42 protein-coding genes and 1 riboswitch (1 of these 43 running past the window's edge) are annotated in these 57,671 nt (G+C 75.4%); of the genes, 24 read left to right on the top strand and 18 right to left on the bottom strand.

The annotated features are described in order from the left end of the window. Positions 1-1,368, top strand: partial view of an alkaline phosphatase PhoX gene (locus ACYVO2_RS20140; protein ID WP_461009290.1) — the 3' portion only. Its footprint begins 39 nt before the window's first position; 1,368 of the gene's 1,407 nt are visible here — the last part of the coding sequence; the start codon falls outside the window, past its left edge; it ends in the stop codon at positions 1,366-1,368. Between the two features lie 298 nt (positions 1,369-1,666). Then, positions 1,667-2,461 (top strand): pectate lyase, encoded by a 795-nt coding sequence (locus tag ACYVO2_RS20135; RefSeq protein WP_461009289.1) that lies wholly within the window; start codon positions 1,667-1,669, stop codon positions 2,459-2,461. 213 nt (positions 2,462-2,674) lie between these two features. Here ACYVO2_RS20135 and ACYVO2_RS20130 read toward each other — a convergent pair whose 3' ends face one another. From ACYVO2_RS20130 to ACYVO2_RS20120, 3 genes are all read right to left on the bottom strand, one after another. Beyond that, positions 2,675-4,000 carry a TerD family protein gene (locus tag ACYVO2_RS20130; RefSeq protein WP_461009349.1) on the bottom strand — a complete coding sequence of 442 codons (1,326 nt, stop codon included), beginning with the start codon at positions 3,998-4,000 and terminating at the stop codon, positions 2,675-2,677. Positions 4,001-4,558: 558 nt separating this feature from the next. Next, positions 4,559-5,023 (bottom strand): excalibur calcium-binding domain-containing protein, encoded by a 465-nt coding sequence (locus tag ACYVO2_RS20125; RefSeq protein ID WP_461009288.1) that lies wholly within the window; start codon positions 5,021-5,023, stop codon positions 4,559-4,561. A 127-nt stretch (positions 5,024-5,150) separates the two neighbouring features. Beyond that, positions 5,151-5,948, bottom strand: coding sequence for an NAD-dependent epimerase/dehydratase family protein (locus ACYVO2_RS20120; protein ID WP_461009287.1), 798 nt, complete (start codon positions 5,946-5,948; stop codon positions 5,151-5,153). A 497-nt stretch (positions 5,949-6,445) separates the two neighbouring features. Here ACYVO2_RS20120 and ACYVO2_RS20115 point away from each other — a divergent pair, with 497 nt between their 5' ends. The 14 genes from ACYVO2_RS20115 (at position 6,446) to ACYVO2_RS20050 (ending at position 24,267) form a co-directional block, all read left to right on the top strand. Continuing rightward, on the top strand, positions 6,446-7,375 hold the full coding sequence (locus ACYVO2_RS20115) for a 5-dehydro-4-deoxyglucarate dehydratase (protein WP_461009286.1): 930 nt from the start codon (positions 6,446-6,448) through the stop codon (positions 7,373-7,375). Positions 7,376-7,462: 87 nt separating this feature from the next. Beyond that, positions 7,463-8,671, top strand: coding sequence for a hypothetical protein (locus ACYVO2_RS20110; protein WP_461009285.1), 1,209 nt, complete (start codon positions 7,463-7,465; stop codon positions 8,669-8,671). A 636-nt stretch (positions 8,672-9,307) separates the two neighbouring features. Beyond that, positions 9,308-10,003, top strand: a complete 696-nt coding sequence (locus tag ACYVO2_RS20105; RefSeq protein ID WP_461009284.1) for a GntR family transcriptional regulator — start codon at positions 9,308-9,310, stop codon at positions 10,001-10,003. A 98-nt stretch (positions 10,004-10,101) separates the two neighbouring features. After that, on the top strand, positions 10,102-11,016 hold the full coding sequence (locus ACYVO2_RS20100) for a dihydrodipicolinate synthase family protein (protein WP_461009283.1): 915 nt from the start codon (positions 10,102-10,104) through the stop codon (positions 11,014-11,016). Positions 11,017-11,071: 55 nt separating this feature from the next. After that, positions 11,072-12,814, top strand: a complete 1,743-nt coding sequence (gene araD, locus ACYVO2_RS20095; RefSeq protein ID WP_461009282.1) for an L-arabinonate dehydratase — start codon at positions 11,072-11,074, stop codon at positions 12,812-12,814. A 124-nt stretch (positions 12,815-12,938) separates the two neighbouring features. Next, positions 12,939-13,862: a carbohydrate ABC transporter permease gene (locus ACYVO2_RS20090; RefSeq protein WP_461009281.1), complete on the top strand. Its 924-nt coding sequence runs from the start codon at positions 12,939-12,941 to the stop codon at positions 13,860-13,862. Then, positions 13,859-14,770 carry a carbohydrate ABC transporter permease gene (locus ACYVO2_RS20085; RefSeq protein WP_461009280.1) on the top strand — a complete coding sequence of 304 codons (912 nt, stop codon included), beginning with the start codon at positions 13,859-13,861 and terminating at the stop codon, positions 14,768-14,770. Before ACYVO2_RS20090 ends, ACYVO2_RS20085 begins: the two co-directional genes overlap by 4 nt. A gap of 83 nt (positions 14,771-14,853) precedes the next feature. Beyond that, the gene (locus tag ACYVO2_RS20080) at positions 14,854-16,032 is read left to right on the top strand and encodes a Gfo/Idh/MocA family protein (protein ID WP_461009279.1); all 1,179 of its coding nucleotides are present in this window, start codon (positions 14,854-14,856) and stop codon (positions 16,030-16,032) included. Then, entirely contained in the window at positions 16,029-16,907 is an 879-nt protein-coding gene (locus ACYVO2_RS20075) for a DUF6807 domain-containing protein (protein WP_461009278.1), read from the top strand. Before ACYVO2_RS20080 ends, ACYVO2_RS20075 begins: the two co-directional genes overlap by 4 nt. After that, entirely contained in the window at positions 16,900-18,450 is a 1,551-nt protein-coding gene (locus tag ACYVO2_RS20070) for a glycoside hydrolase family 43 protein (RefSeq protein WP_461009277.1), read from the top strand. The genes ACYVO2_RS20075 and ACYVO2_RS20070 overlap by 8 nt, the downstream gene beginning before the upstream one ends. Positions 18,451-18,557: 107 nt before the next feature. Next, positions 18,558-20,573 carry a pectinesterase family protein gene (locus ACYVO2_RS20065; RefSeq protein WP_461009276.1) on the top strand — a complete coding sequence of 672 codons (2,016 nt, stop codon included), beginning with the start codon at positions 18,558-18,560 and terminating at the stop codon, positions 20,571-20,573. 70 nt (positions 20,574-20,643) lie between these two features. Then, positions 20,644-21,981 (top strand): ABC transporter substrate-binding protein, encoded by a 1,338-nt coding sequence (locus tag ACYVO2_RS20060; RefSeq protein ID WP_461009275.1) that lies wholly within the window; start codon positions 20,644-20,646, stop codon positions 21,979-21,981. A gap of 92 nt (positions 21,982-22,073) precedes the next feature. Further along, positions 22,074-22,907: a rhamnogalacturonan acetylesterase gene (locus ACYVO2_RS20055; protein ID WP_461009274.1), complete on the top strand. Its 834-nt coding sequence runs from the start codon at positions 22,074-22,076 to the stop codon at positions 22,905-22,907. Positions 22,908-22,941: 34 nt separating this feature from the next. Continuing rightward, on the top strand, positions 22,942-24,267 hold the full coding sequence (locus ACYVO2_RS20050; RefSeq protein WP_461009273.1) for a pectate lyase family protein: 1,326 nt from the start codon (positions 22,942-22,944) through the stop codon (positions 24,265-24,267). 192 nt (positions 24,268-24,459) lie between these two features. Here ACYVO2_RS20050 and ACYVO2_RS20045 read toward each other — a convergent pair whose 3' ends face one another. Continuing rightward, complete coding sequence (locus ACYVO2_RS20045; protein ID WP_461009272.1) at positions 24,460-25,230, bottom strand: IclR family transcriptional regulator; 771 nt, start codon at positions 25,228-25,230, stop codon at positions 24,460-24,462. 93 nt (positions 25,231-25,323) lie between these two features. On the opposite strand from ACYVO2_RS20045, the gene ACYVO2_RS20040 reads away from it, so the two are divergent. From ACYVO2_RS20040 to ACYVO2_RS20030, 3 genes are all read left to right on the top strand, one after another. Further along, on the top strand, positions 25,324-26,871 hold the full coding sequence (locus ACYVO2_RS20040; RefSeq protein ID WP_461009271.1) for an aldehyde dehydrogenase (NADP(+)): 1,548 nt from the start codon (positions 25,324-25,326) through the stop codon (positions 26,869-26,871). A 248-nt stretch (positions 26,872-27,119) separates the two neighbouring features. Next, positions 27,120-28,322 carry a bifunctional glutamate N-acetyltransferase/amino-acid acetyltransferase ArgJ gene (gene argJ, locus ACYVO2_RS20035; RefSeq protein WP_461009270.1) on the top strand — a complete coding sequence of 401 codons (1,203 nt, stop codon included), beginning with the start codon at positions 27,120-27,122 and terminating at the stop codon, positions 28,320-28,322. Further along, positions 28,319-29,146: an arginase family protein gene (locus tag ACYVO2_RS20030; RefSeq protein WP_461009269.1), complete on the top strand. Its 828-nt coding sequence runs from the start codon at positions 28,319-28,321 to the stop codon at positions 29,144-29,146. The genes argJ and ACYVO2_RS20030 overlap by 4 nt, the downstream gene beginning before the upstream one ends. Positions 29,147-29,148: 2 nt before the next feature. Here ACYVO2_RS20030 and ACYVO2_RS20025 read toward each other — a convergent pair whose 3' ends face one another. Continuing rightward, on the bottom strand, positions 29,149-30,408 hold the full coding sequence (locus ACYVO2_RS20025; protein ID WP_461009268.1) for an MFS transporter: 1,260 nt from the start codon (positions 30,406-30,408) through the stop codon (positions 29,149-29,151). Positions 30,409-30,695: 287 nt separating this feature from the next. On the opposite strand from ACYVO2_RS20025, the gene ACYVO2_RS20020 reads away from it, so the two are divergent. From ACYVO2_RS20020 to ACYVO2_RS20005, 4 genes are all read left to right on the top strand, one after another. Then, on the top strand, positions 30,696-31,610 hold the full coding sequence (locus ACYVO2_RS20020; protein WP_461009267.1) for a LysR family transcriptional regulator: 915 nt from the start codon (positions 30,696-30,698) through the stop codon (positions 31,608-31,610). Between the two features lie 85 nt (positions 31,611-31,695). After that, a complete protein-coding gene (locus tag ACYVO2_RS20015) occupies positions 31,696-32,793 on the top strand; it encodes an amidohydrolase family protein (RefSeq protein ID WP_461009266.1) in 1,098 nt (365 codons plus the stop codon). 561 nt (positions 32,794-33,354) lie between these two features. Continuing rightward, complete coding sequence (locus ACYVO2_RS20010; protein WP_461009265.1) at positions 33,355-34,479, top strand: SCO1860 family LAETG-anchored protein; 1,125 nt, start codon at positions 33,355-33,357, stop codon at positions 34,477-34,479. 374 nt (positions 34,480-34,853) lie between these two features. Beyond that, positions 34,854-38,096: an ABC transporter substrate-binding protein gene (locus tag ACYVO2_RS20005; protein ID WP_461009264.1), complete on the top strand. Its 3,243-nt coding sequence runs from the start codon at positions 34,854-34,856 to the stop codon at positions 38,094-38,096. A 199-nt stretch (positions 38,097-38,295) separates the two neighbouring features. Here the strand turns inward: ACYVO2_RS20005 and cobC are convergent, their stop codons facing one another. The 13 genes from cobC to ACYVO2_RS19940 form a co-directional block, all read right to left on the bottom strand. Continuing rightward, positions 38,296-39,402 (bottom strand): Rv2231c family pyridoxal phosphate-dependent protein CobC, encoded by a 1,107-nt coding sequence (cobC, locus tag ACYVO2_RS20000; protein ID WP_461009263.1) that lies wholly within the window; start codon positions 39,400-39,402, stop codon positions 38,296-38,298. Further along, entirely contained in the window at positions 39,386-40,318 is a 933-nt protein-coding gene (locus ACYVO2_RS19995) for a sirohydrochlorin chelatase (RefSeq protein WP_461009262.1), read from the bottom strand. Before ACYVO2_RS19995 ends, cobC begins: the two co-directional genes overlap by 17 nt. Next, a complete protein-coding gene (gene cobJ, locus ACYVO2_RS19990; RefSeq protein ID WP_461009261.1) occupies positions 40,315-42,324 on the bottom strand; it encodes a precorrin-3B C(17)-methyltransferase in 2,010 nt (669 codons plus the stop codon). Before cobJ ends, ACYVO2_RS19995 begins: the two co-directional genes overlap by 4 nt. 112 nt (positions 42,325-42,436) lie before the next feature. After that, positions 42,437-43,240 (bottom strand): precorrin-4 C(11)-methyltransferase, encoded by an 804-nt coding sequence (gene cobM / locus ACYVO2_RS19985; RefSeq protein ID WP_461009260.1) that lies wholly within the window; start codon positions 43,238-43,240, stop codon positions 42,437-42,439. Then, positions 43,237-43,980 (bottom strand): precorrin-2 C(20)-methyltransferase, encoded by a 744-nt coding sequence (gene cobI / locus ACYVO2_RS19980; RefSeq protein ID WP_461009259.1) that lies wholly within the window; start codon positions 43,978-43,980, stop codon positions 43,237-43,239. Before cobI ends, cobM begins: the two co-directional genes overlap by 4 nt. Continuing rightward, positions 43,977-45,521, bottom strand: a complete 1,545-nt coding sequence (locus ACYVO2_RS19975; RefSeq protein WP_461009258.1) for a cobyrinate a,c-diamide synthase — start codon at positions 45,519-45,521, stop codon at positions 43,977-43,979. The genes cobI and ACYVO2_RS19975 overlap by 4 nt, the downstream gene beginning before the upstream one ends. Beyond that, positions 45,515-46,111 (bottom strand): cob(I)yrinic acid a,c-diamide adenosyltransferase, encoded by a 597-nt coding sequence (cobO, locus tag ACYVO2_RS19970; RefSeq protein ID WP_461009257.1) that lies wholly within the window; start codon positions 46,109-46,111, stop codon positions 45,515-45,517. The genes ACYVO2_RS19975 and cobO overlap by 7 nt, the downstream gene beginning before the upstream one ends. After that, positions 46,111-48,165, bottom strand: coding sequence for a putative cobaltochelatase (locus ACYVO2_RS19965; protein WP_461009256.1), 2,055 nt, complete (start codon positions 48,163-48,165; stop codon positions 46,111-46,113). Before ACYVO2_RS19965 ends, cobO begins: the two co-directional genes overlap by 1 nt. A gap of 61 nt (positions 48,166-48,226) precedes the next feature. Beyond that, a complete protein-coding gene (gene cobN, locus ACYVO2_RS19960; RefSeq protein WP_461009255.1) occupies positions 48,227-51,880 on the bottom strand; it encodes a cobaltochelatase subunit CobN in 3,654 nt (1,217 codons plus the stop codon). A 142-nt stretch (positions 51,881-52,022) separates the two neighbouring features. Continuing rightward, a complete protein-coding gene (locus ACYVO2_RS19955; protein ID WP_461009254.1) occupies positions 52,023-53,522 on the bottom strand; it encodes a cobyric acid synthase in 1,500 nt (499 codons plus the stop codon). Next, positions 53,519-54,514 carry a cobalamin biosynthesis protein gene (locus ACYVO2_RS19950; protein WP_461009348.1) on the bottom strand — a complete coding sequence of 332 codons (996 nt, stop codon included), beginning with the start codon at positions 54,512-54,514 and terminating at the stop codon, positions 53,519-53,521. Before ACYVO2_RS19950 ends, ACYVO2_RS19955 begins: the two co-directional genes overlap by 4 nt. A gap of 167 nt (positions 54,515-54,681) precedes the next feature. Further along, a riboswitch (cobalamin riboswitch) is annotated at positions 54,682-54,806 on the bottom strand. A gap of 202 nt (positions 54,807-55,008) precedes the next feature. Then, positions 55,009-55,227: a hypothetical protein gene (locus tag ACYVO2_RS19945; RefSeq protein ID WP_461009253.1), complete on the bottom strand. Its 219-nt coding sequence runs from the start codon at positions 55,225-55,227 to the stop codon at positions 55,009-55,011. Positions 55,228-55,279: 52 nt separating this feature from the next. Then, on the bottom strand, positions 55,280-56,524 hold the full coding sequence (locus tag ACYVO2_RS19940; protein WP_461009252.1) for an inorganic phosphate transporter: 1,245 nt from the start codon (positions 56,522-56,524) through the stop codon (positions 55,280-55,282). 398 nt (positions 56,525-56,922) lie between these two features. On the opposite strand from ACYVO2_RS19940, the gene ACYVO2_RS19935 reads away from it, so the two are divergent. Then, the gene (locus tag ACYVO2_RS19935) at positions 56,923-57,570 is read left to right on the top strand and encodes a class II aldolase/adducin family protein (protein ID WP_461009251.1); all 648 of its coding nucleotides are present in this window, start codon (positions 56,923-56,925) and stop codon (positions 57,568-57,570) included. Positions 57,571-57,671: the final 101 nt, after the last annotated feature.

Genomic DNA, 57,671 nt, shown 5'->3' with positions numbered 1-57,671 from the left:
GTCACCGGCGCGGGGATCGCGCTGGCGGGAAGCGTGGAGGTGCTCGCCACGGCCCCCGGGGCGCTCGCCGAGGAGCCGGGGGAGCGGCACGGCGGGCGCCCGCTCGGGTACGGGCCGCTGGTGCCCGACCCCGAGGGCCTGCTGGCGCTGCCCGCGGGCTTCGCCTACCGGGTGGTCACCAGAGCCGGGGTCACCCCGCTCGAAGGGGGCGGCACCACGCCGGGCAAGCACGACGGCACCGCCGCCTTCGCCGGGCCGCGCGGATCCGTGCTGCTGGTGAACAACCACGAGATCGGCGGGCAGCCGGGCACCGCCGCCGACCCGGTGCCGCATGTGGAGGGGCTGGTCTACGACCCGGCGGCGGCCGGCGGCTGCACCGTGGTGGAGGTCTCCCGGGACGGGCGCCACGTCACCGAGTGGGTGGGCGTCGCCGGCACCGCCGTCAACTGCGCGGGCGGCGCGACGCCCTGGGGAACCTGGCTGACCTGCGAGGAGACCGAGGCCAAGGCGGGCACGGGCGGCTACACCAAGGACCACGGGTACGTCTTCGAGGTGGACCCCGCCGACCGCCGCGCCAACCGCTCGCCGAAGCCGGTCAAGGCGCTCGGCCGGTTCGCGCACGAGGCCGTGGTGGTGGACGGCAGGCGCGGCCACCTGTACCTGACCGAGGACGCCTCGGGCCCCAACGGGCTGCTCTACCGCTGGACCCCGCCGCGGGGCTTCGAGCACGGCCGGCGCCGCCTGCGCACCCTCGCCGACGACGCGGGCACCCTGGAGGCGTTCCGCTGCTTCGACTCCGGCGGCCGCTTCGTGGACGACCTGTCCCGGGCGACGCGGGTGGGCACCGTGTACGGCGTGGACTGGGTCCCTGTGCCCGACCGGGACGCGGTGGAGACCCCCGTCCGCAAGCAGTTCGGCGAGGGGCAGGTCACCCGCGCCCGCAAGCTCGAAGGCATGTGGTGGGGAGACGCCGGGGTGTACGTGGTGTCGTCGTACGCCCGCGCGGAGAGCCCGGGCGCGGCGCACGACGGGCAGGTGTGGTTCTACAACCCGCGCCGCCGCACGCTCACCCTGAAGGTGCTGCTCGGCGTCAACCCGGACCCGGAGCGGGGCGGCGCGCTGGACGGCCCCGACAACATCACCGTCTCCCCGCACGGCGGGCTGATCCTGGCCGAGGACGGCGAGGGCGTGCAGCACCTGTTCGGGGCGACCGACGACGGGCGCACCTACCCGCTGGCGCGCAACGAGCTGAACGACAGCGAGTTCGCCGGGGTGACCTTCTCGCCCGACGGCGAGACGCTGTTCGCCTCCGTCCAGAACCCCGGGATCATGTATGCGATCACCGGGCCCTGGCGGCGGCACCGGTAGCCGGACGCGGCACCCGGGCGGGCCGGACCCCTGTGTGACGGGGTCCGGCCCGCCCTCGTTCGTTCTCGGACGGCCCCCGGTCCCGCCCGGTCGGCGCGCCGCCGTCTGACATGCCGTTATCCGTGTATGTGAACGTCCGAGCGATTGTTTTCGGCCACTCACGGGCTGTTGCGGCAAGAGCGTTGACGCATCAGCAAGCGCTTTCTATCGTCGGTTTTCGCAAGGGGTGATGTTCAGGTCTCCGAACCCTGGACATCATCTCGAACGACGCTCATCCCCCCACCAAGGAGGTGGACACGTGACGCGTGTCCGCAGGACCACCCGGCTGCGCAGGCTGGCGCTGCTCGGCGCGGCCACGGCCGGCCTCGTCGTGCCGCAGGCGATCGGCGGCAGCTCGGCGAACGCCGCCGCGACCGCCTGGCCCACGCCCACCGAGTCCGTGCCCGTCACCCAGACGATCCCGGTCAGCGGCTCGTACGACGGCAAGATGAAACGTTTCTACGGCAAGAGCGGCGACCAGAGCGAGAGTCAGGCGCCGTTGTTCGAGGTCGCCAACGGCGGGACGCTGTCGAACGTCGTCATCGGCGCTCCCGGCCAGGACGGCATCCACTGCCTGGGCACCTGCACGCTGCGCAACGTCTGGTGGGAGGACGTGGGCGAGGACGCCGCCACGTTCAAGGGCACCTCCGCCTCGCAGACCATGACGATCGACGGCGGCGGGGCGAAGAAGGCCTCGGACAAGGTCTTCCAGCACAACGGCCCGGGCACGATGGTCATCAAGAACTTCGAGGTCAGCGACTTCGGGAAGCTGTACCGCGCGTGCGGCGACTGCTCCAAGCAGTACCAGCGGCACGTCCGGCTGGAGAACATCACCGTGACCGCCCCGGCGGACGCCGTAGTCGGCATCAACAGCAACTACGGTGACACGGCCCGCTTCACGCGGATCACCGTCCTCAACGACCCCAGCCGCAAGCTGCCGATCTGCGAGCGGTGGAAGGGCGTCATCAAGGGCCAGGGCTCGTCCACGAAGCTCGGCAGCGGTGCCGACGGCACCCACTGCATCTACTCCTCCTCCGACATCACCTACCGGTAGGAGGAGCCGCCGGGCGACCGGTGGAAGGACGCGGCGGCACAGCGCCGAACGGGCTGGTCACCAGCGCCACCGTTGCCCTTCGCTCCGCCCTGGGGGCCGGAGCGATCGGGGCGGGCAGCGGTCGGCTCCCCCCACCGGCCGCCGCTCGACGGAGGTCCGCCGCTCCCCCCTGCGCGGGGAGGAGCGGCGGACCTCCGTGCTCGGCGGCGGACCTCACAGGATGGCGGCGGCCGGCTTGACCATGCCGCGCACGGTCTTGGAGTCCACGTACTGGCCGATCGCGGTCATGTGCCACTCGCCGGAGAACTGCCGCACCAGCTTGCACATGATCACCCCGGTGCGGGACTCGGAGTTGGTCAGGTCGAAGCGGACCAGCTCGGAGTTGTCGTGGCCGTCGAGCAGGCGGCAGTACGCCTTGGCCACCTCGGTGAACTTCTGGCCCGAGAAGGAGTTGACGACGAAGACCAGGCCGGAGACCTCGGCGGGCACCCGGCTCAGGTCCACGGTGATCACCTCGTCGTCGCCGGCGCCCTGGCCGGTGAGGTTGTCGCCGGAGTGCTGGACGGCGCCGCCGAGGATGGACAGCTTCATGAACCAGGCGTTGTCCACCTTCTTGCGGCGGACGTCGTAGGCGATCACCGAGGCGTCCAGGTCGATGCTCCGGCCGCCGAACGCGGGCTCCCAGCCCAGGCCCATCCGCACCACGGAGAGCATGGGACGGCCGGTCTTGACCAGGGAGACCGTCTCGTTCTTGCGCAGGTTCACCCGGCCCTTGTCCAGGTTCACCACACCGGTCGAGGCGGCGGGGACGGCCGGGCCCTGCGGCGCGGCGGGCCGCGCCGGGGCCTGCGGCGCCGCGGGCGCCTGGGGCATGGTCGGGGCCTGCGGCATCGGGGCGGGCGGGCCGAAGCCGCCGCTCTGCGGGGCGAACCCGCCGCCGGGAGCGGGCACGGGCGCCTGCGGCATGGCGGACGGCGGCGCGGGCTGCGCCGGGGCGGGCGGGGCGGGGGCGGGCTGGGCCGGGGCCGGGGCGGGCCGCGCCGGGGCGTCGTCCACGGTGACCCCGAAGTCGGTGGCGATGCCCGCCAGGCCGTTGGCGTACCCCTGCCCGACCGCGCGCAGCTTCCAGGCGCCCTGGCGGCGGTAGACCTCCACCACGACGAGCGCGGTCTCCGTGGTCAGCCGCGGCGGGGTGAAGGTGGCGAGGACGGCGCCGCTGTCCGCGTCCCGCACCGTGGCCGTCGGCTCGGTGCCCGCGAAGGTCGCGCCCGCGGCGTCCGGGCTCGCGGTGACCACGACCTTGTCGATGTCGGCGGGGACGGCCCGGGTGTCCACCACGATCGCGTCCGGGGTGCCCGGCGAAGCGGGGCGGTGGGTGGCGCCGGGCCCGTGCGGCTGGTTGAAGAAGACGAAGTCGGCGTCCGAGCGCACCTTGCCGACCGCGGTGACCAGCAGCGCGGACACGTCCAGCGCCTGGGGCGCGGTCACCTCCACGACCACGCGCGGTGCGGAGAGCGGGATGTTGGAGCCGGGCGTCATCGTCGTCATGGCCCCACCGTACGTGAGGCCAAAGAGGAAAACCTGACCACCCCAAGACGAATTCTTTACGCGCCGCGAGCCGGGGAACGGCCGCCGGAACGGCGGGCCCGGGACGGCGGTGAGCGGCCCGCACCCGGCGGCGGGGAGGGGTCCGGAGGGGGTGCCCGGCGGACGGGGCGGGGAGCGCGGCGCGCCCGGATCAGAGGGCGGCGGTGGACGGGGTGCCACGTCCGCCGCGGGGCGGGTGTGCGGCGTGCCCGGGTTGGAGAACACGGAGGACTTGGCGGGACTGGGGTGCCCGGCGGACGGGGCAGGGCCTGCGTCCGCCGCGGCGCGGGAGGGGGCCCGCCGGGGTTCGAGAGGGCAGAAGGCGTGGCGGCACGGGGCCCGGGCGGGGCACCCGGCGGACGTGACGCGGCCCGAGCCCCCCGCGGCGCGGGGAGGCGCGGCGCCGCGGGGCCGCCCCAGCCGCTCCGCCGACCCGGCCCCCGCCGACGGGCCCCGCGCGGGCCCGGTGCCCGCCCAGCTCTCGCCGGGTGGGCGCCGGGCGTCGCGGCGTTACTCGCAGGCGTCGCCGTCGCCGTCGCGGTCCAGGTGGGATGCGTAGCCGGGGTCTCCGACGTACAGGGGGGTGTCGCCCGCGGCCCGGGCCTCGGTGCAGTTCGAGTAGTACACGGACCCGCCGCCGGTGCCGCCCGGGACGTCGTCCGGTTCCGCCGCGACCTCGGCGGGTTCCGCCGTCACCGTCTCCGTGGCGGTCGCGGTGGCGGTGGCCGTCACGGTGACGGTGGGCCGCGGCTCCGCCTTCGCCCGCGCGGCCGGGCTCGCGGACGCGGTGACGGTGGCGGTGGTGGTCACGGTCGGCCCGGGCTTGGGCTTCGCCTCGGCGCCGGAGTCCTCACCGCCCGCCGTGCCGATGCCCACGCCGATGAACAGCAGCAGGGCGGCGACGGGCACGGTGACGCGCTTGCGCGCCCACCGGGGTCTGCCGGCGGGCGGAGATGTGCGGTACGGGTCGGTCATGGTCCCCCCTGGTCGGTGCGTGCGGTGGGACGACCGTAGTGGCGCCGCCCGGGCGCCCACGGCGGCGTGACCGTGTTGTGACCGCCCGCGCACGGCGGCGCACCGCCGTGCGCTCAGGGTTCGGGGTTCAGGGCTCCATCACCGTGAACCGCCCGCCCAGCAGGCGCATGTCCACGCTGTCCGGGTCCGGCTCGCCCTGCTCGGCGATGAGCTTCTCCGCGTACACCTCCGAGTCGTCCTGCGGCTCGTACCCCAGCGCCCTGGCGGGGCCCAGGTCCCACCAGCCGCGGGTGTTGGCGGACAGCCCGTAGACGATGGTGTGGCCGACGTCCGGCGCGGTGATCGCGGCGTGCAGCAGGCGGGCGCAGTCGTCGGGGCTGAGCCAGGTGCTGAGCATCCGCACGTTCGCGGGCGTGGGGAAGCAGGACCCGATGCGGATGGAGACGGTCTCCACCCCGTACTTGTCGGCGTACAGGGAGGCCAGGCCCTCGCCGAACACCTTGGACACGCCGTAGTAGGTGTCGGGCCTGGACCGGACGTCCACCGGCAGCGGGGCGTCGCCGGCGGCGTCGCGCGGGACGAAGCCCACCACGTGGTTGCTGGAGGCGAACACCACCCGGCGCACGCCCTCCGCGCGCACGGCCTCGTACAGCCGGTGCGTGCCCCGGATGTTGGCCTCGACGATGTCGTCGAACGGTGCCTCGACGGAGATGCCCGCCAGGTGGACCACCGCGTCCACGCCGCGCACGGCCTCGCGCAGCGCGGCCTCGTCCAGCAGGTCGGCGGTGATCGCGTCGGGCGCGTCCTCGATCGGGGCGACGTCGAAGAGGCGCAGCTCGTAGCCGTGGCGGGGCAGGCGCGCGCGCATGAGCGTGCCCACGCCGCCGGCGGCGCCGGTGAGCAGGACGGTCTTGGGAACGGTCATCGCTGTTCTCCTCCGGTGGCCGGCACGGATCGGTCCGCCTGGCGACTGCTCACAGGGGCGATTGGGGCACGTTTGTGGATTGCGTTCACATTCGTGGAAACCCTAGGGAGCGGGCGACAGCGCGTCAACCCTCACCGCGCGCTGCCCCCGCGCGGCTCCGCGCCCCCCGTGCCGGTTCATCATCCCTCCCCTCCTCCGGGGGTGCCCGCCGGGGTCGTTTCCCGGCCGGGGCCGGACGGCGCCTTGACCGCCCCCGCCCGCTCCCCTAGCGTGGCAATTGTTCACGAGTATGTATGAAGGTCAGCTATCTAAACAGCAGCTATCCGCGCGGCCAGTCGTCCGGACAGGGGCAGCCGTCCCGCACAGGCAGCTCGGTGAACCCCGGCCGCCCGGACCGCGCCCGCCGCCCGGCCGCGCGGGCCGTCCGAGGGGGCCGCCCCCGGCCGGCCCTGCCCGCCCACCCGGCCGCCCCACCGACGTCAAGGGAGTGCACCCCGATGACCGAGTCCCTCGCCGAGCGCCTCGACGGCGTGCTGTTCTTCCCGGTGACCGCGTTCGGCCCCGACGGAGCCGTCGACCTCGACGTCTTCCGCGCCCATGTGCGCGCCAGCGTGGACGCGGGCGCGGGCGCGGTGTTCGCCTGCTGCGGCACCGGCGAGTACCACGCGCTCGACCTGGAGGAGTACCAGCGGCTCGTGGCCGCCGCCGTGGCGGAGACCGGCGGCGCCGTCCCGGTGCTCGCGGGCGTCGGCCACGGCACGGCCCTGGCCGTCAGGTACGCCCGGCTCGCCGAGGAGGCGGGCGCCGACGGCCTGCTGGTGCTGCCGCCGTACCTGGTGGTCCCCGGGCAGGAGGGCCTGGTGGCGCACTACCGGAGGGTGGCCGCCGCCACCGGCCTCGAAGTGATCGTCTACCAGCGGGACAACGCGGTGTTCACCCCCGCCTCCGTGGTCCGCCTCGCCCGCGAGGAGAACGTCATCGGGCTCAAGGACGGCGTGGGCGACCTCGACCTGATGCAGCGCATCGTCTCCGCCGTCCGCGAGGAGCTGCCCGGCGGCCCGTTCCGCTACTTCAACGGCCTGCCCACCGCCGAACTGACCATGCCCGCCTACCGGGGCGTCGGCATCACCCTGTACTCCTCCGCGGTGTTCTGCTTCCTGCCGGAGGTCGCCACCGCCTTCCACCGGGCGCTCTCCACCGGCGACGACGCGACCGTCGATCGCCTGGTCGACGGCTTCTACCGGCCGCTGGTGGAGCTGCGCAACCAGGGCAGCGGCTACGCGGTCTCGCTGGTCAAGGCGGGGGTGCGGCTGCGCGGCCTGGACGTCGGGCCCGTGCGCACCCCGCTCACCGAACCCGCTCCCGAGCACGTCAAGGCGCTGTCCGACCTCATCGACCGGGGCATGGCCCTGGCCGCAGGGACCTGACCGGACCGGCCGCGGACGCGCCCGTACTAGGGTCCCAGGCGTCCGCGGCAGGCCGTCGCCGCCGCCCCGACCTCGCAGGAGCCCACGTTGCGCGCATCCGCCTTCCTCTACCCCTGGGACGTCGTCGCCGACCCCGCGGCCCCGCGCCGCGTCGCCGAGACCGGCGTCGAGCAGGTCACCCTCGCCTCCGCCTACCACAGCACCCGCGCCCTGACCCCGCGCCACCCCCGGCACCGCGTCGTCACCGCGCCGCACTCCGCCGTGTACTACCCGGCCGACGAGGCCCGGTGGAAGGGCCGGGCTCTGCGCCCCCTCCCGCAGCGGTGGATGCCCGGTGACGACCCGTTCGACGAGGCCGCCCGGGCGCTGGCCGCCGCCGGTCTTGACGTGCACTCCTGGGTGGTGCTCGCCCACAACTCCCGCCTCGGCGAGGAGCACCCGGACACCGTCGTGCGCAACGCCTGGGGCGACCGGTACCCGTGGGCGCCGTGCATCGCCCGGCCCGAGGTGCGCGAGTACCTGCTGGACCTCGCCGCGGAGGCCGCGGTCCGGCCCGGCGCCACCGGCGTCGAACTGGAGTCCTGCGGCTGGTACGGGCTGGCGCACCTGCACGCCCACGACAAGATCGGCGGGGTGCCGCTCGGCGCCGCCGCGCAGTACCTGATGTCGCTGTGCTTCTGCCGCGCCTGCCGCGACGGCTACGCCGCGGCGGGCGCCGACCCGCAGGAGCTGCGGCGGGCCGTCACCGGGGCGCTCGGCCCGCTGTGGGCGGGGGCGCCGCAGTTGCCCGCGGGGCAGGGGCGCGCGGGGGAGTGGGCCGCGGTGGTCTCCCTCCTCGGCGAGGAGCCGGCGGCGGCGACCCTCGCGCACCGGAGCGCGGTCGCGCGCTCCCTGCAACGCGCGGCCGTGGCGGCGGTCCGCGAGGCGGCGGCCGACCCGGGCTTCCGCGTGCTGCTGCACGCCGACCCCGCCCCGCACCGCTACGGCGCCAACGTGGGCGTGGACGCCCGGGACCTGCTCGAGGTGGCCGACGGCCTGGTCCTGCCCTGCACCGACGCGGCCGACCGCGCCGCGATCCTGAAGGCCGCGGACGTGCCCGGCCGCCGCCCCGGCACCGTGCTCGCCGCCAACCTCACCATCGTCTCCGGCATGGGCGGGGTCACCGGCGACCTGACCGCCGCCGCCCGCGAAGCCGCCTCCCACGGCGCCGGCGAACTGCGCCTGTACCACGCGGGCCTGGCCTCCGACGCGGACCTGGAGCGCACCAGGCGGACCCTGGCCGAACTGAAGGGGTAGCCGCCCGGCCGGGGGTCGGACGCGCGACGACGCGGCCGACCGGCGCGCGGCGGGCCGGAGGGCGGCGGGTCCGGGCGGGCGCCGGTCATCCGACCTCTCCTCCTCGTGGCGGGCCACCGGTCCGCGACCGGCCCGCCAAGTCCCCCGCCGACGAGGACACGTTCCACCGTCAGCCGTCCCCACAGGGGGCCGGCTGACGACCCATGCCCTGAGGTGACACCGCGCCGCACCCCCTTCGGGCGCACGCGGACTCCCCGACCCACCGTCAGGTCCCTGCCCTCCGTGGTAGGACCACCCCCCTTCCCCAACCGCGGCCCGAACGGCACCCCCACCCCTCCCCGCCGACCCGCCGCCGCGCCCCACCGCCCCACCCCTCCCCGCCGTCGCGCCGCGCCCCACCCGCCCCGCGGCCACCCCCGGTTCACCCGACGTGACCTGCCCCGTCACCCCCGCCGCCCGCGCGCCCACCCCCCGTGACCAAACCGCAATGTAAGCGATTTCTGTCCGGAGCATTGACGCGGCCCCGGGCCGCTCCTACTTTCGTCGCGTCATACGTCATATACGAGATGCGTCATACACCTGACGCCTCCACCGGGTGCCTGCACGCCCCGGTTCCGCCCGTGATGAGGAGTTCCCATGGACGCTGCCGCGCCCGCTCCGCTGGTGCTCGGCGGGGAGCCCGCGCCGATTCCCTCGCGCACGGTCGTGGTGCTCCAGTCCATCAAGCACGCCATCCTCACCGGCCGGCTCCGCCCTGGCCAGCAGCTTGTGGAGACGGAGCTCGCCCAGGCGCTGGGGGTGTCCAAGACCCCCGTCCGGGAGGCGCTGAAGACCCTCGCCGGTGCCGGGCTCGTCGTGATGAGCCAGTACAAGGGCGCCACCGTCCGCACCGTGGACGCCGCGATGGCGCGCTCGGTGTACGACGTGCGGGAGCTGCTGGAGCCGGAGGCGCTGCGCCGCGCCGTCACCCAGGGCGCGCCGCTCCAGGCGGCGCGGGAGGCCCTGGAGCGCGCGGACTCCGCCGCCGACCGGGCCGACCGCTCGCTCGCCAACCGGGACTTCCACCGCGCCCTGTACACCGGCTGCGGCAACCCGCTGCTCGCGCGCATGCTGGACGACCTGCGCGACCAGGCGGCGCTGGTGTCGGCCGTGGTGTGGGAGGCGGTGCCGTCCTGGGAGCAGGAGGCGCGCGAGCACCGCGAGATCCTGCGGTTCGCGCTGGCCGGCGACGCCGAGGAGGCGGCCCGGCTGCTGCGCGAGCACATCCGGGGCTTCGTCACCCGGGCCTTCCCGGGCGACGAAGCGGACTCCCCGGCCGACCCGGTCCCGTAGACCGGCGGGCGCGCGGAGCGAGGGGACCCCTCCGCGCGCCCGTCATTCCAGCCACCCCCCGCACTCACCACCCCTGACCCCCTCGAAGGGCGGACCGCATGTCATTCGCACCGCTGACGGCAGCGCTGGCCGATGTCGTCGCGATTCCGGTGACCCCGTTCGACGCCGAAGGCGGCGTGGACCGGGACGCCTTCCGCGCCCTGCTCCGCCGGCTCACCGACGCCGGAGTCAAGACCGTCACCCCCAACGGCAACACCGGCGAGTTCTACGCCCTCGCCCCGGCCGAGCGCCGCCTGGTGGTGGAGGAGACCGCCGCCGAGGTGGGCGACACCGCCGCCGTGCTGGTCGGGGTGGGCCACGACCTGCCGACCGCGGTCGCCGCCGCCCGGCACGCCCGCGAGTGCGGCGCGGGAATGGTGATGGTGCACCAGCCGGTCCACCCCTACGTCGCCCCGGACGGCTGGGTGGACTACCACCGGGCGATCGCGGAGGCCGTGCCGGAGCTCGGCGTCGTGCCGTACGTGCGCAACCCGCTGATCGACGGCGAGCACATCGCCAGGCTCGGCGAGCTGTGCCCGAACGTCCTGGGCGTGAAGTACGCGGTCCCCGACGTGACCCGCTTCGCCGCGGTGGCCCGCGACGCCGGGCTCGACCGGTTCGTGTGGATCGCGGGCCTGGCCGAGCTGTACGCGCCGGGCTACTGGGCGATGGGCGCGACCGGCTTCACCTCGGGTCTGGTCAACGTCGCCCCGCGCATCTCCCTGGGCATGCTCGACGCGCTGCGCGCCGGGGACCTCCCGGCCGCGATGAAGGTGTGGGAGCAGATCAGGACGTTCGAGGAGATGCGCGCCGAGCGGCAGTCCGCCGACAACGTCACCGTCGTCAAGGAGGCGCTGGCCGCACTCGGCCTGTGCCGCCGCGACGTGCGGCCGCCGAGCCGCGCCCTGTCCGAGGCCCGGCGCGAGCGGGTCGCCGCCCTCCTCGCGGGCTGGGACCTGTCCCAGCGGTCCTGACTCCACCCTCCCCGATGGCCGCCGGTCAGGGACGACACGGAAGGCAACCAACGCCATGCAGCACCCCGACAACCGCAAGGCCCCCGAAGACCTGCGCAGCCACCGCTGGTACGGCGCCGAGGGCCTGCGCACCTTCAGCCACCGGGCGCGCACCCGGCAGCTCGGGTACCTGCCCGAGGAGCACCTGGGCAAGCCGGTCGTCGCGATCCTGAACACCTGGAGCGACATCAACCCCTGCCACAGCCACCTGCGCGAGCGCGCCGAGGCGGTCAAGCGCGGCGTGTGGCAGGCGGGCGGCTTCCCGCTGGAGTTCCCGGTGGCGACGCTGTCCGAGACGTTCCAGAAGCCGACCCCCATGCTGTACCGGAACCTGCTGGCCATGGAGACGGAGGAGCTGCTGCGCTCCTACCCGGTGGACGGCGCGGTGCTGATGGGCGGCTGCGACAAGACCACCCCGGCCCTGCTGATGGGCGCCGCGTCCGCGAACCTGCCCGCCGTCTTCGTGCCCGCCGGGCCCATGCTGCGCGGCCACTGGCGCGGCCGGACCCTCGGCAGCGGCACCGACATGTGGAAGTACTGGGACGACCGCCGCGCCGGGCTCATCGGGGACTGCGAACTCGCCGAACTGGAGTGCGGTTTGGCGCGTTCCCCCGGCCACTGCATGACCATGGGCACCGCCTCCACCATGACCGCGGCCGCCGAGGCCCTGGGCATCACCATGCCGGGCGCCTCCTCCATCCCGGCCGTGGACTCCGCCCACTCGCGGATGGCGGCGGCCGCCGGGATGCGGATCGTGGACCTGGTGTGGGCGGACCTCACCCCGGACAAGCTGCTCACCCGCGAGGCGTACGAGGACGCGGTGGCCACCGTGCTGTCGCTGGGCGGCTCCACCAACGCCGTCATCCACCTCATCGCCATGGCCGGCCGCTGCGGCGTCACCCTCACCCTGGACGACTTCGACCGGATCGCCCGCCGCGTCCCGGTGCTGGCCAACGTCCGCCCGGGCGGCGAGAAGCACCTGATGGAGGACTTCCACTACGCGGGCGGGCTGCCCGGGCTGCTGGCCAGGCTGGGCGAGGCCCATCTGCACCTGGACCGGCCCACGGTCGCCCACCGCACCCTGCGCGAGCAGCTCGCCGGCGCGCTGGTGCACGACGACGACGTGATCCGCCCCCTGGACAACCCGGTCGCGCCGGAGGGCGGGGTGGCGGTGCTGCGCGGCAACCTCGCCCCGGACGGCGCCGTCATCAAGCACATCGCCGCCGAGCAGCACCTGCTGAAGCACACCGGGCCGGCCGTGGTCTTCGACGACTACCGGCAGATGCAGGACCGCATCAACGACCCGGACCTCGGCATCACCCGGGACACGGTGCTGGTCCTGCGCGGCTCGGGCCCGCTGGGCGGCCCGGGCATGCCCGAGTACGGCATGCTGCCCATCCCCGACCACCTGCTCAAGCAGGGCGTGCGGGACATGGTGCGGATCTCCGACGCCCGGATGAGCGGCACCTCCTACGGCGCGTGCGTGCTGCACGTGGCACCCGAGAGCCACGTCGGCGGACCGCTCGCCCTCGTCGAGACCGGCGACCTGATCACGCTGGACGTGGGCGCGCGGGTGCTGCGCCTGGAGGTGGACGACGCCGAGCTCGCCCGCCGCCGCGAGCGGTGGAAGCCGCCGGCCCCGCGCTACCAGCGCGGCTACGGCGCCCTGTACCAGGAGCAGATGACGCAGGCGGACACCGGCTGCGACTTCCGCTTCCTCGCCCGGCCCGGCGAGGTGCCCGAGCCCTACGCGGGCTGACGGCCCGAACCGAGGACCACCCACAGCCCGGACACCAGCCGGTGCGGACACGGCCGCCACCGGTGCGCCGACACCGTTCGGCACGTGCCTTCCGTGCAGCCCATCCCGATCGACAGGAGCGGTCATGGCCATCGCCGTGGCGAAGGAACCCCGGCGCAACCGCCGCCGGAGGACAAGCGGGTCACGCCTCCCGTATCTGCTGATCTCCCCAGCCGTGCTGCTGATGCTGGGCTTCATCGCCTACCCGATGCTCAGCGTCTTCTACTACAGCCTCCAGGACTACAACCCGACCAAGCCCTGGCGGAACGGCTACGCGGGCTTCGACAACTTCACCCGCATCTTCACCGACGACCCGCTGTTCTGGGACAGCCTGGCATTCAGCGCGAAGTGGGTCGTGGTCGAGGTCGGGCTGCAACTCCTGCTCGGCCTGGCCCTGGCCCTGCTGGTCAACCAGACCTTCGTCGGCCGCGGCGTCGCCCGCGCCCTGGTGTTCTCGCCGTGGGCGGTCTCCGGCGTGCTCACCACGACGATCTGGCTGCTGCTCTACAACCCGTCCACCGGCGTCGGCAAGTACCTGGCGGACGCCGGGATCGGCTCCTACGGCACCTCGTGGCTGTCGGACCCCGACACCGTCTTCCCCGCCGCGGTCCTCGCCGAGCTGTGGCGCGGCGTGCCGTTCTTCGCCATCCTCATCCTCGCCGACCTCCAGTCCATCCCCAAGGACCTGTACGAGGCGGCGTCGGTGGACGGCGCGGGCCGGATGCGGCAGTTCTTCCACATCACCCTGCCGCACCTGAAGGACGCGATCATCCTGTCCACCCTGCTGCGCGCGGTGTGGGAGTTCAACAACGTGGACCTGCTCTACACCCTCACCGGCGGCGGACCCGCGGGCCAGACCACCACGCTGCCGCTGTACGTCGCCAACACCGGCGTGGAGGGCCACGACTTCGGCTACGCCTCGGCGCTGACCACCGTCGCCTTCGTGATCCTCCTGTTCTGCTCGATTCTCTATCTGCGGCTCAGCAAGTTCGGAGGCGACCGCTCATGACCACCGCCGTCTCCCCACAGGGAACCTCGCCCACGCCGCACACCCGCTCCGCGGACGGGGCCGCGCCGCCGAGGACCAAGCGGCCCAAGCGGGGCATCCACGACCGGGTGCCGCGCTGGCAGGTCTTCCTGCCGCTGGGCCTGTACCTGCTGTTCACGCTCATCCCGTTCTACTGGATGCTGCTGTTCGCGCTGCGGCCCACCGGCTCCACCTCGCTGGTGCCGTGGCCGGCGACCACCGAGCACTTCGACAAGGTGTGGAACGAGAACGGGTTCGACATCTTCTTCAAGAACAGCCTGATCGTGGGCGCCGTCTCGCTGGTCACCACCACCGTGGTCGCGCTCGCCGGCGGCTACGCGCTGGCCAGGTTCAACTTCCGCCTCAAGCGCGGGTTCATGCTGGCGCTGCTGTGCTCGCAGTTCGTGCCGGGCGCGCTGATGCTGGTCCCGCTGTTCGAGATCTTCCGCAACCTGAACCTGATCAACTCCCTGTGGAGCGTGATCATCGCGGAGACCGTCTTCCAGTTGCCGCTCTCCCTCATCCTCATCAGCGGGTTCATCAGGAACGTGCCCGCCGAGCTGGAGGAGGCCGCGTGGGTGGACGGCTGCGGGCGCTTCCGGGCCTTCTGCGCGGTGGTGCTGCCGCTGCTGCGGCCCGGCCTGATCGCGGTGGGCTCCTTCGCCTTCGTGCACAGTTGGAACCACTTCCTGTTCGCGCTGATGTTCCTCAACTCGCAGGAGAAGTACACGATCCCCGTCGGGCTGAGCTACACCATCGGCGCCGAGAGCGTGGACCTCGGCACCCTCGCCGCGGGCGGCGTGGTCGCCGCGGTGCCCGTGGTCATCGTGTTCGCCTTCATCCAGAAGTGGCTCATCGCCGGATTCAGCGCGGGAGCCGTCAAGGGCTGACCGGCCGCGCCCGACCCACAAGGCCCCGCCAGGCCGCCGGCGCAGCCGTCGGCGAAGCACTGTCAGGAGGAGAGACGCCGCCCATGGAACCGATACCCGTCGTGCTCGCCGGAGCCCGCGGCCACGGCCGCTGGCACCTGGAGAACGTGCTGCGCCTGGCCAGGGCCGGGCGAGCCGTCCTCGCGGGCGTGTGCGAGCTGGTGCCGCTGTCCGAGGCCGAGCTGGCGGAGGCGGGTCTGGCCGGGGCCGCCGCCGCCTCCGTGCGGCAGTCCACCGACCTGGCCGACCTGCTGGCGCGCACCGGCGCGGGCGTGACGATCGTGTGCACCCCCATCCACACCCACACCCCGCTCGCCCTGACCGCGGCCCGCGCCGGCTCGCACGTCCTGCTGGAGAAGCCGCCCGCGCCCTCGTTCGCCTCCTACCGGGAGATGGCCGAAGGCGTCGCGGCGGCCGGGGCGGCCTGCCAGATCGGCTTCCAGTCGCTCGGCTCGCACGCCATCACCGCCGTGCGGGAGATCGTCGCCGAGGGCCGGATCGGGCGGGTGCGGGGCATCGGCGCGGCCGGGGCCTGGGTGCGCGACGACGCCTACTGGGCCAGGGCCGCCTGGTCGGGCCGGCGGCGCCTGGGCGGCACCGACGTCGTGGACGGCGTCCTCACCAACCCGCTCGCCCACGCCCTGGCCACCGCACTGCGCCTGGACGGCGGCGACCGCGCGGAGGACGTCGCCGAGGTCGAGCTGGAACTGTTCCGCGCCAACCCCATCGAGGCCGACGACACCTCCTGCGTGCGGGTGCGCACCACCCGCGGCGGGGTCGTCACCGTCGCCGCCACCCTGTGCGCCGAGCGCAACAGCGACCCGTACGTCGTCGTCCACGGCGAGCGGGGCCGGGTGGTGCTGTGGTACAAGCAGGACCGCGTCCGGGTGGAGTGCGACGGCGCCGAGCCGGTCACCGCCACCCACCCGCGCACCGACCTGCTGGAGAACCTGCTCGACCACCTGCGCGACGGCACCGAACTGCTGGTGCCCCCGGCCGCGACCGGCGCCTTCATGCGGGTCGTGGAGGCGGTGCGCACCGCGCCCGACCCGGTGCCGCTGCCCGGCGGCGCCTGGCGCACCGAGCCGGGCGAGCGCGCCCCGCGCCGCGTGGTGCCGGGCGTGGACGACCTGGTCGCGGCCAGCGCCGAGCGCCTGGCGACGTACTCCGAGCTGGGCGCCCCCTGGGCCGTGCGCGCCGCCGTGGGGGAGGAGGCCCGGTGAACCCTCTGCGCTGCGGGGAGACGGCCGTCGCCTGGTACACCGAGGAGCCCGGCCTGCCGGAGCGGCTCTCGCCGCGCCCCTGTCTGCACCCGGTGCGCACCCTCGCCGGCACCCGGGTCACCGAGACCCGGCCCGCCGACCACCTGCACCACCTGGGCGTCAGCCTCGCCGTGCCCGACGTGGCCGGCCGCAACTTCTGGGGCGGGCGCACCTATGTGCGGGACCGGGGGCCCACCGAGCTGGCCAACCACGGCAGGCAGACCAGGGTGCGCCTGGTGGACGCCTCGGCGGACGGCTTCACCGAGGAGCTGTCCTGGACGGCGGACCCGGCCGCCACGCCCGACGGGCGGGAGCTGCCCGGCGGCGAGCTGCTGCGCGAGCGGCGCACCGTCGCCGTGCGGCCCCTCACCGGGACGGCGTGGGCGCTGGACCTCGCCTTCCGCCTCACCAACACCTCCGGCGCCGACCTGAGCATCGGCAGCCCGGCCACCAACGGCCGGCCCGGCGCCGGGTACGGCGGGTTCTTCTGGCGGGCGCCGCTCGGCGCCGAGCCGCCCGAGGTGTTCACCGCGGACGCCGAGGGGGAGGAGGCCGTGCACGGCCGCCCCGCGCCGTGGCTGGCCCTGGCCGCCCCGGCCTGGACGCTGGTGTTCACCGCGGGGGACGAGGCCACCGGCCGCGACCCGTGGTTCGTGCGCACCAAGGAGTACCCCGGTGTCGGCTCCTGCCTGGCCTGGGAGCGGCGGCTGCCGGTGCCCGCGGCCGGCGCCGTCACCCGGCGGATCGTGACCGCGGTCGCCGACGGCCGCCTGGACCGGGCCGCCGTGGCACGGCTCGTCACCGACCACCTCGACGTGAGGACCGACCATGTCTGAGCGACGGCTCCCCTGGACCGCCGACCGGGGCGACGGCACCTACCGCAACCCGGTGCTGAACGCCGACTGGTCCGACCCCGACGCCATCCGCGTCGGCGACGACTACTGGCTGACCGCCTCCAGCTTCGGCCGCGCCCCCGGCCTGCCGCTGCTGCACTCCCGCGACCTGGTCAACTGGGAGATCGTCGGCCACGCGCTGGAGCGCCTGGAGCCGGAGGAGACCTTCGCCGAGCCCCGCCACGACTGCGGGGTGTGGGCGCCCTCCATCCGCCACCACGGCGGCCGGTTCTGGATCTTCTGGGGCGACCCCGACTTCGGGATCCAGCAGATCAGCGCCGCCGACCCGCGCGGCCCGTGGACCAGGCCGCACCTGCTCAAGGCGGGCAAGGGCCTGATCGACCCGTGCCCGCTGTGGGACGAGGACGGCAACGCCTACCTGGTGCACGGCTGGGCCAAGTCGCGCTCCGGGATCAAGAACCGCCTCACCGGCCACCGGATGAGCCCCGACGCCCGCGAACTGCTCGACGAGGGCCGCGTCGTGGTGGACGGCGACGCGCTGCCGGGCTGGTTCACCCTGGAGGGCCCCAAGCTGTACCGGCGGGACGGCTGGTACTGGATCCTCGCCCCGGCCGGGAGCGTGGAGACCGGCTGGCAGGGCGCCTTCCGCTCCCGGGACTTCTTCGGCCCCTACGAGGAGCGGATCGTCCTCCAGCAGGGCGCCACCGACGTCAACGGCCCCCACCAGGGCGCCTGGGTGACCACCTCCGCGGGCGAGGACTGGTTCCTGCACTTCCAGCACCGCGGCGCCTACGGCCGCGTCGTCCACCTCCAGCCGATGCGCTGGGACGAGGAGGGGTGGCCGGTGATGGGCGACGAAGGCGAACCGGTGGCGGCCCACCCCAAGCCCGAGGCGGAGCCGCGGCCGGTGACCGCGCCCGCGGTGGACGACGACTTCCCCGGCGGCGCGTTCGGCCACCAGTGGTCCTGGACCGCCAACCCGCACCCGGGGTGGGCGGGCAGCCACGACAGCGAGGGCCTGCGCCTGGCCTGCCACCGCACACCCGACGCGCACGACCCGCGCAAGCTGCCGAACATCCTGGTGCAGCGGCTGCCCGCGGAGGTCTTCACCGCCACCGTGCAGCTCACCCTGGACTCCGCGACGCCCGGGGCGAAGGCGGGCCTGGTGGTGCTGGGCGACGCCTTCAGTTGGATCGGCCTGGAGTTCGACGGCACCGCCACGCGCCTGGTGCACCGCTTCGGGGAGGGCGTCGCCGAGGCGGAGCGGGAGGCCGAGCACCCCAGGGCCGCGCCCGAGGGACGGGCCCGGCTGCGGGTGGAGGTGACCGCGGGCGCCAGGTGCCGGTTCGCCGCCGACACCGGGGACGGGCGCGGCTGGCAGCCGTCGGGGCAGGTGTTCGTCGCCACGCCCTGGCGCTGGGTCGGTGCGCTGCTCGGCCTGTTCGCCACCGCCCCCGAGGGCGCGGGCCCGGCGGGGACCGCCGAGTTCAACGCCTTCCACGTCACCCCCGACCCGGACGCCTGAGGCCCCCGGCCGCACCCGCCCCACCCGACCCGCCCGCACCGACCCCGCCACCCGCACCGAGCAAGCGAGGAGCCGCGATGTCCTACCGCGGTACCGGACCCATTGGCATGATCACGACGAGAACACCCCATGTGGCGGCGACGGCCGCCGCCGCGCTCGCGGCCGCCCTGCTCACCGCGCCCGCACCCGCCGCGGCCGCGGCCCCCGCCGAGCGGACCGCCCCCGCGGCGGGCCCCCGCCACGCCGAGGCCGCCGACGGCTTCGCCTCCGTCGCCGCCCTCGGCCAGAACGGCACCACCGGGGGCCGGGGCGGCGACGTCGTCACCGTCACCACGCAGGAGCAACTGGCCAGGTACGCCTCGGCCGCCGAGCCCTACGTCATCCGGGTGGCGGCCGCCATCGACGTGGCGCCGTTCGGCACGGAGATCACCGTCGCCTCCGACAAGACCATCGTCGGCGTCGGCACCGCAGGCGAGATCGTCCACGGCGGGCTGCGGCTCGAACCCGGCACCCACAACGTGATCATCCGCAACCTCACCATCCGGGACACCTACGTCGAGGGCGACTGGGACGGCAAGACCCAGGACTTCGACGGCATCCAGATGGACTCCGTCCACCACGTGTGGATCGACCACAACACCTTCACCCGCGCGGGCGACGGCCTGCTGGACATCCGCAAGGACAGCACCAACGTCACCGTCTCCTGGAACGTCTTCAAGGACCACAACAAGGCGTTCGGCGTCGGCTGGACCCCCAACACCGCCACCGACATCACCGTCCACCACAACTGGTTCCACGGCATCAAGCAGCGCAGCCCCGTCATCGACAACGCCGCGCACGCGCACCTGTACAACAACCACCTCTCCGGCCAGCACGCCGACGACGACCCGGTGTGGACGTACGGCAACTGGTCCCGCGGCCGCACCCGCATGGTGATCGAGAACAGCTACTACGACGGGATCCGCCACCCCTACCAGGCCGACGAGACCGCCGAGCTCGTCCAGCGCGGCAGCGTGCTGCGCGGCACCACCGGACGCCACGACGAGCGCGGCACCGCCTTCGACCCGCGCGACTTCTACCCCTACCGGGCCGACCCCGCCCGCGCCGTGCCCGCCCTGCTGCGGAAGCACGCGGGCGTGCAGAGCGGCATCGGCGCCACCACCGTGCTCCGGGTGGCCGCCGACGGCTCGGGCGACCACACCACCGTGCAGGCCGCCGTGGACGCGATCCGGCCCGGCCACACCGGGCGGGCCGTCATCCGCGTCGCGCCCGGCACCTACCGGGAGAAGGTGGTGGTGCCCGCGGACAGGCCGCCCCTGTCCCTCGTCGGAGAGGGCCGCCGCCGCGACGACACGGTGATCGTCCACGACACCCCGGCCGGCGCCCCGCTGCCCGGCGGCGGCACCGCCGGCTCCACCGGCAGCGCCACGGTGCTGGTGCGCGCCGACGACTTCACCGCCCGCAACCTCACCTTCGTCAACGACTTCGACGAGGCCGCCCACCCCGAGATCTCCGCCCGACAGGCGCTCGCCGTGAAGACCTTCGGCGACCGGATCGTCTTCGAGAACACCGCCTTCAAGGGCAACCAGGACACGCTGATGACGGACAGCCCGGCGCTCACCGAGATCAGCCGCGTCTACATCCGCGACGCCCACATCGAGGGCGACGTGGACTTCATCTACGGCCGCGCCACCACCGTGGTCGACCGCAGCCTGATCCGGGCGCTCAGCCGCGGCAGCACCACCAACAACGGCTGGATCACCGCGGCCAGCACCTGGAAGGAGAACCCCTACGGCTTCCTGATCAACCGCAGCCGGGTCGTCAGCGACGCGCCCGACGGAACGTTCCACCTGGGCCGGCCCTGGCACCCCGGCGGCAACCCCGACGCCGTCGCCCAGGTGCTCATCCGGGACACGGAGCTGCCCGCCGCCATCGCGGCCGCGCCGTGGACGGACATGAGCGGCTTCTCCTGGCGGGACGCCCGCCTCGCCGAGTACCGCAACCACGGCCCCGGCGCCGCCGTCACCCCCGACCGGCCGCAGATGAGCGACGCCGACGCGACCCGGCACGAGGTCGCCGACTACCTCGCGGGCACCGACAACTGGGCACCGCACCGGCGCTGACGCCCCGACGCTTCCGCCGCACCCGATCCTTCCCGTTCCACGCACGACCGACAAAGGAGTCGCACCGACCATGTCACCGACATCCGCCCGCCGCAGAGCCCGTCTCACCGCCGCCGTCGCCGCGGCCGCCTGTCTCGCCCTGACCGCCACCGCCTGCGGGGACGACGGCGGCGGCTCCGGCGAGGAGGGCGAGGGCAAGGGCAAGATCGTCTTCTGGGACAACAACGGAGGTCCGCGCACCGCCGTCTGGAAGAAGATCATCGCCGAGTTCGAGAAGAAGAACCCGGACATCCAGGTCGAGTACGTGCCCGTGCCGATCACCGAGGTCCAGTCCAAGTACGACACCGCCATCGCGGGCGGCGGCCTGCCGGACGTCGGCGGCGTGGGCACCGCCTACCTGGCCAACCTGGTCGCCCAGGGCGCCCTCGACCCGGTCACCGACCGGATCGAGTCGGGACCGCTGAAGGGCAAGCTGTCGCAGAACTTCGTGGAGAGCGTGAAGTCGGCGGGCGGCGAGGAGAGCGAGCTGTTCTCCGTGCCGACCTCCGCCAACCAGGGCACCCTGTGGTACCGCACCGACCTGTTCGAGCAGGCCGGCCTCGCGCCGCCCCACACCTGGAACGACTTCTACACCGCGGCCGAGAAGCTCACCGACGCCAAGAAGAACAAGTTCGGCTTCACCATCCGCGGCGGCGCCGGGTCCATCGCCCAGGCCCTGGACATGATGTACGCGCAGTCCGGCATCGACACCTTCTGGAAGGGCGACAAGACCACCGTCAACGACCCGAAGAACGTCGAGGCGCTGGAGAAGTACGTCGGCCTGTACAAGAAGGCCACCCCGGCGGCCGACCTGAACAACGACTTCACCAAGATGGTCGCCCAGTTCGACAACGGCCAGATCGGCATGCTCCAGCACAACCTGGGCTCCTACACCGACCACGTCAAGGCGTTCGGCAAGGACAAGGTCGCGGGCATCCCGCTGCCGCCCTCCACCGACGGCGGCGCCCGCACCATCGTCTCCAACCCGGTCGACGGCCTCGGCCTGTTCAAGAGCGGCAAGAACAAGGCCGCCGCCTGGAAGTTCATCGAGTTCGCCGCGTCGAAGGAGATGAACAGCCTCTGGAACCAGGAGGCCGGCGCGATCCCGGCCAACACCGAGGCCGCCCAGGACGCCTGGATCAACGAGGCCGCGCCGGTGAAGTCCGCCATGGAGTCCGTCAACGACCCGAAGACCAAGGTCGTCCAGCTTCCGTACTACCTGCCCGACTGGAACAACATCAGCAAGGCGGAGATGGAGCCGTCGTTCCAGAAGGTCATGCTCGGCGACATGAGCGCCAAGGAGTTCTGCGACACCCTCGCCGAGAAGATCGAGGCGGCCCAGAAGGAGTGGAAGGAGCAGCAGGGCTGACCCGGCCCCGCGCGGCCGGTGGCGCGCACCGCGCCACCGGCCGCTCCCCCCACCCGCACGTTCCCCGCCCGCCACGGAAGACAGGGCCGCCCATGTCCGACCACCCCCCACTGAGCCGCAGAAGAGCGGCCGCCGCGGTCGCGGGACTGCCGCTGGCGTTCGCCGCCGCCCCCGCCGCCCACGCGTCCGGCCCCCGCCCCTCCCCGCCGCGCACCATCCACATCGCCGGGGACTCCACCGCCGCCACCAAGCTCGCGGGCAAGGCCCCCGAGACCGGCTGGGGCCAGGTGCTGCCGCTGTTCCTGCGCGACCACCTGCGGGTGAGCAACCACGCCGTCAACGGCGCCAGCTCCCGCAGCTTCATCGAGCAACTCGACGCGCTCGACCCGATCCTGGACGCGCTGCGCCCCGGCGACTGGCTGTTCACCCAGTTCGGGCACAACGACCAGAAGACCGACGAGCGCGGCACCGACCCGTACACCACCTACCAGGACCACCTGACCCGCTACGTCACCGGCGCCCGCGCGCGCCGCGCCCGGCCGGTGCTGCTCACCTCGGTCGAGCGCCGCCGCTTCGACGCCGAGGGCCGCGCCGCGCCGTCCCTGGGGGAGTACCCGCGGGCCATGCGCGAGCTCGCCGCCGAGCTGCGGGTCCCGCTGGTGGACGTGCACGCCGCGAGCCTGGCCCGCTGGGACGAGCTCGGCCCGGACGGCACCCGGGAGCTGTTCCTGCACCTCGCGCCCGGCGAGCACCCCAACCACCCCTCCGGCGTGCAGGACAACACCCACTTCAACGCCCGCGGCGCGATCGAGGTCGCCCGCATGGCCGTCCGCGGCCTGCTGGCCGCACGGGTGCTGCACCCCGGCGACGCGCGCCGCGTGGACGCGGAGATCCCCGAGTCCGCCGTCACCTGGCCCGAGTCCTGACCTGACGTCAATCCCTCACGGGAGGTACTTCCTCATGCGCAGACCGTCCCGTCCCACCAGGGCCGCCGCGGCCCTCGCCGCCGGCGGCTGCCTGGCCGCGGTGCTCGCCGCCGCCCCCGCCTCCGCCGCCCCCGCGGCGCCCTCCGGAGCCGCGCTCGGCCGCTCCGCACTCCCGGCGGGCGACGGCTGGGCCTCGGCCGAGGGCGGCACCACCGGCGGAGCCGCCGCCGACGACGCCCACGTCTTCACCGTCCGCACCCGCGAGGAACTGGCCAGGGCGCTCGGCAACGCCGACCCCACCCCGAAGATCATCCGTGTCAAGGGGGTCATCGACGCCAACACCGCCGCCGACGGCACCCCGCTGAGCTGCGACGACTACGCCACCGACGGCTACGGCCTGGACGCCTACCTCGCCGCGTACGACCCGGCGACCTGGGGCAAGGCGGAGCCGTCCGGGCCGCTGGAGGACGCCCGGATCGCCTCCGCCAAGCGGCAGGCCGAGCGGGTGCAGCTCCGCGTGGGCTCCAACACCACCCTGGTGGGGCTCGGCGAGGGCGCCAAGCTGCTCGGCGCCAGCCTCCAGGTCAGGGGCGCGGACAACGTCATCATCCGCAACCTCACCTTCGAGGACGCCTACGACTGCTTCCCCCAGTGGGACCCCACCGACGGCACCCACGGCGAGTGGAACTCCGAGTACGACAACCTCGTCGTGTACGGCTCCACGCACGTGTGGGTGGACCACAACACCTTCACCGACGGCCGCCGCCCCGACGACGCCCAGCCGCGCCACTTCGGGCGGCTGTACCAGCAGCACGACGGCCTGTTCGACGTGGTGCGCGGCGCCGACCTGGTCACCGCGTCCTGGAACGTCTTCCGCGACCACGGCAAGACGCTGATGATCGGCAACAGCGACAGCGCCACCGGCGACCGCGGCAAGCTGCGCGTCACCCTGCACCACAACCAGTTCCGCGACGTCGGCGAGCGGGCCCCGCGGGTGCGCTTCGGCAAGGTGGACGCGTACAACAACCACTTCCTGGTCACCGACGCCACCGGCTACAACTACAGTTGGGGGATCGGTGTGGAGTCCCAGCTCCACGCGGAGGCCAACGCCTTCGAGGTGCCCGACGAGTTCCGGCCCGCCGACGTGATCAAGGGCTGGAAGGGCACCGCCCTCACCGACCGGGGCAACGTGGTGAACGGCCGGCTCACCGACCTCCTCGCCGCCCACAACGCGGACGCCCCGAACGAGCAGCTCTCCGGCGACGCGGGCTGGACCCCGATCCTGCGCGTCCGCGTGGACGACGCCCGGGCGGTACCGCGGGTGGTGACCCGGGAGGCGGGGGCCGACAAGGCGAAGTGACGACGGCGGGGGCGCTGGGGCGCGGCCTCGGACACCGGAGGCTCTCCCGTCCCACCCGGCGCACCCCGCACGAGCACCCGTGGGGGCCTGGGGGCGTAGCCCCCAGCGGGGGTTCAGGGGAGCGGAGACCTCTGGCCGCCGGAGGCTCCCCCAACCCTCCGCCCCCACAAGGGGCGTGGGGGCGGAGCCCCGCTACAGCCGCCGGGTGGCCAGCGTCAGCCGGTCCCGCGCGTCGAACAGCGCGTCCTTGATCATCTGCTCGCGTCCCGGGGTGAGCCTCGCCACCGGGACCGAGCAGCTCACCGCGTCCCGCGACGGCGTGCGGTACGGGATCGCGATGCCGAAGCACCGCAGCCCCAGGGTGTTCTCCTCGCGGTCCACCGCGTACCCCTCCGTCCGCACGTGGTGCAGCTCCTCGATGAGCTTCTCCCGGTCGGTGATGGTGTGCTCGGTCAGCGGCGCGAGCCGCTCGGGCAGCATCTTGCGCACCTGCTCGTCGGTGTACGTGGCGAGCAGCGCCTTGCCCAGCGAGGTGGAGTGCGCGGGCAGGCGGCGCCCCACCCGGGTGAACGGGCGCAGATAGTGCTGGGACTGGCGGGTCGCCAGGTACACCACGTTGGTCCCGTCGAGGCGGGCGAGGTGGATGGTCTCGGTGGTGTCGTCGGACAGCCGGTCCAGGGTCGGGCGGGCCGCCGCCACCACCTCGTCGCCGTCGATGTACGAGGTGCCCACCAGCAGGGCGCGCACGCCGATGCCGTACCGGGTGCCGGTGGCGTCGTTCTCCACCCAGCCCAGGTCGACCAGGGTGCGCAGCAGCATGTACAGGCTGCTCTTGGGGTAGCCCACCGCCTCCTGCACCTCGGCGAGGCTGTGCATGCCGGGGCGCCCCGCGAAGAACTCCAGGAGCTCCACGGTCCGTACCGCGGACTTGACCTGGGCACCCCCACCCTCGGGAACCGGCATGCTTGACCCCTTCGTTCCACCGGGCATAGGGTCCCGGTTGTTCAGAGATGTAACTATCGTTCAGTATATCGAACGGTCTGGAGGTTTGCAGCCTTGGGTACGACCCCAGTCTGGAGCGTCGATCCGCGGACCGGGAAGCAGCGGGAGCAGGTGGCCACCGAAGCCGGTACGGCCGAGGTCGACGCCGCCGTACGGGCCGCGGCCGACGCCCTGCCCGCCCTCGCGGACCCGGCGGCGCGGGTACGGCTGCTGCGGGCCGCGGCCGACGCCCTCGACGCCGCCGCCGAGGAGGTGACCGCGGCCGCCGACGCCGAGACCGCGCTCGGCCCCGCCCGGCTCACCGGCGAACTCGCGCGCACCACCTACCAGCTCCGCTCCTTCGCCGACATCGTCGAGGAGGGCGCCTACCTCGACGTGGTCATCGACCACGCCGACCCCCAGGCCAAGCCGGTGCCCCGGCCCGACCTGCGCCGCTACAAGGTACCGCTGGGCGTCGTCGCCGTCTTCTCCGCCAGCAACTTCCCGCTCGCCTTCAGCGTCCCCGGCGGCGACACCGCCAGCGCGCTCGCCGCGGGCTGCCCCGTGGTGGTCAAGGCCCACCCCGACCACCCCGGCACCTCCGAGCTGGCCGCCCGCCTGCTGCGGGACGCCGCCGTCTCCGTCGGCCTGCCCGCCGACGTGGTCCGCCTCGTCCACGGCCTCCAGGCGGGCATCGACCTGATCAACCACCCGCTGGTCGCGGCCGCCGGGTTCACCGGCTCCATCCGCGGCGGCCGGGCCCTGTTCGACGCCGCCTCCGCCCGGCCCACCCCCATCCCCTTCTACGGCGAGCTCGGCAGCCTCAACCCGGTCGTGGTCACCGAGGCCGCCGCCGCGGAGCGCGCCGAGGAGATCGGCAAGGGCCTGGCGGGCTCCTTCACCCTGGGCGCGGGCCAGTTCTGCACCAAGCCCGGCCTGGTCCTCGCCCCGGCCGGGGAGGCCGGCGAGCGCCTGATCGACACCCTCGCCGGCGCGGTCTCCGACGCCGCCTCCGCCGTCATGCTGGACACCCGCATGCGCGAGGCGTTCCTCGGCGGCGTGCGCGAGCGCGCGCAACTGCCCGACGTGCAGGCCCCGCTGGAGCCGGGCGAGGGCGACGGGCTCGGGGTGCGCCCCGGCTTCCTCACCGTCCCCGCCGAGCGCCTCACCACCTCCGAGGAGCACCAGGTGCTGCTCGAGGAGTGCTTCGGACCGGTCACCGTGGTCGCCCGCTACAAGGACACCTCGGAGATCTCCGCGCTGCTGTCCCGCCTGCCCGGCAACCTCACCGCGACCGTGCACCTGGCCCCCGCCGAGTCCGGCGACTCCGAGGGCGAGGCCGCCCGCCTGCTCGCCGAGCTCACCCCGCTCGCCGGGCGCATCCTGGTCAACGGCTGGCCCACCGGCGTGGCCGTCGCCTCCGCCCAGCACCACGGCGGCCCCTACCCGGCCACCACCACCCACACCACCTCGGTCGGCGGCACCGCCATCGAGCGCTGGCTGCGCCCGGTGGCCTACCAGGACACCCCGCCGGCCCTGCTGCCCCCGGCCCTGCGGGACGACAACCCGCTCAACCTGCCGCGCCGGGTGGACGGACGGCTGGAGGTGCCCGCCAAGGGCTGACCCGCCCCGCGACACCCGAAGGGCCCGGCGTCCCCTGTGCGCCGGGCCCTTCGCCGTACCCGCGCACCGGCCCGCCGCGCGGCTCGGCGGTGCCGGCGCCGCCGTCCCGGGACCGCGGTGACACCCCCGCCGAGCTCGTCCACGCCTTTCGTCAACGGCGCGCCCTCCGGAATACTCCGCGGCCCTCCGCGCCCCGGCCCGCGGAAAACCGCTGGACAGCCCCACGCCCTCCTGAAAACATATTCCGCATGTCGCATGATCATGCAACGCTCGGGGGGCGCCATCACCCTCCCCCCGCCTGGCCCACCGGATTCCGCGCCCACACCGGGCACGCCGGCCTGCGCGAGCACGGCGACGACGTCTCCGTGGTCGCCTCCGACCGCCCCGCCGTCAGCGCCGCCATGTTCACCCGCAGCCTCTTCGCCGGACCCGCCGTGCGCCTCGGCCGCGCCCACGCCGCCGGGCGGGACCTGCGCGCCGTCGCCACCCTCGCCCAGAACGCCAACGTCGCCACCGGACGCCAGGGCGAGGAGAACGCCGCCGAGGTCGTCCGCCGCGTCGCCGCGATCCTGGGCGTCCCCGCGCGGCAGGTGCTGCTCGGCTCCACCGGCGTCATCGGCCGCCCGCTGCCCATGCCCGCCGTCCGCGCCCACCTCGACGCCGCCGCGGCGCGCGGCCCGGACGCCTTCCGGGCCGCGCCGCTGGACGTCGCCCGCGCCATGATGACCACCGACACCCGCCCGAAGACCGCCGAGCGCACGGTCGGCGGCGCCCGCCTGGTCGCCGTCGCCAAGGGCGTCGGCATGCTCGAACCCGACATGGCCACGATGCTGGCCTACGTCCTCACCGACGCCGAGGTGGCCCCGGACACCCTGGACCGCGCCCTGCGCGCCGCCGTGGACCGCAGCTTCCACTGCCTGAGCGTGGACACCGACACCTCCACCTCCGACACCGTGGCGGCCATCGCCAACGGCGCCGCCGGCCCGGTCGACGAGGACGAGTTCGCCGCGGCCCTCGCCGGACTGTGCCTGGACCTCACCCGGCAGATGGCCCGCGACGGGGAGGGCGCCACCAAACTCCTCCAGGTCACGGTGCGCCGGGCCGCCGACGCCGCGCAGGCCAGGCGGATCGCCAAGAGCGTGGTGAACTCCCCGCTGGTCAAGACGGCCGTGCACGGCGCCGACCCCAACTGGGGCCGGGTCCTGATGGCCGTCGGCAAGAACACCGGCGAGACCGGCATCGACCCCGGCCGCGTCACCGTCCGCTTCGGCGACACCGAGGTCCACCCGCGGGAACCCGACGACGCCCTCCTGGCCCGGCTGACCGCGCTGATGCGGCAGGACGAGGTCGGCATCACCGTCGACCTCGGGCTCGGCGGCGGCGAGGCCACCGTCTACGGCTGCGACCTGTCCGCCGGATACGTCCACGTCAACGCGGAGTACACCACATGACCGCCCCGGACACCGCCCTCGTCGTCCCCCAGTGGCAGGGCTCGGCCGCACCGGACGCCGAGCTGCTCGCCGAAGGCGCCCACCGCCTGGCCGACCTGCTCGGCCCCGCCCGGCGCACCGTCGTGGACATCGACCCCGGACCCGGCCGCGCCGAGGACGGCGTGCGCCACCTCGACGTCCTCACCCGCTCCCGCGACGCCGTCCGCCGGGCGCTGGCCCGCCACGGCGACGCCCCGCCGCTGGTCCTGGGCGGCGACTGCGGCGTGGACCTGGCGCCCGTGGGCCGGGCCGTCGCCCGCCACGGCGACGACCTGGCCGTCGTCTGGTTCGACGCGCACGCCGACCTCAACACCCCGCGCAGCTCGCCCTCCGGCGGCTTCCACGGCATGGTCCTGCGCACCCTGCTCGGTGAGGGCCCGGCGCCGCTGCTGCCCGCGCCGCCGGAGCGCCTGTCCGCCCGGAAGCTGGTCCTCGCCGGCACCCGCGCCCTCGACCCCGCGGAGCGGGAGTTCATCCGGGCGGAGGCGGTGCCCGTCCTGCCCGCGGCGGAGCTCGCCGACCCCGGGCGCCTGCTCGCCGCGGTCGAGGCCACCGGCGCCGGCCATGTGCACGTCCACGTGGACCTGGACGTGCTGGACCCCGGGCACTTCGCCGGCGTGTGCTACCCGGAGCCCGACGGCCTGCCGCCCGACCGCCTCGGCGCCGCGCTGCGGGCCCTGGCGGAACGGTTCCGCCTGGCGGGGCTGACCGTCACCGAGCACGCCCCGGCGGCCGGGGCGCCGCACGACGAGGCCGTCCTGCGCGGGCTGCTCCGGGACCTGTGAGCTCAACGGGTGCGGCCGGCCCCGGCGCCACCGGGGCCGGCCGCACCCCGGCCGAGCACCAGCACCGCCCACGCCGCGGCCACCAGCCCGCCCCCGGCCCACATCACCGCGTCGAGCCCCAGCCGGTCCACCGTCCACCCGCCCGCCAGCGCCCCCAGCGCGATCGACAGGTTGAACACCCCCACGAACAGCGCCGACGCCCCCTCGCGGGCGGAGGGCGCCGCCGCGGCCAGCCACCCCTGGGCCGCCACCGACACCCCGCCGTACGCCAGCCCCCACACCACCAGCAGCACCGCGCCGCCCGCCACCGACCCGCCGCCGGCCGGCACCAGCAGCACCGCCGCCCCCAGCACCCCGCTGATCACCAGCAGCGTGGCCCACGGCGACCGCGCCGCCCCCGCCCCGCCGAGGAAGGTCCCGGCCACCCCCGCCACCCCGTACCCCAGCAGCAGCGCCCCCACGGCCTCCGCGTCCGCGCCCGACGTTCCCTCCAGCACGGGACGCACATAGGTGTACGCCGCGAAGTGCCCGGTCACCAGCAGCGCCAGCACCACAAGACCGATCCGCACGGCCCGCTCCCGGGACAGCCGCGCCACCCCGCCGAGCCGCACCGCGCGCTCCACCGGCAGTCGCGGCAGCAGCGCCGCGAGCGCGCCCGCGACCGCCACGGCCAGCAGCCCGGCCGCCGCGAACGCCGCCCGCCACCCGACCGCCTCGCCCAGCCACGTCCCGGCGGGCACACCGAGGACCGACGCGACGGCGATCCCGCTGAACACCACCGATGTGGCGGCGCCCGCCGACCGCGACGGCACCAGCCGCGCCGCCAGCGGCGCCGCCACCGCCCACACCCCGCCCATGCCCGCGCCGACCAGCACCCGCCCGGCCATCAGCACCGCGACGTGCGGCGCCCACGCCGCCAGCAGGTTCCCGGCCGCGAGCACCAGCATCAGCGCCCACAGCACCACCCGCCGGTCCAGTCGCCGCGCGGCCGGCGCCACCAGCGGCGCGGCCACCGCCGCCACCAGGCCCGTCACGGTCAGCGCGAGCCCGGCCGTGCCCTCGCTCACGCCCAGCGCGGCGCCGACCGGCGTGAGCAGCCCCACCGGCAGCATCTCGGAGGTCACCACCGTGAACGTGGCCGCGGCGAGCGCCCCCACCGCGGCCCAGCCCCGCCGCGCGGAGGACGGCCGGGCGGGGCCGCGGGGGGAGCGGTCGCCGGCGGAGCGGGAGGGAACGTCCCTGTTCAGCGCTGTCTCGGTCATGCGTCCCAGGCAACCGCCGGGCCCCGGCGGGAACAACGGTCGTTCTCTCATGCTTCCATGAGCAGGGCTCATCGATCCGCCGGACGGCGGGGGACCCGGGCACCGGGACGGTGGGCCCGGGACGAGGGCGCCGGGACGGGTGCGCCGGGACGAGGGCGCCGGAGGCGCGGCGCCCGCGACGGGGACGTCGGAACGGAGGTCCCCAACCGCGGCCTGGGGACGGCGCCCGCGGGACCGCGGCGTCAGGACGGGAGCGCCGGGACCACGGCGGGAGGGAGCGGCGCGGCATGAACGGCAGCCTGGACCTGCGGGAGCTGGAGTGCTTCCTGGTACTCGCCGAGGAGCTGCACTTCGGCCGCACCGGGGAGCGGCTGTACCTCTCCCAGAGCCGGGTGAGCCAGCTCGTGCGCTCGCTGGAGAGCCGGATCGGCGCCCGCCTGGTCGAGCGCACCAGCCGCCGGGTGCGGCTCACCCCGCTCGGCGAGCGCTTCCTCGCCGAGCTCGCGCCCGCCTACGGCACCCTGCGCGCCGTGGTGGACGGCGCGCGCTCCGCCGCCCGCGGGGTGGAGGGCACCCTGCGGGTCGGCTTCCAGGGCACCGCCCACGACCGGGTCACCGGCGCCGTGGCCCGGTTCCAGGAGCGGCACCCGGGCTGCGCCACCCGCCTGGTGGAGCTGCCGTGGGGCGACCCGTTCGGCGCCCTGCGCCGCGGCGAGGCCGACCTGGCCGTGGTCCTGGCGCCGGTCGAGGAGGACGACCTGGTGGTGGGCGCCGTCTTCTCCCGGCAGCCGCAGACCCTCGCCGTCTCGGCGCGCCACCCGTTCGCCGCCCGCTCCGTGATCGACGCGGAGGAGCTCGCCGACTGCGCGCTGATCGGCGTGGACGGCCCCGCGCCCGCCTACTGGCGCGCCGCCATGGCGCCCCGCAGCACCCCGCGTGGCCGCCCGATCCCCGCGGGCCCCGTCGCCGGCACCCTGCACGAGGGCCTCGCCCTGGCCGCGGCGGACCGGGGGGCGCTGCTGCTGTGCCGCCCGTCCGCCGAGCACCACGGGCGCGGCGCGCTGGCCCGCGTCCCCGTCACCGGTCTGCCCCCGTCCGCGCTGGCCCTGGTGTGGCACCGCGACCACGAGACGGCCCGGGTTCGCGCCTTCGCCGAGGCGCTGGCCGAGACGGAGGACACCCCGGCGGGAGGCGGCCCCTGACCCGGGGACGCGCCCGGGCGGAGGGGGGCCGCCGGGCGACCCGTCCCCGAGCGGGCGGCCCCGGCCCTGGGCGTATCGTGCGGGCATGGGTGATCACGCGGTGTTGCGCGTCCGGGGGCGCGTCCTGGTCGGCCCCGAGGACGTGCGGGACGAGCTGTGGGTGGTCGGGGGCCGGATCACGTACACGCCTCCGGTGAGCGGGGCGGAGGTGCGCACCGTCCGGGGGTGGGTGCTGCCCGGTCTCGTGGACGCCCACTGCCACGTGGGGCTCGGCCCCGACGGGCCGGTGGACGCCGGCACCGCGGAGCGGCAGGCGCTGGCCGACCGGGACGCGGGCGCGCTGCTGCTGCGCGACGCGGGCTCGGCCTCCGACACCCGCTGGGTCGACGACCGGGAGGACCTCCCGCGGATCGTCCGCGCCGGCCGCCACATCGCCCGCACCCGCCGCTACCTGCGCAACTACGCCAACGAGATCGAGCCCGCCGACCTGGTCGACGAGATCCGCCGCCAGGCGCGGCGCGGCGACGGCTGGGTGAAGCTCGTCGGCGACTGGATCGACCGCGAGCGCGGCGACCTCGGCCTGTGCTGGCCCGAGGAGGTGCTGGCGCCGGCGATCGCCGCCGCCCACGAGGAGGGCGCGCGGGTGACCGCGCACTGCTTCGCCGAGGAGTCGCTCGCCCCGCTGGTGGAGGCGGGCATCGACTGCGTGGAGCACGCCACGGGGCTGACGGAGGAGACGATCCCGCTGTTCGCCCGCCACGGCGTCGCCATCGTGCCGACCCTGGTCAACATCGCCACCTTCCCCGGCATCGCCTCCTCGGCCGAGGCGAAGTTCCCGGCGTACGCCGCGCACATGCGGCGGCTGTGGGAGCGCCGCTACGACACCGTGCGCGCCGCCCACGACGCGGGCGTCGCGGTGTACGTCGGCACGGACGCGGGCGGTTCGCTGGCGCACGGCCTGGTCGCGCAGGAGGTGGCCGAACTGGTCCGGGCCGGGCTGACGCCGGTGGAGGCGCTGTCGGCGACGGCCTGGGGCGCGCGGTCCTGGCTGGGCAGGGAGGGGCTCACCGAGGGGGCGAGCGCGGACCTGGTCGTCTACGACGAGGACCCGCGCGCGGATGTCCGGGTCCTGGCCGCGCCCCGGCTCGTGGTGCTGCGCGGCCGGATCGTCTCCTCCAAGTAGGGCGCTCCGGGAAACGCGGCACCCCCGCCCATTCGCCCGCTCGCCGCTCTTCCGCCCCGCCCCACCGGAATTCCTCCATTTCCGGCCGCCGCCCGCTCCGCCATTTCAGGGCATGGGAAAATTCCGCCCACCGGTTTCCCCGGCGGCGGCTGCCGAATTCCCCCGCAATTCCTCCGCGCGCCCCCGCACCCCGCGGACGCGCCGTCGTGCGCCGCCCGCGTGGCCGACGCCGCTCCCGCTCCGGCGTCGCCTCCCACCCGGCCCAGGGCATGATCCCGGCCTGGTCTCGGGCGCCTCATACCCAACGACGCCGGGCCCGTTCGGTTACGGCCGCGCCCACGGGACCCCCGAGATCCCGGCGAACTGATGTGGCAAGAGAATCGAACGCTGATAATCAAACCACCCATTGGAATGAAACAGCATCGGGTTTTCACATCTTCGGTGCGACTCCATGGAACATAGCGGGGTCGAGGTCGCGACCGACGCGTTTCCCACGGGAACGCGGGTCGCGACTCCCATCCCGATGTGGGGGTTACTCAGGTGTACAAGAATGTCTTCGGCATGCCCGCACGCCCGGCGTCGCTCATCGGCGTCGCCGCGGCCGTGGTGGCGGCGACGGTGACGGGGCCCATGGCCCCGGCCCACGCCGCGGGCGGTAACGGCGGCGCGGCGTCCGCGGTCACCGCGCGTGTCGATCTGAACGTCGCGGCGCTGAAGGGAAGCGCGAACGTCCCGCTGAACCTCGCCCTCAACGAGGTCAGCGCGCCGCACAGCAGCAGCAACACCGTGCTCAGCGCGCGGGTCAAGAACATGGACGGGAGTGCGCCGGTCGAGATCGTGCGGGCCGACGCGGCCACGTCCAAGGCGGTCACGGAGGGCAAGAAGACCGAGGGCTACGCCCGCGTCGTCGGCGCCAAGGTCCACCTGCCGGGCCTGTCCCGCACCCCGCTGCTCACCGCGCAGCTCATCACCTCCAAGGCCACCTGCGCCGTGGGCAAGGCCCCGGTGGCGAGCACCACCCTCCCCGGGACCGTCCAGGTGCTCGGCAAGACCGTCGCGCTGGACGCCAAGGGCAGCGTCACCGTCGACGTCACCGAGGTCGGCAAGGTGCGGCTCGACCTGCGCGAGGAGACCACCACCGCGAGGACGGCCGCCGCCACGGCGCTGAAGCTGCACGTGGACGTCGAGCCGCGCGACCTGAACGTCGCCGCGGTGAACGGCGAGATCGCCATCGCCAAGGCCGCCTGCGCCACGCCCACCGGCGGGGACACCGGCGGCACGGGCGGCACCAGTGGCACCGGTGGGACCGGCGGCACGGCCGGCACCGGCGGCACCGGTGGTACGGCCGGCACCGGCGGGACCGCCGGGACCGGTGGCAGCGGCGGCTCCGGCGGCGACGGCGGCGCGGACAACGGCGGTTCTGGGTCCCCGAGCCCCAGCACCGGCGGCTCCTCCGCCTCCGGCGCCCCCGGCGACGGCAACGACAAGGGCGGCGCCTCCGCCGGGTCGGCCACCGAGGGCGGCAAGGACGGCGGCTCCCAGTCCGGAGAGGACGACAAGGGCGGCAACCTGGCCGAGACGGGCGGCGGCACCACCATCGCCATCGCCGGCGTCGGCACCGCCCTGCTCGCGGGCGGCGGGCTGCTGGTGTTCCTGCGCCGCAGGTCCTCCTCGGCCGAGAGCTGACACCGGACGGCAGCCGGCCCGCCGGTCCGCCCGGCCGACCGGCCGGCTGAACCGGCCGGCTGACCGGCCGCCGCCCGTTCCGGCCTGCCGTCGGGACGGCGGCGACCCGTCACGCGGGGGTGGTGCCTTGTCGGCACCACCCCCGCTTCCACGCCGGCCCCGGCGCTGCGCCCCGAGCGCGGGAACCTCCGGCGCGCGGCCCCGCCCCGTCCCGCGCGGCACCGCCCCGCGCACCGTTGCCGAGAGCCGATGCCGGGAGCGGGGGCGGGGGCGCACGGACTACGCTGTCCCCGATGTCGCGGCGCCGAGGCGCGCCGGGCACCGGAGAGTTGGCGGGCGCCGCGGGACGCGGCACGTGGTCTCGGGGGCGGGGAATGGCAGGGGCGCTTTTCGGGTCGCGCTACGAGCTCCAGGAGCAGTTGGGCTCAGGCGGCATGGCCCGGGTGCACCGTGCCCGCGACACCCGTCTCGGCCGGGTCGTCGCCGTCAAGACGCTGCACCGGGAGCTGGCCCGCGACGCCGAGGCGCGCCACCGCTTCCTGCGGGAGGCCCGCGCCGCCGCGTCGCTGAACCACCCCGGCATCGTCACCGTCCACGACCAGGACGAGGTGCGCGACGGGGACGACATCGTGCCCTACCTGGTGATGGAGTACATCGACGGCTCCACGCTGGAACGGCTGGTGAAGGCGGAGGCCCCGCTCGACCCGGTGCGCGCCGTGCAGATCACCTGCGACGTGCTCGACGCGCTGGCCCACGCCCACTCCCGCGGCACCGTCCACCGCGACGTGAAGCCGTCCAATGTGATGATCACCAAGTCCGGCGCGGTGAAGGTCGCCGACTTCGGCATCGCCCGGGTCGTGGACGCCACCACCCTCACGGTCACCGGCTTCGCCGTGGGCACCCCCGGCTACATGTCCCCGGAGCAGGTGCTGGGCCGGACGGTGGACGCGCGCAGCGACGTGTACGCGGCGGGCTGCATGCTCACCCAACTGCTCACCGCCTCCGTGCCGTTCACCGGGGAATCCGCGCTGAACATCATGTACGGGCACGTCCACGAGGCCCCGCCCAAGCCGTCGCGGCGCAACCCCGAGGTGCCCGGGGAACTGGACGAGGTGGTGCTGGCCGCCCTCGCCAAGAACCCCGACGACCGCCCGCAGGACGCCGCGTCGATGCGGGACGTCCTGCGCGAGTGGCTGCACACCCGGGTCGACGCCCCGCCCCGCCCCCTCGTCCAGGCCGCCCCCGCGGCGGTCCCGGCCCCGGCCGCGGAACCCGTGCCGTCCGCCGCGCCCGCCCCCGAACCGGCCCCCTCCGCCGCGGCCGCCGAACCGTCCGCGCCCGCGACCGGCGGCACCCCGGGGCCCGACCCCGCCCCGGAGGCGGGCGACTTCCTCCTCGCCGGCCCCCAGCCGCGCGACGCCCCGCCCAGGACCGCCCCGCCCGCCGACGCCCTCCCGCCCGCCCGGAGCGGCGACGCGGCCCCCGCCGCACCGGCCGACGACGACCCCCGCACCGGCTTCACCTTCATCAAGGGCGGCGGCCCCGCCGCGGCCTCCGCGTTCCCCCAGCCCGCCGAACCCCAGCTCGCCGACCACCAGCCCGCCGACCACCAGCCGGCCCCGCCGCAGCTCCGGCCGTCCCCGCCGTCGCCGCACCAGCCGGCGCCGCCCGTCCAGGGGTTCGGCCCCTCGCAGCCCGCGCCCTACCCCGTCCCGCAGCCGTCGCCCGGCCCCTACCAGTCCGGGCCGTGGACCGCCCCGCCCCCCGCGCCTCCGCCCGCCTTCCCCCCGGCCACCCCGCCCGCCGCCCCGGCCCCGGGCGGTCGCGGGCGCGGCCGGAACTGGCTGCTCGCGGGCACGGCCGTCGCGGTCGCCGGAACCCTGGTCGCGACCGCCGTCCTGCTCGACCCCTTCGGCGAGGAGGGCAGGCGCAAGACCGACCCCACCACCTCGCCGACTCCCAAGCCCACGTCCCTGGTGGACACCCGCCCCGTTGCCAGCGGTTTCGACGGGGCCCTCAACGGGGCCGTCAACCCGTCCGGGAAGAAGGGCGGCACCCTCAGGCTCGCCGCCCCCTACGCCCCCGACTCGCTGGACCCGGCCGCCTCGTACACCACCATGGCGTGGAACCTCCAGCGGGTGTTCCTGCGCAAACTGGTGGACTACGCGCCTCAGCCGGGCAAGGCGGGGACGAAGCTGGTCCCCGACCTGGCCACCTCCACCGGAACGGTCAGCGACGACGGGAAGACCTACGAGTTCACCCTCAAGGGCGGGCTGCGCTTCGAGGACGGCCGGGAGATCACCTCCCACGACATCAAGTACGGCATCGAGCGCTCCTTCGCCCGCGACGTGTACAACACCGGCCCCTCCCACCTGGTGGACGCGCTGGACCAGGGCCAGAAGTACCCGGGTCCCTACAAGGACAAGAGCCGAACCGGCCTGCGCTCCATCCTCACGCCGAGCGATGACAGGATCGTCTTCAAGCTGGAGAAGCCCAACCCCGACTTCCTGTTCTTCCTGTCGATGCCCGCCGCCTCCCCCGTGCCCAAGGAGGCGGACACCAAGGACAAGTACCACGAGAAGCCGGTGGCCAGCGGCCCCTACAAGCTGGCGGAGGAGTACCGGGGCGACTCGCTGACCCTGGTCCGCAACGACCAGTGGGCCTCCGGCACCGACACCATCCGCACCGCGCTGCCCGACCGGATCGAACTCGAGGTCCACGGCACCCAGGAGCAGGTGGACCGGGCGCTGCTCGACGGCGAGGCGGACCTGGACGCCAGCCAGCTCGGCCTTGCCGACGCCGCCCGGGCGCGGGTCATGGCCGACTCGGACCTGAAGTCGCGGGCCGACGCGGCGTTCACCGGCAGCGTGCGCTACCTGAGCCTCCAGCAGACGGTCGCGCCCTTCGACAACCGCAGTTGCCGCCGCGCGGTCCACGCCGCCGTCGACAAGAAGGCGATCCAGACGATCCACGGCGGCGCCACCGCGGGCGGCGAAGTGGCCACCGGCATGATCCCGCCCAACATGCCCGGGTACGACAGCACGCTGGACCCCTTCGGGACCAAGACCGGCGCCAACCCCGACGCCGCGCGGCAGAACCTCGACGCCTGCGGCAAGAAGAAGGGCTTCACCACCAAGATCGTCGCGGCCGACATCGCCCGCAACCGCCAGGTCCTCGAGGCGCTCGAGGCGAGCCTGAAGGAGGTGGGCATCAAGGCCGACACCGAGCTGATCGAGCTCGGCAAGTTCTACGAGCAGATCAGGAACCGGGACACGGTCAGGAAGAACAAGTGGGGCATCATCCTCACCGGCTGGGCCTCCGACTGGCCCACCCCCTCCGGCCTCCTGTCCCCGCTGGTCCGCAAGGACGCCGACTACAACTACTCGGGCCTCTACGCCTGGGACATCGAGGCGGACATGGACGAGGCCGCCCGCGAGCAGGACGAGGAGGCGGCCGAGCGGAAGTGGCAGGAGGTGGACGAGGCATTGATGTACGAGTCCGTCCTGGTGCCGCTGATCCACGACCGCCAGGTGAACCTGCGCGGCACCAGGCTGACCAACGCCTACATCCACAGCTCCCTCGGCGGCATCGACATCCAGGCACTGGGCGTCTCCTGACTCCGCGCCCCGGGCGGCCCGCCGCGGGTGCCCCGCACCCCAGGGCCGCCCTCGCCCCGCCCGGCCGCACGCCGGCACCCGCACCCGCGCCCGCGGGTGCCGCGCCGCGTCCCCGGCGCCGCCCGCTCCCGACCCGGCACCGGCGACGACTCCTCGGGGAGCGCCGCCTCGGCCCTCGCGCCGCCTCGGCCCCGGCGCCTCAGCCCTCGCGCCGCGCCAGCACGTCCGCGAGCGCCGCCGTGAAGCGGTCGCTGGTCGCCCGGTCCCGCACCGCGATCCGCAGCCAGTCGCCGCCGAGACCGGGGAAGGTGTCCCCCCTGCGCACCGCGAAGCCCCGCTCCCGCAGCCGCTCCCGTGCCCGCGCACCCCCCTCCACCCGCACCAGCACGAAGGAGGCCGCCGGCGCCCCGGCCACGCTCACCCCGGGCAACCGGCCCAGCAGATCGAGCAGATGAGCCCGGTCCACCGTCAGCCGCCGCGCCGCCTGCTCCGCCTCGGCCAGGGCCGCGGGGGAGCAGCAGGCCTCCACCGCGGCGAGCCCGGGCGCGGACACCGGCCACAGCGGCTGGGCGCGCTCCAGCCGGGCGACCGTCTCCGCGTCCGCGAGGAGGTAGCCGACCCGCAGCCCCGCCAGGCCCCACGTCTTGGTCAGGCTGCGCAGCACCACCAGGCCGGGGACGTCCCGGCGCCCGGCCAGCGACCCGGCCTCGCCGGGCACCGCGTCCATGAACGCCTCGTCCACCACCAGGACCCGGCCGGGCCTGGCCAGGGCGGCGATCTCCTCGGCGGGGTGCAGCACCGAGGTGGGGTTGGTGGGGTTGCCGACCACCACCAGGTCGGCCTCCTCGGGCACGGCGTCCCGGGCCGCCCGTGTCAGCCGGAAGCCGTCGCGCGCGGCGAGCAGCACCCGCCGCACCGGGTGCCCCGCGTCCCGCAGCGCCGCCTCCGGCTCGGTGAACTGGGGGTGCACCACCACCGCGAGACGCGGCCGCAGCGCCCGGGCGAGCAGGACGAACGACTCGGCGGCACCCGCCGTCAGCAGCACCTCGGCGTCCGCGAGGCCGTGCCGGGCGGCCACCGCCCGCCGGGCCGCCCGCCCGTCCGGATAGGCGGCCAGGTGCTCCAGCGACGCCGCCAGACGCCGCTTCAGCCACGGCGGCGGGGTGCCCCACCGCACGTTGACGGCCAGGTCCACCAGGCCGGTCCGGACCTCCGCGTCGCCGTGGTGGCGCAGGTCCACCTCCTCGTCGTTGCCTCCGCCCGGCCGCGGAGGCATGGTGCGCGCCGGCTCAGTGGGTGTGCGCATGGTGGTGGCCGTGGTGATGGTGGTGGCCGTCCGCCGGGTCGTCCGGGTGGTGGTGGGGCTGCTGCGGCACGCCGACCCGGTCCTCGAATCCGGGCATCTTGACCCGGTAGACGCAACTGTCGCAGTTCATGCGCAGGTCGCCCCTGAGCGCCTCGTGGTAGCGCTCCATCACCAGGTCGGCCAGCTCCTCCGTGGCGCCGAGCACGTCCGCGCAGCGCACGTCCAGCTCCGGGTGGGCGTCGGCCCAGCCCTCCGCCTGCGCGACGACCCGGTCCGGCAGCACCCCGGTGAACAGGAAGTAGGGCAGGACGACGATCCGCTTGGCGCCCAGCCTGCGGCAGCGCTCCAGACCGGCCGGGACGTCCGGCGCGGCCAGCGACACGAAGGCCGTCTCCACTCCCGCGAGCCCCCGGCCCTCCCACAGCAGCCGGGCCACCTTGTGCACCTCGGCGTTGGCGTCCGGGTCGGTCGAGCCGCGGCCGACCAGCAGCACCGTGGTGTCCGCCCGGTCCGCCGGGGAGCGGCGCTCGCCCAGGACGGCGTCGATGCGGCGTTCGAGCACCGTCAGCAGCGCGGGGTGCGGGCCGAGGGGGCGGCCGTAGGCGTAGGCGGTGCCGGGGTGGCGCTGCTCCTCGCGGGCCAGCGCGGCCGGGATGTCACCCTTGGCGTGCCCGGCCGAGACCAGGACCAGAGGCACGGCCGCGAAGCTCCGCACCCCGCGCTCCACGAGACCGGCCACGGCGTCCGCCAGCGGCGGCGGGGACAGCTCGATGAAGCCGCCGCCCACCGGGATGCCGGGGTGCCGCTCGGCGAGCTGGGCGACGAACGCCCGGAAGTCGTCGGCCCCGGCCTCGTCACGCGTGCCGTGTCCGACGAGCAGCAGAGCGGGCTGGGTGGACGGGGTGGGCAGGGTCACTGCTGGGTCTCCTTGCTGGGTGCGGACGGGGCCGGGTGCTGCCATCGGTAGCCCCGCGGGGTGACCATGCGGCCGGCGACGGTCCGGGTGGCGGAGTTGCCGACGATCACCACGGTCATCATGTCCACCGCCGCCGGGTCGATCTCGGCCAGGGTGGTGACGGTGTGCCACTGGCCGGGCCGGGACGCGGCGCGCACGATCCCGACGGGGGTGGTGCCGGGCCGGTGACCCGCGAGGAGCGCCAGGGCCTTGGGCAACTGCCAGTCGCGGCCCCGGCTGCGCGGATTGTAGAACGTCACCACCAGGTCGGCCTCGGCGGCCGCGCGCACCCGGCGCTCGATCACCTCCCACGGGGTGTGGAGGTCGGACAGGCTGATCGCGACGTGGTCGTGGCCGAGCGGCGCGCCGAGGAGCGCGCCCGCGGCCAGCGCGGCGGTGACCCCGGGGACACCGACGACGTCGATGTCGGCGCCCGCCTCGGCGAGCGCGGGGGAGGCCATGGCGTACACCCCGGCGTCGCCGCTGCCGATCAGGGCGACGGCGTGCCCCGCGCGGGCCTCCGCGACGGCGGCGCGGGCCCGGGCCTCCTCCGCGCCGAGGCCGCTCTCCAGGATCCGGGTGCCGGGGCGCAGCAGGTCCCGGATCTGGTCGACGTACTGGTCGAGGCCGACCACCACGGAGGCGCGGCGCAGCTCCTCGCGCGCCCGGGGAGTGAGCAGGTCGCGGGCGCCGGGGCCGAGCCCCACGACGGCCAGGCGCCCGCGGGGGCGGCGGCGGGCCACGGCGACGGTGCACATCGCGGGCCGGCCGGAGGGCGACGACTTGCGCTTGGGCACGACCAGCGCGGACCCGGGCCGCCGGGCGGGCGCGGCCGCGTCCCCCTCCGGCCCGGGCTCCTCGTTCTGCGGCGCACCGCCCTCCGCCGCGAGCAGGGCGGCGGCCTCCGCCACGCTCGGCGTGCCGACGGCCGACAGCGGCGCCGCCGAGGGATTGGGCACGGCCACCCGAGCGAGCGCCTCCGCGGGGAACGTCACCAGGGGCACCCCCAGCCGCTCGGCCGCCTCGACCAGGCCCGCCTCGTCCGCCTTGGCGTCCACCGACGCCAGCGCCGCCACGGACGCGGGGGACAGACCCGCGTCGGCGAGCGTGTGCCCGATCAGGTCGAGCACCTCCTCCGTGGGCACGCCCCTGCTGGCCCCCACCCCCACCACGAGCGAGGGCGGCCGCAGCACCGCGGTGCGCCCGTCCAGCGGCACCGCACGGTCGGTCACCAGCAGCCTGGCCACGCGCACACCACCCCCCTCGCCGCCGCTCGCCACGGCCCGCTCGTCACTGTCCGCGACCAAGTCTTGCACATCCTGTGACCCTGTGGCTATGGCTGGTGACGAAGCGTGATGCACACGCAGATCATCGGGGTGGGAATCACCACGGGGGGAATCATGACGACTCGACTCGACCACGCCGTCCACCGCGTCACCGTCCGCCTCGACGGGCGGCAGGTCCCGCGCGGGACGCACATGCGGCGGCAGGGCCGGAAGCGGCCAGACCGCGTCCGCCTCCAGGACGACGGGGGCGCCGTCCAGCACGGCCCGCGAGACGGCCGCGACCGCGCCCTCCACCGGCAGGCCGAGCGTGTCGAGGCCGGGCACGCCCACCGCGTCCGTGGCCGTGGTCACCACCGGACGGCAGCCAAGCACCTGCGCCACGCGCTCGGCCAGCTCGTTGGCGCCGCCCGCGTGGCCGCCCAGCAGGGACACCGCGTACTGCTGCGCCTCGTCGACGCACACCACGCCAGGGTCCGCCGCCTTGCCGCCGAGCAGCGGGGCGAGCAGCCGCACCGTGGCGCCCGTCGCCAGGAAGCACACCAGCCCGTCGCATTCGGCGAAAGCACGGGCCACGGCCTCCCGCACCGGTCCGGTGTAGACGCGGGCCTCCGCCGGCCACGCGGCGGCCAGACGGTCGCGGGCGGCGGCTCCCGCCGCGGTGGCTGCTATGAGGCCGATCACGCTGAGGCTCCTCGTGGGCGGTCCGGCGACGTCAGGGCCGGTGACGACAGGGCTGGCAGGGGCGGTGGCGGGGGAGGGGGCCCCACCGCAGGGCGACGCGGGCGGCACCGCGCTAGGCACCGTTCTCGCGCAGGGCGCGCCGCGCCCGAGGGTCGGCCCGCCGGAAACCGTGGAAGTGCCCGGGGTGGTAGAGGTGGGAGCGGGTCCCGGTCGCGCCGAGCGCGGGCCCGACGAGGAAGAGCGTGTGCTTCCACAGCCGGTGCCGCTTCACGGTCTCCTCCAGCGTCCCCACGGTGCAGCGCACCACCAGCTCCTCCGGCCAGGTGACCTGGTGGGCGACGACGACCGGGGTGTCCTCGCGGTAGCCGCCCTCGAGCAGCTCGTCCGCGAGCTGCCCGGACCGGGCCGCGGACAGGAACACGGCCATGGTGGCCCCGTGCCGGGCGAACTCCCGCACGCTCTCGCCCTCGGGCATCGGGGTCTTGCCCCCGCCGAGCCGGGTCAGCACGACCGACTGCGCCACCTCCGGGATGGTCAGCTCCCGCTGGGCGACAGCGGCGACGGCGGAGAAGGAGGAGACGCCCGGCACGATCTCCGTCTCCAGGCCCAGCTCGCGGCAGCGGTCGAGCTGCTCCTGCACCGCGCCCCACAGGGCAGGGTCGCCGGAGTGGATCCTCGCCACCCGAAGCCCCTCCCGCGCGGCGCGCTCGTAGATCACCAGCACGTCCTCCATGGACAGCGCGGAGGAGTCCACGACCTCGGCGTCCGCCCGGGCGTGCTCCAGCACCTCCGGGCGCACCAGGCTGGCGGCCCACACCACGACGTCGGCCTCCCCGATCACCCGGGCGGCGCGGAAGGTCAGCAGGTCGGGCGCGCCCGGCCCGGCCCCGACGAAGGTGACCCTGCCGATGTTCACAATTTTCCTCCGCGGAAGTCACGTCGAGCGGGAGCGATGAGCGTGGACAGGTAGGGCAGCGGCCCCTCGGCGAGCTCCTCGGCCGGGCGGATGGACTGCTCCGGCAGCCCCAGCGAGGCACCCCACACGGACCCCTCGGTGCGGCCCGTCTCGCGCAGCGCGGCCGCCACCTCCCCGGCCAGGCGCCCGAACTTGTAGGCCACCACGGTGCCGGGGCCGGCGAGCGCCGTCCGCAGCACGGACAGGCCCGCCGTCACCGGCACCAGGGTCAGCGGCTCGGTGCCCTCGGTCAGCACCGCGCCGCTGCGCGCGGCCAGATCCTGCATCGCGGTGACGCCCGGCACCGTCTCCACCGCCAGGCCGGGGACGAGCGCCGCCACGGTCTGCGCCAGATACGTGAAGGTGGAGTACACGTTGGGGTCGCCGATCGTGGCGAACGCCACCGTGCCGTGCTCCCGCAGCAGGCCGGCCACCCGCTCGCCCGCCGCGTCCCAGGCCGCCTCGCGGCGCGCCCGGTCCTCGCGCTCGTTCAGCGCGAACACCACGCGGACGACCCGCGCGGCGTCCACGTAGTGCAGCACGGTCGCCTCGGCGCGGCCGGGCTCCCCGACGCTCTCCCCCGGAGGAGGCGCCATCACGGGCACCACCACGACATCCGCGTCGCGCAGCGCGCGCACACCCTTGACGGTCACCAGCTCGGGATCGCCGGGGCCCACCCCGACACCCACCAGACGGCTCATCGGCCGGCCCTGCCCTTCTGTCCGGCTCCGCGCCCGGACCCCACCGGCTCCGGCCGTGTCCTGGCCCCGCGGGCCCGCTCCACCAGGCGCCGCGCCATCGACGGGGCGGCGGCCCAGTGCACATGCAGATAGGAGGCGTGCACACCCGCGTGGACGAAGCCCTCGGCGCGGCGCTCCGGGCGCACCACACCCCACGCCGGCGACCCGCCCCGGCCCGGCTCGCACACCGTGCGGTGGAACTCGTGCCCGCGCACCCGCGTGCCGGCCGCCGCCAGGGCGCTGTCGCCCACGGCCACCGCCTCCCGGTACCCCAGCGTCAGCCGCTCCGACATCCGCGCCTCCGCGTCCAGCACCCCGCACATCGGGCGCCCGTCCAGGGAGCGCGCCAGGTACAGCAGCCCGGCACACTCGGCGGCCACGGGCGCCCCCGAGGCGGCGAGTCCCGCCACGGCCGAGCGCAGCGCCGCGTTCTCCGACAGCTCCGGCCCGTACACCTCGGGGAAGCCCCCGCCGACCACCAGGCCGGCGGTCCCCTCGGGCAGCGACTCGTCGCGCAGCGGGTCGAAGGGCACCACCTCGGCGCCCGCCGCCCGCAGCAGCTCCTCGTGCTCGGCGTAGGAGAAGGTGAACGCGGCCCCGGACGCCACCGCGATCCGCGGCCCCTCGCCGACCGGGCCGCCCCGCGCCGGACCCTCCGCCGCCCGCGCCGCCGGGCCGCCCTCGGCGGCGGCGGCCCCCGCCCCGGCGGCCCCGCGCACCTCGGCCACCGGGTCCCACGGGGCGTCCGGCAGCGGGGGCGCGCTGCGCGCCAGGGCCAGCAGCGCCTCCAGGTCGCACCCGGCCCTGACCCGCTCGGCCAGCCGGCGCACCGCCTCCACGGCGTCGGCGCGCCGCTCCGCCACCGGGACCAGGCCCAGATGGCGGCTCGGGGCGTGCACCGCCCGCTCCCGGCGCAGCGCGCCGAGCACGGGCACGCCCGCGCAGTCCAGCGCCTCGCGCAGCAGTTCCTCGTGGCGGTCGGAGGCCACCTGGTTCAGCACCACCCCGCCCAGCCGCACCCCCGGATCCCAGGAGGCGAAGCCGTGCACCAGCGCCGCCACCGAGCGGGACTGCGAGGAGGCGTCCACCACCAGCACCACCGGGGCGCGCAGCAGCTTGGCGACCTGCGCCGTGGACGCCAGCTCGCCGTGGCCCGCCGCGCCGTCGAACAGGCCCATCACCCCCTCGACCACGGCCACGTCCGCGCCCGCCGCGCCGTGCAGGAACAGCGGCGCCATCCGCTCCGGCCCGCACAGGTAGGCGTCCAGGTTGCGGCCGGGCCGCCCCCCGGACCCGGCGCCGGCCCGGCCGGGGCCGCGGGAGACGGCCAGCGCGTGGTAGCCCGGGTCGATGTAGTCCGGCCCCACCTTGTGCCCGGACACCGCGAGGCCCCGCTCGGCGAAGGCCGCCATCAGACCGGTGGCCACGGTGGTCTTGCCGCTTCCGCTGGCGGGCGCGGCGATGACCAGGCGCGGCACGGCGCCGGGGGAGGAGGTCACCATTCGATGCCCTTCTGCCCCTTCTGCCCCGCGTCCATCGGGTGCTTGACCTTGGCCATCTCGGTGACCAGGTCGGCGGCGTCCAGCAGCTCGGCCGGGGCCTCCCGACCGGTGATCACCACATGCTGGCTGCCGGGGCGCTCCCGCAGCACCGCGACGACCTCCTCGGTGGACACCCAGCCCCAGCGCATCGGGTACACGAACTCGTCCAGCACGTACAGTTGGTACGTCTCGGCCGCCAGGTCCCGCTTGACCTGCTCCCAGCCCTCGACGGCCGCCTCCTGGCTGTCGGCGATGTCGCGCTGCACCCACGACCAGCCCTCGCCCATCTTGTGCCAGACGACCGTGCCGCCCTCTCCGCTGGCGCCCAGCACCCGCAGCGCGCGCTCCTCGCCGACCCGCCACTTGGCGGACTTGACGAACTGGAACACCCCGATCGGCCACCCCTGGTTCCAGGCGCGCAGCGCGAGGCCGAACGCGGCCGTGGACTTGCCCTTGCCCGGGCCGGTGTGCACCACCAGCAGCGGACGGTTGCGGCGCTGGCGTGTCGTCAGGCCGTCGTTGGGAACGACGGCCGGCTTCCCCTGCGGCATTACGCGGCCCTCCGTATCTCATGCACCAGCGCGGAGACGCTCTCCGCGCGCAACTCCTCGAGCCGGACCGCCACCCCGCCCAGCCGGTCGGCGAGCGCTCCGGCGAGCCCGAGCCGCACCGGCCCCGACTCGCAGTCCACCACCACGGACGCCACCCGCTCGGCGGCCAGCAGCCCCGCGCAGCGCGCCGCCGCGGCCGCGGGCTCCACCCCGCCCGTGGCCCGCCCGTCCGTCACCACGACCAGCAGTGGGCGGCGGCTGGGGTCGCGCAGCCGCTCCACCCGCAGCACCTCCCGGGCCCTGAGCAGCCCGGCGGCCAGTGGGGTGCGGCCCCCGGTGGGCAGTCGCTCCAGGCGCGCCGCGCCCGCCTCCACCGACGACGTCGGCGGCAGCGCCACCTCGGCGCCCGAGCCCCGGAAGGTGATCAGACCGACCTTGTCCCGCCGCTGGTAGGCGTCGAGCAGCAGCGACAGCACCGCGCCCTTGACGGCGCCCATCCGCTGCCGGGCCGCCATGGAGCCGGAGGCGTCCACCAGGAACAGGACGAGGTTCGACTCCCGTCCCTCCCGGACGGCCTCCCGCAGGTCGTCCCGCCGCACCACCAGGCCGGGCCCGCCGCGGCCGCGCGCCCGCTGGTGCGGGGCGGCCGCCCGCACGGTCGCCGCCAGGTGCAGCTTCGTCAGCGGGCCGTGGGGGCGCCGGGCGCCGGTCGTCCTGCCGTGCGCGGTGCGGGCCCGCGACCGCCGGCCCGCGGCGCCCTCGCCCACCCCGGGCACCGTCAGCGCCCGCGCCCGGAACGGCTCCGCCGCCCTGGCGGGCTGCTGCTCGCCCGAGCCGCCGCGGCCCTCGCCGGGCTCCTCGTTCTCCGCGGAGCCCCGGGGCGGGGCGATCCCGGGTCCGCCGTCGCCGCCCTCGCCGCCCCGGCCGTCGTCACCCCCGCCGTCGTCGTCCCGGCCGTCGTCACCCCCGCCGTCGTCGTCCCGCGGCGGGCGCCCGCCACCGCCGCCGGGCCCGTCCGGGTCGGGGCCGTCGTCCTCGTCCTCGCCGCCGTGCTGCTCCAGGGTCTGGTCGAGCTTGTCCTCGTCCAGGCCGGGCGCGTCGAACGGGTTGCGGCGGCGGCGGTGGGGCAGCGCCAGCAGCGCCGCCTGCCGCACGTCCTCCGCGGTGACGTCCGTCCGCCCCGCCCACGCGGCGAGCGCGGTCGCGGTGCGGGCCATCACGATGTCGGCGCGCAACCCGTCCACCTCGAAGGCCGCGCAGGTCGCCGCGATCTGCCGCAGCGCCCGGTCCCCGAGCCGCACCGACGGCAGCAGCGCCCGCGCCGCCGCGATCCGCTCGCGCAGCGCCCGCTCCGCACCGTCCCACCGGGCGGCGAAGGCGGCTGGGTCCGCGTCGTACGCGAGCCGCCGCCGCACCACCTCCACCCGCTCCTCGGTGTCCCGGGAGGCCGCGACCTCCACGGTCAGCCCGAACCGGTCGAGCAACTGGGGCCGCAGCTCCCCCTCCTCCGGGTTCATCGTCCCCACCAGGAGAAAGCGGGCGGCGTGCCGGACGGACACGCCCTCGCGCTCCACGTAGGAGGCGCCCATGGCGGCGGCGTCCAGCAGGAGGTCCACCAGGTGGTCGTGGAGCAGGTTGACCTCGTCGACGTACAGCACGCCCCGGTGCGCCGCCGCCAGCAGCCCCGGCTCGAACGCCTTCACGCCCTCCGCGAGCGCCCGCTCGATGTCCAGGGCACCCACCAGCCGGTCCTCCGACGCGCCGACGGGCAGCTCCACCATCCGCGCGGGCCGCGCCGCCCCGGGGCCGGCCTCGTGCGGCCCGTCGGGGCATCCCGGGTCGGGCGCGGCCGGGTCGCAGGAGAAGCGGCAGCCGGGCACCACGTCCACCTCGGGCAGCAGCGCGGCCAGCGCCCGCACCGCCGTCGACTTGGCGGTGCCCTTCTCCCCGCGCACCAGCACGCCGCCGACCGCCGGGGAGACGGCGTTGAGCAGCAGCGCCAGCCGCAGGTCGTCCATGCCGACGATCGCGGTGAAGGGGTAGGGGGTGCTCACACGGCCTCCTCGGGGTTGCGGGCACGGCGGGACACGGCGGCGCGGACCGGGCGGACGGGGGTCACTCGTCGCCCTCCAGATCGCCTTCGAGCTCCAGGTAGATCTCCCGGAGCCGCTCCAGGGTCTCCTGGTCCGGCTCCGCCCACAGTTGCCGGTCGGCGGCCTCGAGCAGGCGCTCGGTGATGCCGCGCAGCGCCCACGGGTTGGACTTCCGCATGAAGTCCTGGTTGTCCGCGTCGAAGACGTACTCGGCGGCGAGCCGCTCGTACATCCAGTCGTCCACGACCCCGGCGGTGGCGTCGTAGCCGAACAGGTAGTCCACGGTGGCGGCCATTTCGAAGGCCCCCTTGTAGCCGTGGCGCCGCATCGCCGCCATCCACCGCGGGTTCACCACCCGCGCCCGGAACACCCGGTGCGTCTCCTCGCCCAGCGTCCGCGTCCTGACCTGGTCCGGGGTCGCGCTGTCCCCGACGTACGCCTCCGGGTTGGCGCCCGTCAGGTGCCGCACCATGGCGACCATCCCGCCGTGGTACTGGAAGTAGTCGTCGGCGTCCGCGATGTCGTGCTCCCTGGTGTCCACGTTCTTCGCGGCCACCTGGATGCGCCGGAACGCCGTCTCCATGTCGCCCCGCGCCGCGCGCCCGTCCAGGCCCCGCCCGTACGCGTAGCCGCCCCACACCGCGTACACCTCGGCCAGGTCGGCGTCCGAGCGCCAGTTCCGCGCGTCGATCAGGGGCAGCAGGCCCGCGCCGTACGCGCCCGGCTTGGAGCCGAAGACGCGGGCCGTGGCGCGGCGCCGGTCGCCGTGCTCCGCCGTGTCCTGCTCCACGTGCGCCCGCACGAAGTTGCGGTCGGCGGGCTCGTCGAGGTCGGCGACGGCCCGCACCGCGTCGTCCACCAGCGCCACCACGTGCGGGAAGGCGTCGCGGAAGAAGCCGGAGATGCGCACGGTCACGTCGATCCTGGGCCGCCCCAGCTCCTCGAGCGGCACGATCTCGAAGCCCGTCACCCGCCGCGAGGCGTCGTCCCACACCGGGCGGCAGCCCAGCAGCGCCAGGATCTCGGCGATGTCGTCGCCCTGTGTGCGCATGCACGAGGTGCCCCACACGGTCAGGCCGACGGACCTCGGGTGCTCGCCGGTGTCCCGCAGGTACCTGGCCACCAGGGAGTCGGCGAGCGCCTGCCCGACCTCCCAGGACAGGCGCGACGGGATCGCCTTGGGGTCCACCGAGTAGAAGTTGCGCCCCGTCGGCAGCACGTTCACCAGGCCGCGCGTCGGCGACCCGGACGGGCCCGCCGGGACGTAGCCGCCGCGCAGCGCCCGCAGCACGTGGTCGATCTCGTCCGTGGTGCGCGCCAGCCGCGGCACCACCTCCTCGGCCGCGAACCGCAGCACCGCCACCGCGTCCGGCACCTCGCGCCCGCCCAGCACCCGCTCGACCAGCCCGGGCGCGGCGGAGGGCGCCCAGCCCGCCGCCTCCATGCCCTCGGCAAGACCGCGGCACAGCGCCTCCAGCAGGTCCACGGCGTCCGAGGCGGTCCTCGCCGGTCCGTCCGCCAGCGCGGTCAGCTCCCGCGGCACCTCCAGCGCCGCCCCCGGGGCGGCCAGCAGCTCCTTCTCCACCAGGCCGAACGAGGACGCCAGCGCCGCCCGCAGCCCGGGCAGGGCGTCCGCCCGGCCGCCCCACACCTGAGCGGAGCGCAGCACGGCCAGCACCAGGTTCACCCGCGCCTCGCCGACCGGCCCGCCGCCGAGGACGTGCAGGCCGTCGCGGATCTGCACGTCCTTGATCTCGCACAGGTAGCCGTCGATGTGCATGACGAACTCGTCGAACGCCTCGTCGTCCGGCTGCTCGTCCACATGCAGGTCGTGGTGCAGCTCCGCGGCCTTCACCAGCGTCCAGATCTGGGCCCGCACCGCCGGGGCCTTGGCCGGGTCCAGATCGCTGACCAGCGCGTACTCGTCCAGCAGTTGTTCGAGTCTGGCCAGGTCGCCGTAGGTGTCGGCGCGCGCCATCGGCGGCACCAGGTGGTCCACCACCGTGGCGTGCCCGCGCCGCTTGGCCTGGGTGCCCTCGCCGGGGTCGTTGACGATGAACGGGTACACCAGCGGCAGGTCCCCGAGCACCGCGTCCGGGGCGCACGACGCCGACAGGCCGAGCCCCTTGCCGGGCAGCCACTCCATCGTGCCGTGCTTGCCCAGGTGGACGATCGCGTCGGCGCCGAAGGAGTGGTCCAGCCACCGGTAGGCGGCCAGGTAGTGGTGCGACGGCGGCATGTCCGGGTCGTGGTAGATCGCGATCGGGTTCTCGCCGAAGCCCCGCGGCGGCTGGATCATCAGGACGACGTTGCCGAACCGCAGCGACGCCAGCACGATCTCGTCGCCGTCGACGTACAGCGACCCCGGCGGCTCGCCCCAGTGCTCCACGACGCCCTCGCGCAGCTCCTCCGGCAGCGCCTCGAACCACCGCCGGTAGTCCGCCAGCGGCACCCGCGCCGGAGCCGCGCGCAACTGCTCCTCGGTGAGCCACTCCACGTCGTGACCGCCCGCGGCGATGAGCCGGTGGATCAGCTCGTCACCGCTCTGCGGCACCTCGCCGACCCGGTAGCCCGCGTCCCGCAGCGCGTTCAGCAGCCGCACCGCGGACGCCGGGGTGTCCAGGCCGACGGCGTTGCCGACCCGGGAGTGCTTGGTGGGGTAGGCGGTGAAGACGACGGCGAGCCGCTTGTCCGCGTTGGGCCGGTGGCGCAGCGCCGCGTGCCGCACCGCGATCCCGGCCACCCGCGCCGCCCGCTCGGGGTCGGCGGTGTACACGGGGATGTCGTCGTCGCCGTGCTCCTTGAAGGAGAACGGGACGGAGATCAGCCGCCCGTCGAACTCCGGGATCGCCACCTGCATGGCCGCGTCCATCGGGGACAGCGCGGCGTCGGAGCCCTCCCAAGCGGCCCGGCTCGTCGTCAGGCACAGGCCCTGGATCACCGGCACGTCGAGCCCGGCGAGCGCCCCGACGTCCCAGGCCTCGTCGGCGCCGCCCGCCGAGGCGTCGGCCGCGACGGTGCCGCCCGCCGCCAGCACCGTGGTTACGATCGCGTCGCAGCGCCCCAGCAGCTCGTACAGGCCGGGGTCGGCGCCGCGCAGGGAGCCGCAGTACACCGGCAGGGCGTTGCCGCCGCGCTCCTCGACGGCGTCGCACAGCACGTCCACGAACGTGGTGTTCCCCGACAGCTCGTGCGCCCGGTAGAACAGCACGCCCACGGTGGGGCGCTCCGGCTTGGCGGCCCGGTCGCCGTGCACCCCGAAGACGGGCATGGGGCGCGGCGGCGCGAAGCCCTCACCGGTCAGCAGCACGGTGTCGGAGAGGAAGCGGGCCAGTTCGGCCAGGTTCCCCGGGCCGCCCTCGACCAGGTAGCGCAGCGCCTCGGCGACCACGCCCGCCGGGACGGTGGACTCGGCCATCAGCTCCGCGTCCGGCACGGCCTCGCCGCCGAGCAGCACCGCGGGCACCCCGGAGGCGCGCACGGCGGCGAGGCCGTCCTCCCAGGCGCGCTTCCCGCCGAGCAGCCGCACCACGGCGACGTCGGCGCCGTCGAGCAGGCCGGGCAGGTCGTCCGCGACGTCGACGCGCGCGGGGTTGCCGATCCGGTACCCGGCGCCGGACGCCCGGGCGGCCAGCAGGTCCGTGTCGGCGGTGGACAGCAGCAGAACGGTGGTCACGCGCCCTCCTGGTTCATAGCTCCGCCGCGAGGCGAATCCTGCGAATATCCGATGATGTGTGCATCCCGGGCGGTCGGTGCGGGAGCGGCTCCCGCACGCCCGGCGGCCCTCCCGGCGGCGCCCCCGCTCACGGCGCCCCCGCTCACGGCGCCCCCGGCGGAACGAACGGCAGGCCCTCCGGCACGCCGTCCTCGATCAGCCGCAGCAGCGCGCCGGTGTCGGCGTGCTCCTCCACCAGGTCGCCCAGGCGGTCGAGCTGCTCCTCGCGCAGCTCCCCGAACCGGGTGTCCGGCGCGGGCTCGAACGCCCGCCCGGCGTCGGCCGCCACCCGGCGCAGGAACGCCCTGCGGAACCCGTCGTTCTCCAGCGCCCCGTGCCAGGTCGTGCCCCACACCGCGCCCACCCGGCAGCCGTCGAGGAACGGCTCGCCGCCGAGCACCTCCACCACCCCGTGGTGGATCTCGTAGCCGTGCACGGTCTCGTCCAGCGCCCGCCCGGTCGGCCGGGCCAGGGTCTTGTCCGGCGCGAAGACGGTGCGCACCGGCAGCAGCCCGAGCCCGTCCACCGCGCCCGCGCGGGACTCCACGTCGTCCTCGATGCTCGCGCCGAGCAGTTGGTAGCCGCCGCACACCCCCAGCACGGGGCGGCCCTCGGCGGCCCGGCGGGCCAGCGCCTCGGCGAAGCCGCGCTCCCGCAGCCAGCGCAGCGCCCGGACGGTGCCGCGCGTGCCCGGCAGCACCACCAGGTCGGCGTCGGCGAGCTCCTCGGGCCGCTCCACGAAGCGCACCAGCACCCCGGGCTCGGCGGCCAGCGCGTCCACGTCGGTGAAGTTCGACAGCAGCGGCACCGCCGCGACCGCCACCCGCAGCGTCTCGCGGCCGTGCGGGGGAGCGGCGGCCGCCCCGGAGCGCCGGGCGAGGCCGAGGCCGTCCTCCTCGTCGATGCCGAGCCCGGGCACCATCGGCAGCACCCCGAGCACCGGGCGGCCGGTCAGCCGCCGCAGGCTCTCCAGGCCCGGCTCGAGCAGCGTCACGTCGCCGCGGAACTTGTTGACCACGAACCCCGCCAGGTGCCGCTGGTCGGTCCCGGACAGCAGCGCCACCGTGCCGTACAGCGACGCGAACACCCCGCCCCGGTCGATGTCCCCGACCAGCACCACCGGCAGGCCCGCCGCCGTGGCCAGGCCCATGTTGACGATGTCGGTGCGCCGCAGGTTGATCTCGGCGGGGCTGCCCGCGCCCTCGCAGATCACCGCGTCGTACTCCCGCCGCAGCCCCTCCAGGCACTCCAGGACGGTGCCGAACAGCTCGCGCTGCCGCCCGTCGTGGTAGCCGCGGGCGCTCAGCTCGCCGACCGGGCGGCCGAGCAGCACCACCTGGCTGCTGCGGTCGCCGCCCGGCTTGAGCAGCACGGGGTTCATCGCGGCGGTCGGCTCGACGCGCGCGGCCTGCGCCTGCATGGCCTGCGCGCGGCCGATCTCGGCGCCCTCGCGGGTGACGAAGGAGTTCAGCGACATGTTCTGCGCCTTGAACGGGGCGACCTTCACCCCCTTGCGCACCAGCCACCGGCAGATCCCCGCGGTGACCACGCTCTTGCCCGCGTCGGAGGCCGTCCCGGCCACCAGCAGTCCGCCACCCGTCACCGCGTCCGCCTCCCCGATCCCGATACCGATCCCGACCCCGTGCCCGCCGCTCCCTCGCGTCCCGCCGCCCGCCGCACCACGGCGCGCACCACCGCGCGCCGGGCGCAGTGCCCGGCCACCGCCGCGCCGAGCGCGAGCGCCCCCACGCGCGCCGACAGACGCACCGCGCGCTCGACGTCCGCCACCGCGACCGGCCGCCCCTCGGCGCCCAGCACCGGCCGGTGCTCCACCCGCCCGCCGTAGGACAGCGTCCCGCCGAGCCGCACCCCGAGCGCCCCGGCGAACGCGGCCTCGGCCCGCCCCGCGTTGGGGCTTGGGTGGCGGTGCCCGTCCCGCCGCCACGCCCGCAGCGCGCCGCGCCGGTCGGGGGCGGCCAGCACCGTGAGCGCTGCGGTGAGCCGGGCGCCCGGCCAGCCCACCGCGTCGTCCAGGCGGGCGGCGGCCCAGCCGAACCGCAGGTGGCGGGGGGAGCGGTGGCCGACCATCGCGTCCAGCGTGTTCACCGCGCGGAAGCCCAGCAGCCCCGGCACGCCCGCGAGCGCCCCCCACACCAGCGCGCCCACCACGGCGTCGGAGGTGTTCTCCGCGACGGACTCCACCACGGCGCGGGCGATCCCGTCGGCGTCCAGGGCCATGGGGTCGCGTCCGCACAGGTGCGGCAACCGCTCCCGCGCCGCGGCCAGGTCCCCGGCGTCCAGCGCGGCGGCGACGGCGCGGGCCTCCCGGGCCAGCGAGGTCCCGCCGAGCACGGTCCAGGTCGCGGCGGCGGTCAGCGCGGCGGAGGGCAGCGCCCGGCCGCGCGCCGCGCGGGCCAGCGCCGCGGCGCCCGCGTCGACCCCGCCGGCGCACACGGCGGTGTGGACGGCGCCCGCGGCGCGGTGGTCGCGCCACAGGCGGTGTTCGAGCGCGCCCGCGGCCCGGCCGAACGCGGCCACCGGGTGCCCCCGTCGGGGGTCGCCGAGCAGCAGGTCACCGGCGTAACCGAGCGCCACCCCGAGCGTGAACGACGCGGAGGCGGTCGAGGAGGAGGGGCCCACTGGTCAGCCCGTCGGGCGGTGGCCTCGTGCGGGGGCGGGCGGTGCGGGTGGTCGGCTGGAGCCGGGCATGGCAGATGTCCTCACTCAGGGTCCGCGCCCTGGTTCGACGTGACCGGCGGTGAGAGTCTCCTGGCTCCCGGATCGACGCTCCCTCCGGTCTTCCAGCCGTTTCCGACCGTGACCTCGGGTGGAGGGACGCTCCCCGGTGACAGTGGCGGGACCGCGCCGGATTCTCACCGGCTTCCTCTCCTGCCGCCGCATGGCGGCTCCGATACCACCACGTGGCGGGAGAGGCCGTCAACTCCGCCCCGTGACGCGAGAGCGGGGTGCGTCAGCGCCGTGAGCAGCGCCGACGCACCCCGAGTGCGGTCAATTCCCGGGCCCGTGAAGGGCTTGGCCGCAAGCCCGCGCAGGGGGGCGGCCGGCCATCCCCGGGGCCTGCCGGGACGTCAGGAGACGATCAGGTGGATGCCGTAGGCCACGGCCGCGGCGCACAGCGCGAAGCAGGTGTACGCGCCGGTGCGCGCCACCGCGCCGGAGGCGCCGCCGGTGGCGGTCGCCTGCCGGGACATGCCGATGATGCCCAGGGTGAACAGGCCCACGAGGCCGACGGTGACGACGACGCTGACGCCGAACACCGCGCCGAGGGCGGCCCAGTCGATGTGCACGGGAAGACTCCAGGAAGGGGGGAGGCCGTCAGGGGGGAGGCCGGGCGAGGGGTCAGGCGGTGGGGGCCGCGGCGGGCGCGGGCTCGGCGGCGGGGGCGGGGACGGACGCGGCCATCGGCGCGGGAGCGGCCGGGGCGGTGTCCGTGCCCGGGACGACCGGCACCACGGTGACCTCGTCCACGGCGGCGGGCTCGTCCACCTCGTTGACGTTGTCCGCGTGCACCGGCTTGCGGCGCGAGGCCAGCCAGATCGCGGAGCAGGCCAGGATGCCGAGCACGGCCACGGCGGCGACCCCGGCGTCGCCCTGGTCGGCGAGGAGGGCGGCGGCCGCGGCGACCGAGCCCGCGGCCGGGAGGGTCAGCAGCCAGGCGGTGGCCATGCGGCCCGCCACGCCCCAGCGCACCGGGGCGCCCTTGCGGCCGACGCCGGAGCCGAGCACCGCGCCGGAGCAGACCTGGGTGGTGGACAGCGCGAACCCGATGTGGGAGGAGCTGAGGATGACCGCGGCGGCGCCGGTCTGGGCGGCGAAGCCCTGCGGCGGCTCGATGTCGGTCAGGCCCTTGCCCATGGTGCGGATGATGCGCCAGCCGCCGAGGTAGGTGCCGAGCGAGATGGCCAGGCCGGCGGAGACGATGACCCACAGCGGCGGGTCGGCGTCGGCGCCCAGCGCGCCGCCGCTGATCAGCGCCAGGGTGATCACACCCATGGTCTTCTGGGCGTCGTTGGTGCCGTGGGCCAGGGAGACCAGCGCGGCGGAGGTGATCTGCCCGGCGCGGTAGCCCTTGGACGACGCCTTCTCGTCCAGGCCGCGGCCGAGGCGGTAGGTGAGGCGGGTGGCGAGGGCCGCGGCGCAGCCGGCCACGATCGGCGCGGCGACGGCGGGGATGAGGACCTTCATCATCACCTTGTCGCCGTTGACGCCGTCGAGGCCGACCGAGACGACCGTGGCGCCGATCAGGCCGCCGAACAGGGCGTGGGAGGAGCTGGACGGCAGCCCGGCGAGCCAGGTGAGCAGGTTCCACACGATCGCTCCGACCAGACCGGCGAAGATCACTTCCGGTTGGACGCCTGCCGCTTCGTCGATGATGCCGCCGGAGATGGTCTTGGCGACCTCCACCGACAGGAACGCTCCGACGAGGTTGAGCACCGCGGACATGGCCACCGCGGCCTTGGGCTTCATCGCCCCGGTGGAGATGGTGGTCGCCATCGCGTTGGCCGTGTCGTGGAAGCCGTTCGTGAAGTCGAACACGAGGGCCGTAATGATCACGATCCCGATGAGAAGCGTGATGTGTTCCATGCACCCAGGCAATCTTCGAGAGGGTCGGTGGCGTGGCGACCGTACGGAATTCGGATGAACGGAAGGTGAACGCGGATTGGCGTGGCGGTGCGCCGCCTCCGCGGCCCGGATTCCTCGGGGTTGTGCGCCCGTATATGTGACATGTGTCACTTTTCTCGGGTGTCGCATCGGGGAGCTGACGACGCGCCGTGCGCGCCCTGCGCGCCGTATCGTCACCGACCCCGCGCGCCAGGGATGTGCGCTCCCAGCGCACTCCGCCGGGAAACGCCCCCTGCCCGGGAACGCTCAACCGAGAACACGCCCCCCCCACGCCCCGCCCGGGGACACCACCCGCACACCGGCCGCCCCCGCCCCGCACCCTCTCCCGCCCGCCGCCCCGCCGCCCGTAAGGTCGCCGCATGGCAGTGAACGCGGATCTCATGCGCGCCTGGGAGCAGGTCACCGCGACGGCGCGGCGGATGACCGAGGACGGGCTGGTCGTCGGCACCTCGGGCAACGTCTCCGCACGCGTGGGCGACCTGGTCGTCGTCACCCCCACCGGGGTGCGCTACCACGAACTCGGCCCCGGCCACCTGGTCGCGGTGGACCTCGACGGCGCCCCGGTGCACGGCACCGCGCGCCCCACCAGCGAGCTTCCCATGCACCTCGCGGTCTACCGGGAGACGCCGGCCCGCGCCGTGGTGCACACCCACTCCGTGTACGCCACCGCCGCCTCCACGCTGGTGGACGAGCTGCCGACCATCCACTACATGGCGGCGGCGCTCGGCGGCCCCGTCCGGGTGGCCGCCTACGCCACCTACGGCACCCCGGAGCTGGCCGCGCACATGCTCGACGCCCTGCGCGACCGCACCGGCTGCCTGCTGAAGAACCACGGCACCCTCACCCACGGCGACGACCTGGCCTCTGCCTACGACCGCGCGCAGCAGCTCGAATGGATGTGCCAGGTGTGGCTCACCGCCCGTGCGGCGGGCAGTCCCGCGCTGCTTCCCGGGTACGAGATCGAGCATGTGGTGGAGAAACTGCGCGGCTACGGCCAACCCCGCTGACATCGTCCGCACCCTCGCCGCGGCCCGGCCGCCCGGCCGCCGGGCCCGCCCCTCCCGCGCCGACCCCGCCGCCCGGCACCGCCGCGCCGCCCTGGCGGCGG

It is taken from the genome of Streptomyces capparidis (assembly GCF_054782095.1).
Note: the sequence above shows the minus strand (reverse complement) of the source record. Positions and strands in the feature narration are given on the sequence as shown.

Coding starts and splice junctions, on each gene's coding strand:
- ACYVO2_RS20015 (WP_461009266.1), top strand. CDS start 31,696: ATGGGTGATCACGCGGTGTTGCGCGTCCGGGGGCGCGTCCTGGTCGGC.
- ACYVO2_RS20030 (WP_461009269.1), top strand. CDS start 28,319: ATGACCGCCCCGGACACCGCCCTCGTCGTCCCCCAGTGGCAGGGCTCG.
- ACYVO2_RS20065 (WP_461009276.1), top strand. CDS start 18,558: ATGATCACGACGAGAACACCCCATGTGGCGGCGACGGCCGCCGCCGCG.
- ACYVO2_RS20060 (WP_461009275.1), top strand. CDS start 20,644: ATGTCACCGACATCCGCCCGCCGCAGAGCCCGTCTCACCGCCGCCGTC.
- ACYVO2_RS20055 (WP_461009274.1), top strand. CDS start 22,074: ATGTCCGACCACCCCCCACTGAGCCGCAGAAGAGCGGCCGCCGCGGTC.
- ACYVO2_RS20025 (WP_461009268.1), bottom strand. CDS start 30,408: ATGACCGAGACAGCGCTGAACAGGGACGTTCCCTCCCGCTCCGCCGGC.
- ACYVO2_RS20130 (WP_461009349.1), bottom strand. CDS start 4,000: ATGACGCCCGGCTCCAACATCCCGCTCTCCGCACCGCGCGTGGTCGTG.
- cobC (WP_461009263.1), bottom strand. CDS start 39,402: ATGCGCACACCCACTGAGCCGGCGCGCACCATGCCTCCGCGGCCGGGC.
- ACYVO2_RS20105 (WP_461009284.1), top strand. CDS start 9,308: ATGGACGCTGCCGCGCCCGCTCCGCTGGTGCTCGGCGGGGAGCCCGCG.
- ACYVO2_RS20050 (WP_461009273.1), top strand. CDS start 22,942: ATGCGCAGACCGTCCCGTCCCACCAGGGCCGCCGCGGCCCTCGCCGCC.
- argJ (WP_461009270.1), top strand. CDS start 27,120: ATGTCGCATGATCATGCAACGCTCGGGGGGCGCCATCACCCTCCCCCC.
- ACYVO2_RS20115 (WP_461009286.1), top strand. CDS start 6,446: ATGACCGAGTCCCTCGCCGAGCGCCTCGACGGCGTGCTGTTCTTCCCG.
- ACYVO2_RS20045 (WP_461009272.1), bottom strand. CDS start 25,230: ATGCCGGTTCCCGAGGGTGGGGGTGCCCAGGTCAAGTCCGCGGTACGG.
- ACYVO2_RS20070 (WP_461009277.1), top strand. CDS start 16,900: ATGTCTGAGCGACGGCTCCCCTGGACCGCCGACCGGGGCGACGGCACC.
- cobO (WP_461009257.1), bottom strand. CDS start 46,111: ATGCCGCAGGGGAAGCCGGCCGTCGTTCCCAACGACGGCCTGACGACA.
- ACYVO2_RS20100 (WP_461009283.1), top strand. CDS start 10,102: ATGTCATTCGCACCGCTGACGGCAGCGCTGGCCGATGTCGTCGCGATT.
- ACYVO2_RS20090 (WP_461009281.1), top strand. CDS start 12,939: ATGGCCATCGCCGTGGCGAAGGAACCCCGGCGCAACCGCCGCCGGAGG.
- cobI (WP_461009259.1), bottom strand. CDS start 43,980: ATGAGCCGTCTGGTGGGTGTCGGGGTGGGCCCCGGCGATCCCGAGCTG.
- araD (WP_461009282.1), top strand. CDS start 11,072: ATGCAGCACCCCGACAACCGCAAGGCCCCCGAAGACCTGCGCAGCCAC.
- ACYVO2_RS20085 (WP_461009280.1), top strand. CDS start 13,859: ATGACCACCGCCGTCTCCCCACAGGGAACCTCGCCCACGCCGCACACC.
- ACYVO2_RS19935 (WP_461009251.1), top strand. CDS start 56,923: ATGGCAGTGAACGCGGATCTCATGCGCGCCTGGGAGCAGGTCACCGCG.
- ACYVO2_RS19940 (WP_461009252.1), bottom strand. CDS start 56,524: ATGGAACACATCACGCTTCTCATCGGGATCGTGATCATTACGGCCCTC.
- ACYVO2_RS20005 (WP_461009264.1), top strand. CDS start 34,854: ATGGCAGGGGCGCTTTTCGGGTCGCGCTACGAGCTCCAGGAGCAGTTG.
- ACYVO2_RS19975 (WP_461009258.1), bottom strand. CDS start 45,521: ATGGTGACCTCCTCCCCCGGCGCCGTGCCGCGCCTGGTCATCGCCGCG.
- ACYVO2_RS20010 (WP_461009265.1), top strand. CDS start 33,355: ATGCCCGCACGCCCGGCGTCGCTCATCGGCGTCGCCGCGGCCGTGGTG.
- ACYVO2_RS20080 (WP_461009279.1), top strand. CDS start 14,854: ATGGAACCGATACCCGTCGTGCTCGCCGGAGCCCGCGGCCACGGCCGC.
- ACYVO2_RS20120 (WP_461009287.1), bottom strand. CDS start 5,948: ATGACCGTTCCCAAGACCGTCCTGCTCACCGGCGCCGCCGGCGGCGTG.
- ACYVO2_RS20125 (WP_461009288.1), bottom strand. CDS start 5,023: ATGACCGACCCGTACCGCACATCTCCGCCCGCCGGCAGACCCCGGTGG.
- ACYVO2_RS20020 (WP_461009267.1), top strand. CDS start 30,696: ATGAACGGCAGCCTGGACCTGCGGGAGCTGGAGTGCTTCCTGGTACTC.